Annotated in this window: 45 protein-coding genes and 1 pseudogene (2 of these 46 only partly in view); 22 read left to right on the top strand and 24 right to left on the bottom strand. The window is 67.3% G+C overall.

Translation table 11 applies throughout. From position 1 onward, the window contains the following. From dctP to dctM, 3 genes are all read left to right on the top strand, one after another. A protein-coding gene (gene dctP, locus D7325_RS16150) for a C4-dicarboxylate TRAP substrate-binding protein DctP (protein WP_120997445.1) crosses the window boundary here: on the top strand, positions 1–449 show its 3' end. The gene continues 544 nt to the left of window position 1, outside the view; 449 of the gene's 993 nt are visible here — the last part of the coding sequence; its start codon lies off the left edge, out of view; it ends in the stop codon at positions 447–449. A 196-nt stretch (positions 450–645) separates the two neighbouring features. Beyond that, complete coding sequence (locus D7325_RS16145) at positions 646–1,272, top strand: TRAP transporter small permease (protein WP_120997443.1); 627 nt, start codon at positions 646–648, stop codon at positions 1,270–1,272. Further along, positions 1,272–2,552 (top strand): C4-dicarboxylate TRAP transporter large permease protein DctM, encoded by a 1,281-nt coding sequence (gene dctM / locus D7325_RS16140; RefSeq protein WP_120997441.1) that lies wholly within the window; start codon positions 1,272–1,274, stop codon positions 2,550–2,552. Before D7325_RS16145 ends, dctM begins: the two co-directional genes overlap by 1 nt. Before the next feature lie 94 nt (positions 2,553–2,646). Here the strand turns inward: dctM and D7325_RS16135 are convergent, their stop codons facing one another. After that, a complete protein-coding gene (locus D7325_RS16135; RefSeq protein WP_120997439.1) occupies positions 2,647–3,249 on the bottom strand; it encodes a 2OG-Fe(II) oxygenase in 603 nt (200 codons plus the stop codon). 144 nt (positions 3,250–3,393) lie between these two features. Between D7325_RS16135 and D7325_RS16130 the strand changes: the two genes are divergently transcribed. After that, positions 3,394–4,128 carry a DUF2059 domain-containing protein gene (locus D7325_RS16130; RefSeq protein WP_120997437.1) on the top strand — a complete coding sequence of 245 codons (735 nt, stop codon included), beginning with the start codon at positions 3,394–3,396 and terminating at the stop codon, positions 4,126–4,128. On the opposite strand, the gene bipL is transcribed toward D7325_RS16130, so the two are convergent. Next, positions 4,129–5,067 carry a phospholipase BipL gene (bipL, locus tag D7325_RS16125; protein ID WP_120997435.1) on the bottom strand — a complete coding sequence of 313 codons (939 nt, stop codon included), beginning with the start codon at positions 5,065–5,067 and terminating at the stop codon, positions 4,129–4,131. A gap of 93 nt (positions 5,068–5,160) precedes the next feature. On the opposite strand from bipL, the gene D7325_RS16120 reads away from it, so the two are divergent. Continuing rightward, entirely contained in the window at positions 5,161–5,730 is a 570-nt protein-coding gene (locus D7325_RS16120) for a DUF6436 domain-containing protein (protein WP_120997433.1), read from the top strand. Between the two features lie 98 nt (positions 5,731–5,828). Then, complete coding sequence (locus tag D7325_RS16115; RefSeq protein ID WP_120997431.1) at positions 5,829–7,334, top strand: methyl-accepting chemotaxis protein; 1,506 nt, start codon at positions 5,829–5,831, stop codon at positions 7,332–7,334. A gap of 34 nt (positions 7,335–7,368) precedes the next feature. Here D7325_RS16115 and D7325_RS16110 read toward each other — a convergent pair whose 3' ends face one another. The 8 genes from D7325_RS16110 to D7325_RS16075 all read right to left on the bottom strand — a co-directional run bounded on the left by D7325_RS16110 (position 7,369) and on the right by D7325_RS16075 (position 16,763). Continuing rightward, positions 7,369–8,262, bottom strand: coding sequence for an ABC transporter permease subunit (locus D7325_RS16110; RefSeq protein ID WP_120997429.1), 894 nt, complete (start codon positions 8,260–8,262; stop codon positions 7,369–7,371). Positions 8,263–8,407: 145 nt separating this feature from the next. Then, positions 8,408–9,304, bottom strand: a complete 897-nt coding sequence (locus D7325_RS16105) for an ABC transporter permease subunit (protein WP_120997427.1) — start codon at positions 9,302–9,304, stop codon at positions 8,408–8,410. Next, the gene (locus tag D7325_RS16100) at positions 9,301–10,455 is read right to left on the bottom strand and encodes an ABC transporter ATP-binding protein (protein ID WP_120997425.1); all 1,155 of its coding nucleotides are present in this window, start codon (positions 10,453–10,455) and stop codon (positions 9,301–9,303) included. Before D7325_RS16100 ends, D7325_RS16105 begins: the two co-directional genes overlap by 4 nt. 99 nt (positions 10,456–10,554) lie before the next feature. Further along, positions 10,555–11,643 carry a polyamine ABC transporter substrate-binding protein gene (locus D7325_RS16095; protein WP_120997423.1) on the bottom strand — a complete coding sequence of 363 codons (1,089 nt, stop codon included), beginning with the start codon at positions 11,641–11,643 and terminating at the stop codon, positions 10,555–10,557. Positions 11,644–11,868: 225 nt separating this feature from the next. Continuing rightward, entirely contained in the window at positions 11,869–12,966 is a 1,098-nt protein-coding gene (locus D7325_RS16090) for a polyamine ABC transporter substrate-binding protein (protein ID WP_120997421.1), read from the bottom strand. Between the two features lie 223 nt (positions 12,967–13,189). Then, on the bottom strand, positions 13,190–14,545 hold the full coding sequence (locus D7325_RS16085) for an aspartate aminotransferase family protein (RefSeq protein ID WP_120997419.1): 1,356 nt from the start codon (positions 14,543–14,545) through the stop codon (positions 13,190–13,192). 69 nt (positions 14,546–14,614) lie between these two features. Then, entirely contained in the window at positions 14,615–15,973 is a 1,359-nt protein-coding gene (locus D7325_RS16080; RefSeq protein ID WP_120997417.1) for a glutamine synthetase family protein, read from the bottom strand. Positions 15,974–16,016: 43 nt separating this feature from the next. After that, positions 16,017–16,763: a gamma-glutamyl-gamma-aminobutyrate hydrolase family protein gene (locus D7325_RS16075; protein WP_120997415.1), complete on the bottom strand. Its 747-nt coding sequence runs from the start codon at positions 16,761–16,763 to the stop codon at positions 16,017–16,019. A gap of 252 nt (positions 16,764–17,015) precedes the next feature. On the opposite strand from D7325_RS16075, the gene D7325_RS16070 reads away from it, so the two are divergent. The 3 genes from D7325_RS16070 to D7325_RS16060 all read left to right on the top strand — a co-directional run bounded on the left by D7325_RS16070 (position 17,016) and on the right by D7325_RS16060 (position 20,284). Further along, on the top strand, positions 17,016–18,392 hold the full coding sequence (locus D7325_RS16070) for a glutamine synthetase family protein (protein ID WP_120997413.1): 1,377 nt from the start codon (positions 17,016–17,018) through the stop codon (positions 18,390–18,392). 349 nt (positions 18,393–18,741) lie between these two features. Continuing rightward, the gene (gene aguA / locus D7325_RS16065; protein WP_120997411.1) at positions 18,742–19,839 is read left to right on the top strand and encodes an agmatine deiminase; all 1,098 of its coding nucleotides are present in this window, start codon (positions 18,742–18,744) and stop codon (positions 19,837–19,839) included. Between the two features lie 82 nt (positions 19,840–19,921). Beyond that, positions 19,922–20,284: a hypothetical protein gene (locus D7325_RS16060; protein ID WP_120997409.1), complete on the top strand. Its 363-nt coding sequence runs from the start codon at positions 19,922–19,924 to the stop codon at positions 20,282–20,284. Between the two features lie 44 nt (positions 20,285–20,328). Here the strand turns inward: D7325_RS16060 and D7325_RS16055 are convergent, their stop codons facing one another. Then, the gene (locus tag D7325_RS16055) at positions 20,329–21,321 is read right to left on the bottom strand and encodes a GGDEF domain-containing protein (protein WP_120997406.1); all 993 of its coding nucleotides are present in this window, start codon (positions 21,319–21,321) and stop codon (positions 20,329–20,331) included. A 130-nt stretch (positions 21,322–21,451) separates the two neighbouring features. Further along, the gene (gene desA / locus D7325_RS16050; protein WP_120997404.1) at positions 21,452–22,642 is read right to left on the bottom strand and encodes a delta-9 fatty acid desaturase DesA; all 1,191 of its coding nucleotides are present in this window, start codon (positions 22,640–22,642) and stop codon (positions 21,452–21,454) included. Positions 22,643–22,795: 153 nt separating this feature from the next. Between desA and dibA the strand changes: the two genes are divergently transcribed. The 12 genes and pseudogenes from dibA to D7325_RS15995 all read left to right on the top strand — a co-directional run bounded on the left by dibA (position 22,796) and on the right by D7325_RS15995 (position 40,884). Beyond that, positions 22,796–24,688 carry a phosphodiesterase DibA gene (gene dibA / locus D7325_RS16045; protein ID WP_120997402.1) on the top strand — a complete coding sequence of 631 codons (1,893 nt, stop codon included), beginning with the start codon at positions 22,796–22,798 and terminating at the stop codon, positions 24,686–24,688. Between the two features lie 89 nt (positions 24,689–24,777). After that, a pseudogene (locus D7325_RS19405) lies at positions 24,778–27,048 on the top strand (PAS domain-containing protein); the annotation flags it as partial. Further along, positions 27,046–29,001, top strand: coding sequence for a PAS domain-containing sensor histidine kinase (locus D7325_RS19315; RefSeq protein WP_342769577.1), 1,956 nt, complete (start codon positions 27,046–27,048; stop codon positions 28,999–29,001). The pseudogene D7325_RS19405 and the gene D7325_RS19315, both read left to right, overlap by 3 nt. Before the next feature lie 67 nt (positions 29,002–29,068). Next, positions 29,069–29,455: a response regulator gene (locus D7325_RS16035; RefSeq protein WP_120997398.1), complete on the top strand. Its 387-nt coding sequence runs from the start codon at positions 29,069–29,071 to the stop codon at positions 29,453–29,455. 40 nt (positions 29,456–29,495) lie between these two features. Then, a complete protein-coding gene (locus tag D7325_RS16030; RefSeq protein ID WP_120997396.1) occupies positions 29,496–31,898 on the top strand; it encodes a PAS domain S-box protein in 2,403 nt (800 codons plus the stop codon). Then, complete coding sequence (locus D7325_RS16025) at positions 31,895–32,281, top strand: response regulator (protein WP_120997394.1); 387 nt, start codon at positions 31,895–31,897, stop codon at positions 32,279–32,281. The genes D7325_RS16030 and D7325_RS16025 overlap by 4 nt, the downstream gene beginning before the upstream one ends. Next, the gene (locus D7325_RS16020; protein ID WP_120997391.1) at positions 32,274–33,905 is read left to right on the top strand and encodes a diguanylate cyclase domain-containing protein; all 1,632 of its coding nucleotides are present in this window, start codon (positions 32,274–32,276) and stop codon (positions 33,903–33,905) included. The genes D7325_RS16025 and D7325_RS16020 overlap by 8 nt, the downstream gene beginning before the upstream one ends. Before the next feature lie 108 nt (positions 33,906–34,013). After that, entirely contained in the window at positions 34,014–36,860 is a 2,847-nt protein-coding gene (locus D7325_RS16015; RefSeq protein WP_120997390.1) for a CHASE3 domain-containing protein, read from the top strand. Next, on the top strand, positions 36,857–37,246 hold the full coding sequence (locus D7325_RS16010; protein WP_120997388.1) for a response regulator transcription factor: 390 nt from the start codon (positions 36,857–36,859) through the stop codon (positions 37,244–37,246). Before D7325_RS16015 ends, D7325_RS16010 begins: the two co-directional genes overlap by 4 nt. Beyond that, entirely contained in the window at positions 37,243–38,376 is a 1,134-nt protein-coding gene (locus D7325_RS16005) for a YaiO family outer membrane beta-barrel protein (RefSeq protein WP_245962099.1), read from the top strand. Before D7325_RS16010 ends, D7325_RS16005 begins: the two co-directional genes overlap by 4 nt. Continuing rightward, on the top strand, positions 38,366–39,487 hold the full coding sequence (locus tag D7325_RS16000) for a HEAT repeat domain-containing protein (RefSeq protein WP_120997386.1): 1,122 nt from the start codon (positions 38,366–38,368) through the stop codon (positions 39,485–39,487). The genes D7325_RS16005 and D7325_RS16000 overlap by 11 nt, the downstream gene beginning before the upstream one ends. Further along, positions 39,484–40,884, top strand: coding sequence for a glycosyltransferase family 2 protein (locus tag D7325_RS15995; protein WP_120997384.1), 1,401 nt, complete (start codon positions 39,484–39,486; stop codon positions 40,882–40,884). The genes D7325_RS16000 and D7325_RS15995 overlap by 4 nt, the downstream gene beginning before the upstream one ends. Positions 40,885–40,958: 74 nt before the next feature. Here D7325_RS15995 and D7325_RS15990 read toward each other — a convergent pair whose 3' ends face one another. The 5 genes from D7325_RS15990 to uvrD all read right to left on the bottom strand — a co-directional run bounded on the left by D7325_RS15990 (position 40,959) and on the right by uvrD (position 47,456). Continuing rightward, on the bottom strand, positions 40,959–41,954 hold the full coding sequence (locus tag D7325_RS15990; protein WP_120997382.1) for an LLM class flavin-dependent oxidoreductase: 996 nt from the start codon (positions 41,952–41,954) through the stop codon (positions 40,959–40,961). A 57-nt stretch (positions 41,955–42,011) separates the two neighbouring features. Continuing rightward, positions 42,012–42,419 carry a PA0061/PA0062 family lipoprotein gene (locus tag D7325_RS15985; protein WP_120997380.1) on the bottom strand — a complete coding sequence of 136 codons (408 nt, stop codon included), beginning with the start codon at positions 42,417–42,419 and terminating at the stop codon, positions 42,012–42,014. Positions 42,420–42,450: 31 nt separating this feature from the next. Next, positions 42,451–43,815 carry a cation:proton antiporter gene (locus D7325_RS15980; RefSeq protein ID WP_120997378.1) on the bottom strand — a complete coding sequence of 455 codons (1,365 nt, stop codon included), beginning with the start codon at positions 43,813–43,815 and terminating at the stop codon, positions 42,451–42,453. Between the two features lie 126 nt (positions 43,816–43,941). Then, complete coding sequence (locus D7325_RS15975) at positions 43,942–45,054, bottom strand: TRAP transporter substrate-binding protein (RefSeq protein ID WP_120997376.1); 1,113 nt, start codon at positions 45,052–45,054, stop codon at positions 43,942–43,944. 218 nt (positions 45,055–45,272) lie between these two features. Then, on the bottom strand, positions 45,273–47,456 hold the full coding sequence (uvrD, locus tag D7325_RS15970; RefSeq protein ID WP_120997374.1) for a DNA helicase II: 2,184 nt from the start codon (positions 47,454–47,456) through the stop codon (positions 45,273–45,275). A gap of 168 nt (positions 47,457–47,624) precedes the next feature. Here uvrD and D7325_RS15965 point away from each other — a divergent pair, with 168 nt between their 5' ends. After that, positions 47,625–50,468 carry an EAL domain-containing protein gene (locus D7325_RS15965; RefSeq protein ID WP_120997372.1) on the top strand — a complete coding sequence of 948 codons (2,844 nt, stop codon included), beginning with the start codon at positions 47,625–47,627 and terminating at the stop codon, positions 50,466–50,468. A 97-nt stretch (positions 50,469–50,565) separates the two neighbouring features. Here D7325_RS15965 and trhP read toward each other — a convergent pair whose 3' ends face one another. The 7 genes from trhP to zwf all read right to left on the bottom strand — a co-directional run. Continuing rightward, a complete protein-coding gene (trhP, locus tag D7325_RS15960; protein WP_120997371.1) occupies positions 50,566–51,924 on the bottom strand; it encodes a prephenate-dependent tRNA uridine(34) hydroxylase TrhP in 1,359 nt (452 codons plus the stop codon). Between the two features lie 113 nt (positions 51,925–52,037). After that, positions 52,038–53,468 (bottom strand): aspartate kinase, encoded by a 1,431-nt coding sequence (locus D7325_RS15955; protein ID WP_120997368.1) that lies wholly within the window; start codon positions 53,466–53,468, stop codon positions 52,038–52,040. 93 nt (positions 53,469–53,561) lie between these two features. Further along, a complete protein-coding gene (thpD, locus tag D7325_RS15950) occupies positions 53,562–54,479 on the bottom strand; it encodes an ectoine hydroxylase (protein ID WP_120997366.1) in 918 nt (305 codons plus the stop codon). A 157-nt stretch (positions 54,480–54,636) separates the two neighbouring features. Further along, complete coding sequence (locus D7325_RS15945) at positions 54,637–55,035, bottom strand: ectoine synthase (protein WP_120997364.1); 399 nt, start codon at positions 55,033–55,035, stop codon at positions 54,637–54,639. Between the two features lie 11 nt (positions 55,036–55,046). Further along, entirely contained in the window at positions 55,047–56,336 is a 1,290-nt protein-coding gene (gene ectB / locus D7325_RS15940) for a diaminobutyrate--2-oxoglutarate transaminase (RefSeq protein ID WP_120997362.1), read from the bottom strand. Next, the gene (gene ectA, locus D7325_RS15935) at positions 56,333–56,866 is read right to left on the bottom strand and encodes a diaminobutyrate acetyltransferase (protein WP_120997360.1); all 534 of its coding nucleotides are present in this window, start codon (positions 56,864–56,866) and stop codon (positions 56,333–56,335) included. The genes ectB and ectA overlap by 4 nt, the downstream gene beginning before the upstream one ends. A gap of 574 nt (positions 56,867–57,440) precedes the next feature. Then, positions 57,441–57,671, bottom strand: partial view of a glucose-6-phosphate dehydrogenase gene (zwf, locus tag D7325_RS15930; RefSeq protein WP_120997358.1) — the end only. It continues 1,212 nt past the right edge of the window; only the last 231 of its 1,443 coding nucleotides appear in the window; its start codon lies beyond the right edge, outside the window; the stop codon is at positions 57,441–57,443.

Below are 57,671 nucleotides of genomic sequence, written 5' to 3'. Positions count from 1 at the left end.
CCGTTCGCGCCAACCCGCGCAAGATGAGCTTCGCCGAGGTCTACCAGGGCCTGCAGACCGGTGTGGTCAACGGTGCCGAAAACCCCTACTCGAACATCTACTCGCAGAAGATGCACGAGGTTCAGGACTACATCACCGAGTCCAACCACGGCCTGCTCGACTACATGCTGATCACCAACACCCAGTTCTGGGATGGCCTGCCGGCTGACGTCCGCACCGAGCTGGAAAGCATCCTGCAGGAAGTGACCGTTGCCGTGAACCAGAAGGCCGACGAGCTGAACCAGGCCGACAAGCAGCGCATCCTCGATGCCGGCACCACCGAGATCCTCACCCTGACGCCGGAAGAGCGTGCCAAGTGGCGTGAAGCCATGAAGCCGGTCTGGAAGAAGTTCGAAGGCGAGATCGGTGCCGACCTGATCAAGGCCGCCCAGGCGTCCAACGCTCAGTAAGACAGTCGTTCCAAGGGGGCTGGTCTAGACTGGCCCCTGCTGTCCGCTCGACGGACAGGCCAGTGAAAACCGCAGCTGGCCGACGGCCTGCCAGAGGCCAGCGGCGGTTTCCATTGTCCTGTCGCGGCCAGAGGCCGACATCCCGGGCGCCCACCCAGCGCTCACAACAATTCCAGTTCTCCGGGAGATGACAACCATGAACGCCATTCGGCGCGTCTGGGACCATTTCGAGGAAATCGCCGTCGCGTTCCTGCTCGCGGCCATGACGCTAGTGACCTTCGTCTACGTCATCCTCAACAACCTCTACACCGTCTTCTATGACCTGGCTGACCGCTTCGAAGGGTCCAGCGAGCTCTTCTTCGCCATCGGTGATTTCATCATCGGACTGGCCCAGGCGATGACCTGGAGCAACGCGCTGACCAAGGCGCTGTTCGCCTGGCTGATCTTCCTCGGCATCGCCTACGGCGTGCGCACCGCTGGCCATATCGGCGTCGACGCGCTGGTCAAGCTGGCACCGCGCCCGATGCAGCGCGTGATCGGCATCGTCGCCTGCCTGGCCTGCCTCGGTTACGCCGGGCTGATGACCATCGCCAGCTACGACTGGGCGTACACCCTGCTGGAAGCCAACATCGGCGCCGAAGACCTCGGCCACATCGGCATCAAGCAATGGCACATCGCGATGGTGGTGCCGTTCGGCTTCGCCATGATGTTCATCCGATTCGCCGAAATCTTCGTACGCATCCTGCGTAACGAGCAGACCGGCCTGGGGCTGGCCGACGAAGCGGCCGATGCCGCCAAGCTGGGCATGGAGGAGCCGAAGTAATGACTATCCTGTTCCTGTTCGTCGCGCTGTTCATCCTGATGTTCCTCGGGGTGCCCATCGCTGTCTCGCTGGGCCTGGCGGGCTCGCTGACCATCATGCTGTTCAGCGAGGACTCGGTCCGCTCGCTGGCCATCAAGCTGTTCGAGACCTCTGAGCACTACACGCTGCTGGCGATTCCGTTCTTCCTGCTCGCCGGCGCCTTCATGACCACCGGCGGCGTGGCGCGTCGTCTGATCGACTTCGCCAACGCCTGCGTCGGCCACATTCGTGGCGGCCTGGCGATCGGCGCGGTCCTGGCGTGCATGCTGTTCGCCGCGCTGTCCGGCTCGTCGCCGGCGACGGTCGCTGCGGTCGGCTCCATCGCCATCGCCGGCATGGTCCGCTCGGGCTACCCGCAGGCATTCGGCGCGGGCATCGTCTGTAACGCCGGTACGCTGGGCATCCTCATCCCGCCGTCGGTGGTGATGGTGGTCTACGCCGCGGCGACCGAAACCTCGGTCGGCAAGCTGTTCATGGCCGGCGTGGTACCGGGCATCCTGCTCGGCGCCGTGCTGATGGCGGCGATCTACCTGATCGCGGTGAAGAAGAACCTGCCGGCACTGCCGCGCGCCTCCTTCCGCCAGTGGCTGTCGGCCGGTCGCAAGGCGCTCTGGGGCCTGCTGCTGATGGTGATCATCCTGGGCGGCATCTACTCGGGCATGTTCACGCCCACCGAGGCCGCCGCCGTCGCCGCCGTCTACTCCGCCTTCATCGCCATGTTCGTCTACAAGGACATGAAGATCAGCGAAGCGCCGAAGGTGCTGCTGGAGTCGGGCAAGCTGTCGATCATGCTGATGTTCATCATCGCCAACGCGATGCTGTTCGCCCACGTGCTGACCACCGAGCAGATCCCGCAGACCATCACCGCCTGGGTGCTGGAAGCGGGCCTGGAGCCCTGGATGTTCCTGCTGGTGGTGAACATCGTGCTGCTCGTGGCCGGTGCCTTCATGGAGCCGTCGGCGATCATCCTGATCCTGGCGCCGATCCTCTTCCCGATCGCCGTCGAGCTCGGCATCGACCCGATCCACCTCGGTGTGATCATGGTGGTGAACATGGAGATCGGCCTGATCACCCCGCCGGTCGGCCTGAACCTGTTCGTCACCTCGGCGGTGACCGGCATGACCGTTCCGCAGGTCATCCGCGCGGCGATGCCGTGGCTGATGATGCTGATCGGCTTCCTGATGGTCATCACTTACATTCCGGCCGTCTCGCTCGCACTGCCGAACTGGTTGGGCATGTAAGCCTCACCGATCCGGTCCATGACGACGCCCTGCGAGGCCAGCCCTCGCGGGGCGTCGTCGTTTCAGGGCCGCTGCACGGCCGTCGAAACAGAGGTCAGAGAACGCTCGTGGCGCGACGCTTGAACCAGCCGGTGAGCGACAACCGCTCGGTTGCGGTCGGCAGCACCTCGTGCGGCACCTCGCCCGACAGGAACACGGCGAGGGTTCCGGCAACGGGCGCCACGTCGACCGGCTCAAGGCCGGGCAGATGGAGCCTCAGCTCACCGCCGTCGCCCGGCTGCCAGTCGGGATTGAGGTACAGCACCACACTGACGGTGCGGCGGTCGTCGTCGCGGAAGCGATCCAAGTGGGTCTTGTAGAAGGCGCCCGGCGGGTAGGCGGCGAAATGGCACTCGAATTCGTCGAGCCCGAGGAAGAACGCCTGGTTCAACGCCTGGCGCAGCGACGCCATGAGCGTCAGATAGCGGTCGCAGACCGGACTGAACCCCTCATCCAGCCAGAGGATGTGGTCGCCACGAATGGCTTCATGCACGGCTTGCGCGTTGCCACGACCGACGCCGGCCGGCGACAAGGCATCCCCCGCGGCGAGTCTGCGGCACTCCGCGGCCAGCTCGGCGGTCAGATCATTCGCAAGGAAGCACGGCTGCACCGACCAGCCACGAGCGGCCAGCCCTTCGATCAAGGGGTCGAACTGCAAGATGAAACTCCACTGGAGAACCGGCCCGGGACAGGCGCAGAGGACGCCAACGGCCGTGCCGCAGAGTCTAGCAGCGCCCGGTCCCGGCGCCTCGACAGTTCCTGACGAGGCGCAGAAAATAGTCCGCCCCAACCAGGAGCTCCCATGCGCGCCTTCCTAGCCTTGATCCTGCTGACCCTCAGCCTCCCCGCCCTCGCCGATTCCTACGACGAGCTCTACCGCAGCGCCGGCTGGGCCGAGCAGCGCGCCCACTTCGGCGATGCGCTCGATGCCGCCCAGACCCGGTACCGCAACACGCTGCCGCCCGCGATCTACGAAGCCCTGGTGCGCAACAGCGACAGCCGTTTCGCGCCGGCCGCCATGGATCAACGGGCGATTTCGACGCTCCGCCAGGCCTTGGCCGACCCACAGCCGGCGCTCGCGTTCTACCAGTCGCCACTCGGCCGCAAGATCGTCGCCGCCGAAACCAAGGCAACCACCCAGGCCGAACTGCTCCGCCACGCCAATGGCTTGCCGACCATCCAGGCCGGTAGCAACCGTGAACTGCTGATTCGTCATCTGGCGCAGGCGCTGCCGATCACCGAGGCGGGCGCCGAGGTCAGCCTGGCGCTGGCCGGCATGGCTGCCGACAGCCTGAGCCAGATGCTTCCCGGCGTGCTTGGCGGCGCCCAGGCCGACGGGCTGCTGCAAGAGCAGCGTCAGCGGCTGATGCAGCAAATGGCCGGCGAGGTCGACAACACCCTGCTGTATGTCTATCGCGACCTCTCCGACCCGGAGCTCGAAGAGTACGTGCAGTTCGCCCAGTCCGAGGCCGGCCAGGCGTACTACCGTGCCGCCTTGGCGGCCCTGCGCGCGGCGCTCAACCCGCCGCAGGGCTGATCAGCCGAGGCGATCGTCGAGGTGGTCGAACAGGCGTCGCCGCAGGTCGGCGCGTTCGTTGACCAGGTGATGCCGGGCATCGCCCAGCCGCAGCACCTCGGGCCTGTCGAACTTTTCATCCAGCACCCTCAGGTTGTGCCGCCAGTCCACGGTCATGTCCGCCTCGCCCTGGATGATGACCGGGCGGACCGCCGAGCGCGGCGCGGCTTCGATGCGCGGAATCCATTGCGCCAGCGCCCCGACCCAGGCGGTCGGCAGGATGGTCGACTGGAGACGGTCCTGCGAACGCACGAAGGCCAGAAAGTCGGGGTCGCCAGAGTTGTCGCTGTAGCGCCGCGGAATCTGCCGGACGAACCGGCGCAACAGCGCGTAACTGACCCGCGACCAACCCCAGGCCCGCGGCCGGACCAGCGGCGCGAACAACAGCGTTTCGCCACAGCCCTCGATCGGCTCGCCCAGCAGCAGGCGATCGATGAGAATCGCCCCGCCGGTGCTTTGCCCGAGCAGGTGCCAGGGGCTCGGCAGATCGAGCGCCCTGGCCTCGGCCAACAAGGCGTCCAGCACCCGCTGGTACTCCTCGAAACTGTCGATGCTCGCCATCGCGCCGTCCGACAGGCCATGCCCCGGCAAATCGCAGCCGAGCACCGCGAAGCCACGAGCCAGCGCCCAGTCGATGGCATGGCGATACAGGCCCATGTGGTCGTAATAGCCATGCAGCACCAGCACCGTGGCCTTGGGCTCATCGGGTAGCCAGGCCTGCAGGACGACCTCGTAGCGGCCCGCTCGCACCTTGCCCAGGCGGCGTTGCACGCGTGCGCGATGGGGCAGGTCGAGCCCGTAGAAGCGCTGGTACGCCGCGACCGCTGCCGGCGCATCGCAGGCCACCGTGATCGGCCCGAACAAGGCGCGCAGCTCGGCCGCGTTCATGCCTTCGAACATAGAGGCTGTCTCTTCCATTGAACCGGGCCGCGATATTCAGCCGCGTCGCCGCGCGTGGCAAGCTAGCGGGCTTCGCCAACGCCCCGGATCGCCATGACCCCTCGCCGTAAATTCGTGCTCGCGCTGCTCGTGCTCGGCCTGTGGGCTGCCGGCTTCTGGCTTGCCCGCGGCTGGTACCAGGACAGCTACCTGCGCACCTTCGACACCCGGACCGTGCTGTTCAACGGCGACGGCCTGGCCCTGCCGCAGAAAATCGCCGGGGCGGGGCCAATCCGCCTCGTGCACTTCTGGGACCCGGCCTGCCCCTGCAACGTCGGCAACCAGCAGCACCTCGCCGAACTGATCGAGCGCTATGCCGGCCGGGGCGTGGCCTTCTATTCGCTGCGCAAGGCCGCCGAAGACGCACCGGACATCGCGCCCCTGCCGGGCTTGCAGCCGCTCGCCCGGCTCGAGGGCGCCGACGGCCTGCCGGCGAGCCCCGCGGTCGCCATCTGGGACACGACCGGTCGTCTGATTTACGTCGGTCCCTACAGCGAAGGCGCCGTCTGCACCTCAAGCAACAGCTTCATCGAGCCGATATTGGAGAGTCTGCTGCAAGGTCGGCCGGTGTCCGCCACCCATTCGCTGGCAAGCGGCTGCTTCTGCGACTGGACCGACCGATAACCGGTGCCATCCGCATCAGACCGACAAGAACGCGCGAAGGATGCCCGGCCACCCGGCCGTACCGTTCGGGACGAACGCCCACGCTTCGGTGACCGGCCATGCGCCATTCCCTCGATCGTCTTGACCTGCACTACCGCAAGGCCGACCGCATCATGCTGTCGGTGGTCTGGCTGATGGCAATCAGCTCGCTCGCGCTCGCCGCCTGGCACGACACCTGGGGACAGGCGCTGCTCGTCGGCGGCGGCACTGCGCTGATCCTCACCGTGCTCAACAGCCTACTGCCAGGCCAACGCAGCCTGCGCTGCGCGATGGCGGCCGGTTTCATGATTCTCTCGGCGCTGCACATCAACCAGACGCACGGCCTGATCGAAGCCCACTTCGGGATCTTCGCCCTGCTGGCGTTCCTGATGTTCTATCGCGACTGGCTGCCGATCGTCGTCGCCGCCGCGACCATCGCCGCCCATCACCTGCTGTTCTTCGCCCTGCAACAGGCCGGTGCCGGCGTGCACATGGTCGATCACGGCAGCTGGGGCGTGGTGACGATGCACGCGCTGTACGTGGTGCTCGAGTCGTCGATCCTGATCTACATGGCTCGCCAGGCCCGCAGCGAAGCCGAGGAAGGCGCCGCCCTGCTCGATATCGCCAAGCGGCTCGGCGACAGCGCCGGTCCGATCGACCTGGCCTACCGCAGCCCGGTGCAGGGCGCGCTGGTGCAGCACTTCAACCACTTCCTGGCCAAGCTCGAGCATCTCGTTCGCCAGGTGATCGAAGAGAGCGGCGCGCTGCGCCACATGGGCGACGGCCTTGGCGCGACCACCGGTCGGCTCGGCGAAGGCGCGCGCCAGCAACTCGACGAAGGCCTGTTCATGAGCAGCGCCATCGAACAGATGTCGCGTGCGATCGACGAGGTCGCCTCGCATGCCGATCAGGCCGCCCGCACCGCCCGTGAGGCCAACGTCAAATCGGCCGAAGGAAGCGCCGCCGTCGACCACGTGCGCAGCGAGATCCAGCGCCTGGCCGACAACATCGACGGCACCGACGCCGAGGTGCAGTCGCTTGCCGGCCAGTCCGAGGAGATCGGCAAGGTGCTGGAAGTGATCCGCGCCATCGCCGAGCAGACCAACCTGCTGGCCCTCAACGCGGCCATCGAAGCGGCGCGCGCCGGCGATCAGGGCCGGGGCTTCGCGGTCGTCGCCGACGAAGTGCGCAATCTCGCGCAGAAGACCGCCACCTCGACGACCGAGATCCAGGCGATCATCGGCCGGCTTCAGCAGAGCAGCCGCCAGGCCGCGCACGCCATGCGCGACAGCCGCAGCGGTGTCGCCCGTTGTGTCGAGGACAGCCAGCGTACGGCCGACCTGCTCGCCAGCGTCGCCCGCGAGATCGAAGCCATCAGCCAGATGAACGAACGCATCGCAGCGGCTACCCACCAGCAGGCCGCGGCCAGCGCCGAGGTCAACGGGCATCTTGCCGGGGTGCAACGCATCGCCGAGCAGAACGACGAGGAAGCCTCACGCCTGCGCCGCGATAGCCAGCACCTGGTCGAGCTCACCGAGCGCCTGGCCGGCCTGAGCACGCAGTTCCAGGTCAGCCGGGGTCGCTGAGTCGGCGCGGCCCGGCGCCTGCTGCCCGCCAGGATCAGCTATGGGCGGGCGGCGGCAGCATCGTCGGGCGGCCGGATGGGCCGGCGACGTCCAGCGTGGCGTCCTCCATCGCCTCCTGCATGGCCTTCTGCCGGCGCCGGTCGGCACGGCGGGTCATGTACCAGGCGATGAAGGTGGCGATCGACACGACCAGCAGGATCAGGCTGGCAACCGCGTTGATCTCGGGCTTCACGCCGAGGCGCACGGCCGAGAAGATTTCCATCGGCAGGGTCGTGGCGCCTGGTCCCGAGACGAAGCTGGCCAAGACCAGGTCATCCAGCGAGAGCGCGAACGACAGCATGCCGCCGGCCGCCAGCGACGGCGCGATCATCGGCACGGTGATCAGGAAGAATACCTTCCAGGGCCGCGCCCCGAGGTCCATCGCCGCCTCCTCGATCGACAGATCGAGCTCGCGCAGCCGCGCCATCACCACCACCGCCACGTACGCCGAGCAGAAGGTGGTGTGAGCGATCCAGATGGTCACCAGCCCCCGCTGCGCCGGCCAGCCGACCAGTTGCGCCATGGCCACGAAGAGCAACAGCAGCGACAGGCCGGTGATCACTTCGGGCATGACCAGCGGCGCTGTCACCAGGCCGCCGAACATCGTCCGACCGCGAAAGCGCGGGATGCGCGTCAGCACGAAGGCCGCCATCGTGCCCAGCGCGACCGCGGCGATCGCCGTGTAGAAGGCCACCTCCAGCGAGCGCATCACCGCGCCCATCAGCTGGGTGTTGTCGAGCAGGCCGACGTACCACTTCACCGACCAGCCGCCCCACACGGTCACCAGCCGCGATTCGTTGAACGAATAGATGACCAGGATGACCATCGGCAGGTAGATGAAGAACAGGCCCAGTACCAGGATCAGGTTGGACAGGCTGTAGCGCTTCATGGCCGGGCCTCCGGTTGCAGCGTTCCCGCAGTGCTCGTGCCGGCGCGGGCATGCTCGCGATCGTTCGTGCCGGCCGGAATCGCCAGCAAGCCGGCTCCTACAGGAGCAAGGCGCCCGCACGCCGCTTGGCGCTTCACGGTGCCGGTCATAGCTTGCCCTCCAGCTCTTTCGCCTGGTTGCGGTTGAACAGGATGATCGGCACCAGCAGGATCGCCAGCATCAGCACCGCCAGCGACGCGGCGACCGGCCAGTCGCGGTTGTTGAAGAATTCCTGCCACAGCACCTTGCCGATCATCAGCGTCTCGGGGCCACCGAGCAGCTCGGGGATGACGAACTCGCCCACCACGGGGATGAACACCAGCATGCAGCCGGCGATGATGCCGTTCTTCGACAGCGGCACGGTGATCTTCCAGAAGCTGGTCAGATCCCGCGCGCCGAGGTCGGAGGCCGCCTCGAGCAGGCTCGCGTCGTGCTTGACCAGGTTGGCGTACAGCGGCAGCACCATGAACGGCAGGTACGAGTACACCACGCCGATGTAGACGGCGAGCTCGGTATTGAGGATGCGCAGCGGCTCGTCGATCAGGCCCAGGCCGAGCAGCAGCTCGTTGAGAATGCCGTTGCTGCTGAGGATGCCCATCCAGGCGTAGACGCGGATCAGGATCGCCGTCCAGGTCGGCATCATGATCAGCAGCAGCAGGACCGTCTGCAGGTCCTTGCGCGCGCGGGCGATGGCGTAGGCCATCGGGTAGCCGATCAGCAGGCACGCCAGCGTGCTGACGAAGGCCACCTTGAGCGAGCCCAGGTAGGCGGCCAGATACAGCTCGTCTTCGGAGAGAAAAATGTAGTTGCCGAGGTTGATGACGATCTGCAGCTTCTGCTCGACGTAGCCGAAAACCTCGGTATACGGCGGGATCGCCACGGCCGCCTCGGAAAAGCTGATCTTCAGCACGATGATGAACGGCAGCAGGAAGAACAGCACCAGCCAGACGAAGGGCACGCCGATGACCAGGCGGCGGCCGAAGTTCAGCGTCGGGCGGCTCATGCCTGCAGCACCACGCCGCTGTCGTTCAGCCAGTGCAGGTAGACCTTCTCGTCCCAGGTCGGGCGCCACTTCATGTGCCGCTCGGAGTTGGCGGCGAAGGCCTGCACCAGCATTCCGGATTCGAGCTGTACGTAGTACACCGAATGCCCGCCGAGGTAGGCGATGTCATGGACGATGCCGGTGGTCCAGTTGTAGTCGGCCATTTCCACGTTCGGCGCGGTGGTGCTCATGAGCAGCTTTTCCGGGCGCAAGGCGAAGGTGACGCGCTTGTCTTCGGCACGGCTGCTGATGCCGTGGCCGATGTAGATCGGCCGCTCGAGCTGCGGACAGTCGATCACTGCGTGGTCTTCCACGTCCTCGACCAGCTCGCCGTCGAACAGGTTGACGTTGCCGATGAACTCGCAGACCAGCCGGCTCGCCGGGGTTTCGTAGATGTCCATCGGGCTGCCGACCTGGGCGATCCAGCCCTGGTGCATGATCGCCAGGCGCTCGGACATGGTCATGGCCTCTTCCTGGTCATGGGTCACCATCACGCAGGTCACCCCGACGCGTTCGATGATCTGCACCAGTTCGAGCTGCATCTGCGAGCGCAGCTTCTTGTCCAGCGCGCCCATCGGCTCGTCGAGCAGCAGGAGCTTGGGCCGCTTGGCCAGCGAGCGGGCCAGTGCGACACGCTGGCGCTGGCCGCCGGAAAGCTGATGCGGCTTGCGCTTGGCGTACTGCGCCATCTGCACCAGCTTGAGCATCTCGTCGACACGCGCCTTCACTTCGTCCTTGGGCAGGCCGTCCTGCTTGAGACCGAAGGCGATGTTCTGCTCGACCGTCATATGCGGGAACAGCGCATAGGACTGGAACATCATGTTGATCGGCCGCTCGTAGGGCGGCAGATCGGTGATGTCCTGGCCGTCGAGGTAGATGCGGCCGTCGGTGGGCCGTTCGAAGCCGGCCAGCATCCGCAGCAGTGTGGACTTGCCCGAACCCGAACCACCGAGCAGCGCGAAGATTTCGCCCTGGTGAATGCTCAGCGAGACGTCATCGACCGCCACCGTCTCGTCGAACTTCTTGGTGATGCGGTCGATCTTGAGCAGGACCTGCTTGGTTTGACTCTCGCCGGTCAGGGCCTTCTTGAAGGCGCTGGAGGCAACGGCCATGCGCGAACTCCCGAATGTAGAAACGTTGGACCCGGCCGCGGCAGGGTGTGGGTCGGGTCCACCCGGCCGGACGCACGCGCCGGCCGGGAGGAGCCGTGTTCAGGTACCGGACTTGACCTTGGTCCAGGTCCGAGTCATCAACCGTTGCAGATCCGGCGGCAGCTCCTCGGACACGTACAGGCGGTCGATCACATCATCCGGCGGATAGATGGCCGGATCGTTGCGGACCGCCGGATCCATCAGCTCGCCGGCATGCAGATTGGGGTTGGCGTAGCCGACGTAGTCGCTGACCTTCGCGATGACGGCCGGCTCCAGCAGGAAATCGATGAAGGCATGCGCTTGCTCGACGTTGGCGGCGTCCTTGGGGATCGCCAGCATGTCGAACCAGAGGTTGGCGCCTTCCTTGGGAATGGCATAGGCGATCTCGACGCCGTTACCCGCCTCTTCGGCGCGTGCGGCCGCCTGGAACACGTCGCCCGAATAGCCGACGGCCACGCAGATGTTGCCGTTGGCGAGGTCGGAAATGTATTTGGAAGAGTGGAAGTAGCGCACGTAGGGCCGGACTTCCAGCAGCTTGGCCTCGGCCTTCTCGTAGTCCGCCTTGTTGGTGCTGTAGGCCGGTAGCCCCATGTAGTTCATCACCGCCGGGATCATCTCGTCGCCCGAGTCGAGGAACGCCACGCCGCATTCGGCGAGCTTCTTCATGTTCTCCGGCTCGAACACCACGGCCCAGGAGTCGATGGTGTCGACGCCGAGCGCCTGCTTCACCTTCTCGACGTTGTAGCCGATGCCGTTGGTGCCCCAGAGGTAAGGCACGGCGTACTGGTTGCCCGGGTCGTTCTTGTCGAGCTGCTTGAGCAGCTTGGGATCGATGTTGTTCCAGTTGTCGAGCTGGTCGCGGTCGAGCTTCTGGAAGGCGCCGGCCTTGATCTGCTTGGCGAGGAAGTGGTTGGACGGCACCACCACGTCGTAGCCGCTGCGGCCGGCGAGCAGTTTGCCTTCGAGCGTTTCGTTGGAATCGAAGACGTCGTAGACGGGCTTGATGCCGGTCTTTTTCTCGAAGTCCTCGAGCGTCGTCTCGCCGATGTAATCGGACCAGTTGTAGATGTGCACGGTCGGAGCGGCCTGGGCCGAGACGGCGGCACCGAAGCCGGCGGCGACGGCCAGCAACCTGAAAGTCGAGCGCATGGGTAGTCCTCTGTTCCGGGCCGCAACTGGCCCCGCCGGGCGGAGGCGGCTATTTAGTGGAAAATCCTCGAAAGATCAACGCTGGAGTGGGGTTTGTCGCGATCGGCCGGAACCTGCCGACCGATCGCCAGGGGCAACGGGGCGCCAGGCGCCGTTCGAGCCCGTTGCGCAGCAGGGTCGGGACCCTCGCCTGCCGGCGCTCGAACGCGCTGTGCGCCACGTCGATCAACGCCCGGACTTGATCCGCGTCCAGCTGCGGGTCATCGCGCGCTGGGTCTTCGCATCGAGGTCAGGGAAGGTGTAGAGCTTCTGCAGCACTTCCTTGGTCGGGTAGACGCCCGGGTCGAGACGGATCGAGTCGTCGACCAGCGGTGTCGCCGCGGCGTTGCCGTTGGGGAACTGCACGTAGTTGGTGATCGAAGCGATCACCTCCGGCTTGAGCAGGTAGTTGATGAAGGCGTGCGCCTCGTCGACGTTCTTCGCGTCAGCCGGGATGGCCAGCATGTCGAAGAAGGTACCGGCGCCTTCCTTCGGAATCTGGTACTTGATGGTCACGCCGTTGGCCGCTTCCTCGGCGCGGGACTTGGCCTGATAGATGTCACCCGAGTAGCCGATGGCGACGCAGATGTTGCCGTTGGCCAGGTCCGAGATGTACTTCGAGGAATGGAAGTAGGCGACGTTCGGGCGGATCTGCATGAACAGCTCCTCGGCCTTCTTCAGCTCGTCGGTCTTGGTGCTGTCCGGCGCGTAGCCCAGGTAATTCATGGCCGCCGGCAGGATTTCGGTCGGCGAGTCGAGGAAGGACACGCCGCACTCCTTCAGCTTCTCGATGTTCTCCGGCTTGAACACCAGGTCCCAGGAATCGACCGGCGCGTTTTCGCCGAGGACCGCCTTGACCTTGTCGACGTTGTAGCCAATGCCAATGGTGCCCCACATGTAGGGGACGCCGTACAGGTTGCCCGGATCGCTCGGCTGCAGGGCCTTGAGCAGGTCGGGATCGAGGTTGTCCCAGTTGGTCAGTTTGGACTTGTCCAGCTTCTGGAACACGCCAGCCTTGATCTGCTTGGCGAGGAAGGGGTTGGACGGCACCACCACGTCATAGCCCGAGCTGCCGGCCAGCAGTTTGGCTTCCAGCACTTCGTTGCTGTCGAAGACGTCGTAGACGACCTTGATGCCGGTTTCCTTGGTGAAGTTCTCCAAGGTGTCTTCAGCGATGTAATCCGACCAGTTGTAGACGTGCAGCACCTTGTCTTCGGCCTGCGCGGCCCCGGCGACTGCGCCGCCGAGCGCCAGGGCGATGAGGGTCTTGGCAAAGGGTTTCATCCGTGCAGCTCCTGTTGTCGTAGTTCGTTGAGAGGCGGTGAACAGGCCGGGATCGCCTTGACAGCGCGGATGTCCGGGCCCCGCCCGGCATGTGCCGGAACGGCTGGACGGCTGGTGGGTGCGTCAGGCCGGCGCACGCGCGCAGTCTGGCAATTTCGCACGCGTTTTAACAGCCTTCGGCGCGGACAGAACTGGCGGTTGGCCAGTGCCGCGCCGAGGCGAATCACTTCACGTCCCTCGCCGTGGCATCCAGGCAACGGGTCACCTTGTCGATCAACTCGTCGATCTCCGCCTCGCTGATCACCAGCGGCGGCGAAACGATCATGCTCTCGCCCACGGCCCGCATGACCAGCCCGTTGCGGAAGCAATGCTCGCGGCAGGTCATCGCCGCGCCCGGATCGGCGAACCGCTCGCGGGTCTTCTTGTTCTTCACCAGTTCCAGCGCGCCGAGCATGCCGACGCCGCGCGCCTCGCCCACCAGCGGGTGATCGGCCAGTTCACGCCAACGCGCTTGCAAATAAGGCGCCGTCTTGTCGCGCACCCGCTCGATGATGCGTTCCTCCTTGAGGATGCGCAGGTTCTCGAGCGCCACCGCCGCGGCCACCGGGTGCCCCGAGTAGGTGAAGCCGTGGTAGAACTCGCCGCCCTCGTTGAGCGTCGCGACCACCTCGTCGCGGACGATCACCCCACCCATCGGCAGGTAGCCGGAGGTCAGGCCCTTGGCGATCGGCATCAGGTCCGGCGCGTTGCCGTAATAATCGCTGCCGAACCAGTGGCCGGTACGGCCGAATCCGCAGATCACCTCGTCGGCGATCAGCAGGATGCCGTAGCGGTCGATGATCTGGCGGATGCGCGGCCAGTAGCTGTCCGGCGGGATGATCACGCCACCGGCGCCCTGGATGGGCTCGGCAATGAAGGCCGCGACCTTGTCGGCGCCCACTTCCAGAATCTTGCGCTCGAGCTGGTCGGCGACCTTGACGCCGAATTCGTCCGGATCGAGCTCGCCACCTTCGCCGTACCAGTACGGCTGGTCGATGTGCTCGATGCCCGGAATCGGGCAATCGCCCTGCCCGTGCATGGCCTTCATGCCGCCGAGGCTGGCGCCGGCGACCGTCGAGCCGTGGTAGCCGTTCCAGCGCCCGATGATCACTTTTCGCTCAGGCTGGCCCTTGATCGCCCAGTAATGGCGCACCATGCGCAGCACGGTGTCGTTGGCCTCGGAGCCGGAGCCGGTGAAGAAGACATGGTTCATTCCTTCCGGCGCGATCTCGGCGATCGCCTGCGCGAGTGCCAGCGCCGGCGGGTGGGCGGTCTGGAAGAAGAGGTTGTAGTACGGCAGCTCGCGCATCTGCCTGGCGGCGGCCTCGACCAGCTCCTCGCGGCCATAGCCGACGTTGACGCACCACAGGCCGGCCATCGCATCGAGGATCTGGTTGCCGTCGCTGTCCCACAGGTACACACCCGAGGCACGCTCGATGATCCGCGTGCCCTTGGCGTTCAGCGCCTTGTAGTCGGTGAACGGGGGCAGCAGGTGGTCGCGGCCCAGGGCCTGCCAGTGCTGGGTTTGCGAATCGCTCATCAGTCACCTCTATTGCCTGTATGTGAGTGATCGGTGGATGAGCGGCGCGTCATCCACCCTACGACTGCGTTACACCGACAGCATCAGGAACTCACGCTCCCACGAGCTGATCACTCGCTTGAAGTTCTCGTGCTCGGCGCGCTTGACCGCCACGTAGCCGCGGATGAATTTCGGGCTCAGGTAGCGCTCCAGCGCCGTACAGCTTTCCATGCGTTCCAGCGCCGCCTCGAGGTTCAACGGCAGGCGCAGGTTGCGGCGTTCATAGCCGCGCCCCTTGACCGGCTGGCTCGGCGGAATCTGCTCGACCATGCCGATGTAGCCGCACAGCAGGCTCGCGGCGATGGCGAGATAGGGATTGGCGTCGGCGCCGGCCAGGCGGTTCTCGACGCGGCGGTTGTGCGGATCGGAATCCGGCACGCGCAGCCCGACGGTGCGGTTCTCCTCGCCCCACTCGACGTTCACCGGCGCCGAGGTATCGGGCAGGAAGCGGCGGAACGAATTCACGTTGGGCGCGAACATCGGCAGCAGCTCGGGGATGAACTTCTGCAGGCCGCCGACGTGGTGCAGGAACAGCTCGCTCATCGAACCTTCGGCGTTGGAGAACACGTTGCGGCCGGTCTCCAGGTCCACCACGCTCTGGTGCAGGTGCATCGCGCTGCCCGGCTCGCCGGTCATCGGCTTGGCCATGAAGGTGGCCGCCACGTTGTGCTTGAGCGCGGCCTCGCGCATGGTCCGCTTGAACACCAGGATCTGGTCGGCCAGGTGCAGCGCCTCGCCGTGACGGAAGTTGATTTCCATCTGCGCGGTGCCTTCCTCGTGGATCAGGGTATCCAGATCCAGCCCCTGCGCCTCGCACCAGTCGTACATGTCCTCGAACAGCGGGTCGAACTCGTTGGCCGCGTCGATCGAGAAGGATTGCCGGCCCGTTTCCTGGCGGCCCGAGCGACCCACCGGCGGCTGGAACGGCAGGTCCGGGTCCTCGCAGCGCTTGGTGAGGTAGAACTCCATCTCCGGCGCGACGATCGGCTGCCAGCCCCGGTCGGCGTAGAGCTTCAGGACGGTCTTGAGGATGTTGCGCGGCGACAGCGCGATGGGAATGCCCATCTTGTCGTAAGTGTCGTGGATGACCAGCGCGGTCGGCTCGATGGCCCAGGGCACCAGGAACACCGCCGCCGGATCGGGCCGGCAGAACATGTCGATGTCCGCCGGATCGAGCAGTTCGTAATAGATGTCGTCCTCGACGTAGTCGCCGGTGACGGTCTGCAACAGCACGCTTTCGGGCAGGCGCATGCCCTTTTCGTCGAGGAACTTGTTGGTCGGGGAAATCTTGCCCCGCGCGATGCCGGTCAGGTCGCTGATCAGGCATTCGACTTCGGTGATCTTGCGTTCTTTCAGCCAGCCGGTGAGCTGGTCGAGCTTGCTAGTCATGGAGACCTCGGGTTGCTGGAACGACCGCCGATCCCTCGCACGGTCAACGTTGCCCGGCCCGCTCCCGGCAGGCCTGGGCGAAAGCTTCGAACAGCGCCAGATAATGCGGATGGCGATGAACCTGCCATTCCGGATGCCATTGCACGCCAAGGGCGAAGGTGCGGGCGTCCTCGACGGAGAACGCCTCGATCAGGCCATCCGGCGCCAGCGCCTCGATGCGCAGCCCGGCGCCCAGACGCTCGACACCCTGACCGTGCACGGAGTTCACCTCGATCCGCGCGGGCAGGCCGCAGCGCTCGAGCAATCCGCCAGGCTGCACGTGCAGCGGATGGCGTACGCCGTACTGCACCTCGACCGGATCCTCAGGCGATTCGCGGTGATCCTCGTAGCGGCCGACCTCATGCACCTTCTGGTACAGGCTGCCGCCGTAGGCGACGTTCATTTCCTGGTAGCCGCGGCAGATGCCGAACAGCGGCACGCCCGCCGCGACGGCCGCGCGAATCAGCGGCAGCGTGGTGCGATCGCGCATCGGATCGTGCGGCGTACCCGCTTCGCTGGCCGGCCCCTGGTAGTGGTGCGGCTCGACGTTCGAGGGCGAGCCGGTCAGCAGCAGACCATCTAGACTGTCGAGCAGCGTGGTCTGGTCGAACAGCTCGCCGAGCGCGGGAATGATCAGAGGGGTGCCGGCGATGGCCGCGGCGCGCAGGTACTTGTCGCCTGCGATGTGGAAGGCGTGATGGCCGATCTGCTTGGTACAGGCGGTGACGCCTATGAGCGGCAAGCGAGGCATTTGGAGCACCATCTTTCTGTCGAGAGGGTTGGCTGGAGAGTAGCCTTGTTCATTTTTTTACACAATAGCTGCCCCTTTTGTTGAACGCCGGCCCCGTCAGGCTCGCCCGAAACGCACCCGCCACGCCCCGAAAAAGGCCTTGCCGCGCCACAATTGGGCGCTCCCGAGGCCTATTGACAGGCTCCTGGCTTTTCGCTTGACTCCGGGAGGCCTACCCGACTGATTGAAATTTTTAACAATTAAGGTGTCACCATGTCGTCCCCGCCGCGTGCCGTTCAGCTCAACGAAGCGAACGCGTTTCTCAAGGAACACCCGGAGGTCCTCTACGTCGACCTGCTGATCGCCGACATGAACGGCGTGGTGCGCGGCAAGCGCATCGAGCGTGCCAGCCTGCACCGCGTCTACGAAAAGGGCATCAACCTGCCCGCCTCGCTGTTCGCCCTGGACATCAAGGGCATCACCGTCGAAAGCACCGGCCTGGGCATGGACATCGGCGACTCCGACCGCACCTGCTTCCCGATCCCCAACACGCTGTCGAAGGAACCCTGGCAGAAGCGCCCGACCGCGCAGCTGCTGATGACCATGCACGAGCGCGATGGCTCGCCGTTCTTCGCCGACCCGCGCGAAGTGCTGCGCCGCGTGGTGGCCAAGTTCGACGAGCTGGAGCTGACCGTGTGCGCGGCCTTCGAACTGGAGTTTTACCTGATCGACCAGGAGAACGTGAACGGCCGCCCGCAGCCGCCGCGCTCGCCGATCTCCGGCAAGCGGCCGCAGTCGACCCAGGTCTACCTGATCGACGACCTCGACGAGTACGTCGACTGCCTGCAGGACATCCTCGAAGGCGCCAAGGAGCAGGGCATTCCGGCCGACGCCATCGTCAAGGAAAGCGCGCCGGCGCAGTTCGAGGTCAACCTCCACCACGTCGCCGACCCGATCAAGGCGTGCGACTACGCCGTGCTGCTCAAGCGCCTGATCAAGAACATCGCCTACGACCACGAGATGGACACCACCTTCATGGCCAAGCCCTATCCGGGCCAGGCCGGCAACGGGCTGCACGTGCACATCTCCATTCTCGACAAGAACGGCAACAACATCTTCGCCACGGACAACCCCGTCGAGCACCCGCCGCTGCGCCATGCCATCGGTGGCATCCAGGAGACGATGGCCGCCTCGATGGCCTTCCTCTGCCCGAACGTGAATTCCTATCGCCGCTTCGGCGCGCAGTTCTACGTGCCGAACGCGCCGTGCTGGGGCCTGGACAACCGCACCGTAGCGCTGCGCGTGCCGACCGAAAGCCCCGATGCGGTGCGCATCGAGCACCGCGTCGCCGGCGCCGACGCCAATCCCTACCTGCTGCTCGCCGCGGTGCTGTCCGGTGTCCATCACGGCCTGACCAATGCCATCGAGCCGGACGACCCGGTCGAGGGCAACTCCTACGAGAAGGTCGAACCGAGCCTGCCCACCAACCTGCGCGACGCGCTGCGCCTGCTCGACGACAGCGAAGTCATGGCCCGCTACATCGACGCCACCTACACCGACATCTTCGTCGCCTGCAAGGAGAGCGAACTGGAGGAATTCGAGCACTCGATCTCGGACCTCGAATACAACTGGTACCTGCATACGGTCTGACGGCAGCGGATGTGCGGACCGCTGTGTTTTCAGATGGTTGGCGCGTGCCGGACGCGCCAGGCTCGGCGTGTTCGAGGGCTGCTCGTGTAGGAGCCAGCTTGCTGGCGATCAGGCCATGCCGATGGCTCGGGTGCGCAGCCAACGCCATGCGCAACCACACCCGCTACAGCCGTCGCACCCCTTCCGCACCGGTAGCCGCGGCCCTACCATTTCGGCCTACGTCCTGTGCGCCGGCTACGCTCACACCGCCGCGCCACGCCCTGCGGCCAACGATCCGTTTCGGTAGCCGCGGCCACGATCCTCAAGCCCCAGCGATGGGCACGCTCATCGCCAGACCCGGAAATCGACCATGACCACGCTCACTTCCACTCCACGCGCCGACGGTTTCTTCATGCCCGCCGAATGGGCGCCGCACAGCCAGACCTGGATGGTCTGGCCGCAACGCCCGGACAACTGGCGCGGCAACGGCGCCCCGGCGCAAGCGGCGTTCGCGGCCGTGGCCAAGGCGATCGCGCGCTTCGAGCCGGTCACCGTCTGCGCGACGGCCGACCAGTTCCACGCGGCCCGCGCCGCGCTCGACGATCCGCGCATCCGCGTGGTCGAGATGAGCACCGACGACGCCTGGGTGCGCGACACCGGCCCGACCTTCGTCATCGACGGCCAGGGCGGCCTGCGAGGCGTGGACTGGACGTTCAATGCCTGGGGCGGCCTGGAAGGCGGGCTCTATGCCGACTGGCGCCGCGACGACGAGGTCGCCCAGAAGATCCTCGAAATCGAACGCTGCGAGCGCTACCGCACCGATGGCTTCGTACTCGAAGGCGGCTCGATCCATGTCGATGGCGAAGGCACGCTGATCACCACCGAGGAATGCCTGCTCAACCGCAACCGCAACCCGCACCTGTCGCGCGAGGCGATCGAAGACAGGCTGCGCGAGCATTTGGCGATCGATACCGTCATCTGGCTGCCACAGGGGCTGTTCAACGACGAAACCGATGGCCACGTCGACAACTTCTGCTGCTACGTGCGCCCCGGCGAGGTGCTGCTGGCCTGGACGGACGACCCGGCCGATCCCAACCACGCACGCTGCCAGGCGGCGATGGCGGTGCTGGAGCAGGCGCGCGACGCGCGGGGCCGCGCGCTCAAGGTGCACAAGATGCCGATTCCCGGTCCGCTGCACGCGACGGCCGAAGAGTGCGCCGGCGTGGCGCCGCTGGTCGGCAGCCAGCCTCGCGATCCCTCGATCCGCCTGGCCGGCAGCTACGTCAACTTCCTGATCGTCAATGGCGGCATCATCGCCCCCTCGTTCGGCGACCCGCTGGACGCCGAGGCCGAGCGCATCCTCGGCGAGGTGTTCCCGGATCACCAGGTGGTGATGGTGCCCGGACGGGAAATCCTGCTGGGCGGCGGCAACATCCATTGCATCACCCAGCAACAGCCGGCGGCCTGAACCGTCCGTCCCGGTCGCTTGCCGCACGGGGGTACGCGGCTACAGTGAGCGGGACGCCCTCGACACCGCCGGAGACCCATCGATGCGCCCGATCCTCGCCCCGTCCCTTGCCCTCGCGCTCGCCGCGCTGACCAGCCTGCCGGGCTTCGCCCAGAGCAGCGACACACCGCCGAACGTTCGCGACATGGTTGCCGGGTTCGCCAGGCTGGGCGGTTCGATGGAAGCGGCGGCCAAGGTCTGCGGCGGCTATTCGCTCGAGCAACTGGCCCAGAGCCGGCAGCAGCAAAAGGCCCAGTTGATGAAGAACGGCATGTCCGAGGCGGCGTTCGAACAGGGCTTCGCCGCCGGGCTGGAGGAAGGCCAGGCGCACTGGGACGCCATGTCGGCCAGCGAGCGGGAAGCGGCCTGCGACGAACTCCGGCAGGCCGCCGCGTCGGTCAAATGATCGCGCGGTGAACGCGCTTTCGCAGGCGTGGTGACCGGCCTGCGCTAGCCCACCACCACCTGGTTCTTGCCCAGCCGCTTGGCCCGGTACATCGCCGCATCGGCGCGGGCGAACATCTCGTGCAAGGTCGCATCGCTGGCGCGCAGCGAGGTCAGGCCGAAACTCGCGGTCACGCCGAAATGGCTGACGGCGGTCTGGAACGAGAGCCGCTGGATTTCCCGTTGCAGGCGCTTGGCGATCTGGTCCGCCAGCTCCGGCACGCAGCCGGGCAGCAGCACGGCGAACTCCTCGCCGCCGATCCGCCCGAACAGGTCGCCCCGGCGCAGCACCGACGCCCCGCAACGGGCGATCTGTTGCAGCACCAGGTCGCCGACATGGTGGCCGTGCGTGTCGTTGATGCGCTTGAAGTCATCGATGTCCAGCAGCAGGAAGGCCATCGGCGCGGCATACAGCTTCGCGCGGTCGAACTCGCGCTGCGCGCATTCGAAGAAGTGCCGGCGGTTGCTGCTCTCGGTGAGCACGTCGGTGGTGGCCAGGCGGTGCAGCTCGCCTTCCATGCGCTTCTTGTCGGTGATGTCCTCGGCGATGCCGACCAGCAACGGCCCCTGCCCGTTCTCCGGCTGGCGACCGACGAAGCACTTGTCGCTCAGCCAGCGCAGCTGGCCGTCGCCGCGGATGATGCGGTACTCGCGCGTCTCGACTGCGCCCTGGTCGAGCGCATCGAGCATCGTCTGCTGAGCGTACTCGAGGTCGTCGGGGTAGATCGCGTTGCGCCATTCGGCGAAGTCGGCCAGCAGCAGCGCCGCCGAACGGCCGAAGATGCGCTCGTACGCGGGGCTCACGTAAATCACCCGCTGGGCACGCCAATCGAAGGCCCAGAGCACCGCGTTGACGCCGCCAAGCAGGAGGTTGAACAGCTCTTCCCGCTCGCGCAGGCGGGCGACTTCGGCCTGCGCGTGAATCAGTGCCAGCCGCGCCTGCGCCTCGGCGGCGGCCGGTATTTCAGCCCGGTGATCTTTACCTTTTGCCCAGCCCATCCTCGTCCCCTTGCCGGCGCCATCGCCCGGTCTAGAGCCGGGTGCAGGCTGCGAATCGCTGCAAAGAGAACAGGCGCAAGGGGCAAAGTTCCGAGCGGCAGGCCGCCATGGCGAGCCTGCCGATCAGCGGTCAGGCAAGCGCTGGCGCCGGGCGCAGCGAATAGGTCTTGAGCTGCTCGGCGAAGTCGCGCAGCGACTGGATGCCGCTGGCTTCGGCCTCGTGCACCCACTGCCGGATCGCGCCGAGCATGTCGTGCCCGTTGGCGCTGGTCCTGGCCCAGATCTGCTGCAAGGCCAGCCGCTTCTCGTAGATCACCCGCAGCGCCTGGCTCTGCTCGAGCATCGCCTCGATATGCGCCTGCTGCGAGGCCTCCAGCAGGCTCGGCTCGCGCGACAGCAGCCGCTTGGCGCGGCGGAACTGATGGCGCACCGAGGCATCGGCGCGCGACAGCTCCAGTCGCACCAGCGGGCCGATCACCTGCTTGCGGTATTGCGCCATGATCTGGAAGCGGTTGTTGAGGATCGCCATCGCCGTGTCCATGTCGAGCTGGGCCTTGCCCTCGATGCGATGGGCGATCGGCGCGACGCGGTTCACTTTCGCCAGCCCGAGCAGGCTGAACAGCTTGATCCAGGCCCAGCCCATGTCGAATTCCCAGGCCTTGACCGACAGCTTGGCCGAGTTGGGGTAGGTGTGATGGTTGTTGTGCAGCTCTTCGCCGCCGACGAGGATGCCCCAGGGCACCAGGTTGGTCGCCGCGTCCTTGCACTCGAAGTTGCGATAGCCGATGGCATGGCCCAGCCCGTTGATCACGCCGGCCGCCCAGAAGGGAATCCAGATCATCTGGATCGCCCAGACGGTCAGGCCCAGCACGCCGAACAAGGCCAGATCGATCAGCGCCATCAGCGTCACGCCGGCATTGGGGTAGCGGCTGTAGAGGTTGCGCTCGAGCCAGTCGTCGGGGCAGTTCTTGCCGTATATCCGCAAGGTCTCCTCGTTCTTCGCTTCCGCCATGTATAGTTCGGCGCCCTTGCGCAGGACCGTTCCCAAGCCTTTGTGGACCGGGCTGTGCGGGTCGTCCGGGGTTTCGCACTTGGCGTGGTGCTTGCGGTGGATCGCCGTCCACTCGCGGGTATTCATGGCGGTGGTCAGCCACAGCCAGAAGCGGAAAAAGTGCTTGAGTGCCGGATGCAGCTCCAGCGAGCGGTGGGCCGAATACCGATGCAGGTAGACCGTGACGCTGACGATCGTGACATGCGTCAGCGCGAGCGTGACCGCGACGAGCTGCCAGATCGAGAGGTCGAGAAAGCCGTAGTACCACATAAGCGCCTGAAGCCTCGATTGAATGAATGCGCAGACCCTTGAGAGGTCTGACGGCATTATGTCCCCCAACCTGGATAAAACCGCCTACCTTTCGGCTGGGAATAGGCCCGCTGGGTGCCTTTGGTTTTCCGCATGTTTCAGGGGTGAGAGCGCATGACCGATTATCGCCAGGCCCTCCGGGTCGCGGTGCCGTACGGCCTGTTCGCCAGCGCGTGGATCCTGCTCAGCGACGGCTGGCTGCAGATGCTCGCCGACCGGGTCGATACCGCCACCTGGCAATCCTACAAGGGCCTGATCTTCGTGCTGGTCACCACCGCGCTACTGTTCGTGCTGTCGTGCCTGCACCTGAACCGCATCAACCAGCAGCTCAGGAGCCAGCGCCAGAAGGATTCGAGCCTGCGGCAGGCCTCGGCGGTGTTCGAGGCGAGCCTGGAAGGCGTACTGGTGACCGATGCCCGCGAGCGCATCGTGCACGTCAATCCGGCGTTCACCCGGATCACCGGCTACACGGCCGACGAGGTGATCGGCCGCTCGCCGGACCTGCTCAAGTCCGGCCGTCATGACGATCGCTTCTACCAGCAGATGTGGGACTGCCTGAATCGCCACGGCGAATGGCGCGGCGAAATCTGGAACCGTCACCGCAACGAATCGGTGTTCCCGGCGTGGCAATGCATCCGCGCCATCCACGACGAACAGGGCACCCTCAGCCACTACGTCGCGGTGTTCTCCGACATCAGCGCGATCAAGCGCTCCCAGCGCGAGCTGGACTTCCTCGCCCATTACGATCCGCTGACGGCCCTGCCCAACCGCCGGCTGTTCAGCCAGCGCGTCGAGCATGCGCTCGAGCACGCCCGCCAGGAACGCGGCGGCGGCGCGGTGTTGCAGATCGATATCGCGCAGTTCAAGCGCATCAATGAAAGCCTCGGTCACAAGCGCGGCGACGAGCTGTTGCAGGCGGTCGGCGAGCGTCTGCGCGGCCCGACCGAAGGCATGACATTGGCCCGCCTGGGCGGCGACGAATTCGGCCTGCTGTGCGAACAATGCCACTCGATCGAGCATGCCGCCGCCCTCGCGCAGTCGGTCCTGCAAGCCTTCGTCCAGCCTTTCTCGCTCGACGGCCGCGAACTGTTCATCGCCGCCAGCGTCGGCATCAGCCTCTACCCCGCCGATGCACAGAGCGCCGAGCAGGCCATGCGCAACGCCGACTCGGCCCTTTCACGCGCCAAGGCGCGGGCGCGCGGCACCTACGCCTTCTACAGCCAGGAGCTGACCGCCCTGGCACGCCAGCGGATCGAACTGGTGTCGGCGCTGCGCCGTGCGCTGGAGCGCGACGAGCTGCGGGTGCACTTCCAGCCCATACACGACCTGGCCAGCCAGCGGATCGTCGGCGTCGAATCGCTGGTGCGCTGGGAGCGTCCCGGCGTCGGCCTGGTGCCGCCGGGCGACTTCATTCCGGTCGCCGAGGAGGCCGGCCTGATCGCGTCGCTCGACGCCTGGGTGCTGGCGCAAGCCTGCCGGCAGATGCGCCAGTGGCTGGATGCCGGCATCGCGCTGGATTTCGTCGCAGTGAACCTGTCCAGCCGCTCGTTCGGCGCCGACCTGGACCGCCGCGTGGCCGAGGCCCTGCGCACCAGCCGGCTGGACCCGAGCCATCTGGAGCTGGAGATCACCGAAAGCACGATCATGGACGACCCCGATGCCGCCCAGGCGCTGCTCGAACGCCTCAGCGCGCTCGGCGTGCAGCTCTCGATCGACGACTTCGGCACCGGCTATTCCTCGCTGCTGCGCCTCAAGCGGCTGCCCGTGCACAAGCTGAAGATCGACCGCGGCTTCATCGCCGGCATACCTGCCAACGCCGAAGACGTCGCCCTCACCGAGACCATCATCAACCTGGCCCACAGCCTCGGCTTGCAAATCGTCGCCGAGGGCATTGAACAGGCGGCACAGGCCGGGTTCCTAAGTGAATACGAGGGCCTGCTCGGCCAGGGCTACTGGTTCGGCCGACCGCAACCGGCCGCCGCGCTCGACCTGCCGACGCGACGCTGAACCCTCATCGGTCACCACGCGGAGGGCGACGGCGTGCCAGCGATACGGCCATGTCCCGCGATACTGCGGCGTAGAGAGGCTTGGTTTCGATGCCATTAAAACGTTCGAAAGGACGTGTTCTCTGGCTGCTCGCGCTCGGCAGTCTCCTGCTGGCCACGCTGTTCGGCGCGCTGGCCTACAACGACACCCGCAACCATGACGCGCTGTGGCGGCTGCAACTGGACCAGCAGAGCGAGGTGCAGGCCCGCGCCGTGCTGGCCGCCCAGCGCCACCTGCAAGGGCAGGCCGAACTGATCGCCGGGACGCTCGCTGCCGACGTCGGCGTGCAGACGCTGATGCGCCAGAGCGCCGCCCTGCTGGAAGCGGGCACGCCCTGGAACGATGCCGGCGTCTATCGGCTGCGTAACTGGCTGATCAGCGAGTTGCAGCCCTTCTGGCAAGGCATGCAAGCCCATGAGGCACGCCAGCTGGCACTCTACGTCGGGCCGCGCGGCACCACGCTGCTGCGCATGCACGCGCGGCAGGCGCATGGCGATGACGAAGCCGATCGACGACCGTTGCTCGCGCGCGCCCTGGACAGCGCCAGCGTGGTGTCGGGCATCGATATCGGGCCATTCGGCGCCGGCAACCGGGCGATAGCGCCGATCCACGCGACCCAGGACCCGGCCAGCCCGGTGATCGGCGCGCTGGAGGTCGGCTTCGGCCTGCTGCCGCCGCTGCCCAGGCTCTCGGCGCAACTGGATGCCGGCGTCGCGCTGCTGCTCAACCAGCAGCGGATGGCGCCGGTGATGCGCGTGCCGCTGGAGGGCATTGCCGTCGCCGGCCAGCCGGGCTGGCTGCTCGATGCCCGCTCGCCGGAGCAGGCCGTGGCCTGGGCCGAGGCCGGCTTGCTGGCCGATCCCGATGACGTCCGAACGACTCGCCTGCTGCGGGTGAACGACCGCGCCTACCTGCTGCGGCAGGTCCCGCTGGACGGCTCGCGACAGGCCCACAGCGAAGCGCCGCCGCTGGCTGTCGCGCTGGTCTGGCGCGACGTCACCGAGCAGCTCGCCGATCAACAGGCTGCCCTGACCGCCCTCCAGGCCAAGTGGACCTTCGCCTGGCTGATCGCCGAGGGCCTGCTACTGGTCGTGTTGCTGCTCTACCATCGGCGCACGCGCGTCCAGCAGCGCCATCGCGACGCGCTGCGTACGCTCAACGAGATCGCCTCGCTGCCGCCAACCGAGCGAGGCGGCCCGCCGCTCGGCGAGGCGCTCGCGCGGGCCGCGGCCTACCTGCGAATGGCGCAGGCCCAGCTGATCCGCTACGACGCCGGTGAGCCGCAGGTCGTGCAGGCCCTGGGCGGGCTGGATGGCGCGCCCTCCGATGCCCTGCTGCGACGCATCGAGGACTGCGCCGGGCAGGGCCGACCGCTGACCATCGAAGACGCGACCGGCCATGCGCTCGAGCCGGGCAGCAGCCTGATCGCCACGGCGCTGCCCGGCGAAGCGGGTTCGGGGGCCGTGCTGTTCGCCTCGGCCGGCCCGCGGCGCTGGCGCTTCGATGACGCGGACATGGAGTTCATGCGCCTGTTCGCCGGCTGGCTGGCCGCCACCCTCGAGCGCGAGCGGCAGGAGCACGATCGTCTCAACGTCCTCGGTCGCGCGCAGAAGATCGCCAGCCACCTGCCCGGCGCGATGTACCAGCTCGAGCGCTCGCCCGACGGCCGCTACCGCTTCCTCTACGCCAGCGAAGGGACCGAAGCCATCTTCGGTTTCACGCCCGAGGCCCTGATGGCCGACGCCTCGCTGGCCTTCGCCTGCGTACACCCCGATGACCTGCCGCAGGTCGAGGCGGGGCTCGTCAGCTCGGCGCAGAGCCTGCTGTTCCGCTCTCCCGAGTACCGCCTGATCCACCCGACCAAGGGCGTGATCTGGGTAGAGGTGCGCGCCACGCCCGAGCCGCACCCCGACGGCAGCGTGCACTGGCATGGCTTCATCGCCGACATCAGCGAGCGCAAGGCCATCGAGCAGCGGCTGGTCGAGGAGCACCAGCGCGGCGATGCCACGCGCGAAGCCACCCGCGCCGGCACCTGGGAATGGAACGTGCCGGAGGGCCGCATGATCGTCGACGCGGGCTGGGGCAGGATCTTCGGTGAAGACATCGCCGAGCCCACCGATACGGCCTTCGAGACCTGGCGAGCACGGGTGCACCCCGAAGACGGCCCGGAGTTCGGCCGGCGCCTGCGCGAGAATCTCGAGACGCCCGGCAGCCTGTTCGAGCATGACTTTCGCGCCCGTCACCGCGACGGCCGCTGGATCTGGATCCGCGTGCGCGGACGGGTGCTGGAACGCACCGTCGACAGCGCGCCGCTGCGCATGTATGGCGTGATAACCGACATCACCGAAGCCCGGATGCAGCAGCAGCTGATGCGCGAGACCCGCGCCTACCTCGAGGCGGTGGTGCAGGCCTCGACCGAGGTGGCGATCGTCGCCACCGATGCGTTCGGCCGGATCACCCTGTTCAATGCCGGCGCCGAACGCCTGCTGGCGCTGTCAGCCGAGCATGTGGTCGGCCAGGTCAACGCCGCCGACCTGTTGCCGGCCGAAGAACTGGAAGAACGCGCCCGCGCACTGAGCGCCGCGCTTCAGCGTCCGATCACCGGCTTCGACGCGCTGGTGGAAATCCCGCGCTCCGGCACGCCGGAGACCCGCCACTGGACCTACCGCCGCCCCGATGGCAACCAGCGGCTGATCAACCTCACGGTCACCGCCATCCGTGACAACCAGGGCGTGCTCAGCGGCTACCTCGGCATCGCCAACGACATCACCGAACTGCTGGAAACCACCCGCGCCCTGCAAAAGAGCGAAAGCCGCTTCCGCGCGATGGTCAGCAACCTTCCGGGCGTGCTCTACCGCTGCGCCAACGACAGCCAGCGCACGCTGAACTACCTCAGCGAAGGCATGGAGCGACTGAGCGGCTATCCGGCCGCGGATTTCATCCGCCATCGCGTGCGCCACTACCTCGACATCATTCACCCCGAGGACCGCCGCGAGGCGCTGGAGGCCTTCAACAACCAGCAGGCCCGCCAGCAAGGCTGGGAGCACAGCTACCGGCTGGTGCGCGCCGACGGCGAGGTGGTCTGGGTACGCGAGAAGAGCCGGCCGCAGCACGATCGCAACGGCAACGTACTGGGCTACGACGGCTTCATCTGGGACGTCACCGAGCGCGTGCAGGCCGAGCTGAATACGCTCGAGCGCGAGGACTACCTGCGCAAGCTGATCGCCAACGTGATCGACGGGATCATCATCATCGACCAGCGCGGCCAGATCGAAACCTTCAACCACGCCGCCGAACGCATCTTCGGCTACCGCAGCGAGGAGCTGCTGGGCCGCAACCTCAACGTCCTCATGCCGCAGCCGACCCGCGACGCCCACGACGGCTACCTGCGCGCCTACCATGAGCGCGGCGAGTCGCAGGCGCTGGAGATGAACCGCGAGATGGTCGCCCAGCGGCGCAACGGCGAGACCTTCCCGATCGAGCTGCGCGTCTCGCAGATCAGCCACCGCGGCGAGCGCAAGTTCATCGGCCTGGTGCGCGACATCACCGAACGCAAGCGCATCGAGCAGATGAAGAACGAGTTCGTCTCGATCGTCAGCCACGAGCTGCGCACCCCGCTGACCTCCATCACCGGCGCGCTGGGGCTGGCGACCGGCGGCGCGCTGGGCGAACTGAGCGCGACCCAGCAGCAGATGCTCGGCATCGCCTACCAGAACAGCCAGCGCCTGGCGCGGCTGATCGACGATTTGCTGGACATGGACAAGCTGGTCGCCGGCAAGATGACCTTCCAGCTCGAACGCCAGCCGCTGGCGCCAATCCTCCAGGAAGCGGTGCGCATGAGCGACGACTATGCCCGCCAGCACCAGGTCGGCTTCGTCCTCCATCCGGTCGATCCGGCGTGGCAAGTGCGGGTCGACGAGGTGCGGCTGCACCAGGTGATGGCCAACTTCCTGTCCAATGCCGCCAAGTTCTCGCCGGCCGGCGACCAGGTCGAGATACTGGCCGAGCCGCGCGACGGCTGGGTGCGCGTCACCGTGGCCGATCGCGGACCGGGGATTCCGCCGGCGTTCCACGCGCGTATATTCCAGAAATTCTCCCAGGCCGATTCGTCCGACACGCGACAGAAGGGCGGCACCGGCCTGGGGCTCGCCATCAGCAAGGAGCTGGTCGAGCGCATGCAGGGCCGTATCGGCTTCGATTCGGAGCCGGGCCAGGGCGCGCGCTTCTGGTTCGAGCTGCCGCTGGTCGAGGCAACGGACGAACGACACCCATGACACCCACCGGCCAGCCCATGCCGCGGCAGCGGCCCGTCCCGGCGGACTACACTCCAAGGAGCGCTCGATGGCCGAGCTGAAACGGATCCTGCATGTCGAGGACGACCCGTCGATCCAGGCGGTGACCAAGCTGGCGCTCGAGGCGGTGGGCGGCTACCAGGTGCTGAGCTGCGACTCCGGCCCGCAGGCGCTCGAGCAGGTCGAGGCGTTCGCGCCGGACTTCATCCTGCTGGACGTGATGATGCCCGGCATGGACGGCCCCGAGACGCTGGCCAGGCTGCGCGAGCGCCCGGCGCTGGCCGACACTCCGGTGGCCTTCATGACGGCCAAGGTGCAATCGGGCGAGATCGAGCACCTGCGCGGCCTCGGTGCGCTCGAGGTGATCATCAAGCCCTTCGATCCCATGCGCCTGGCGCACCAGATCCAGACGATCTGGGACCGCCACCCGCGGTGACTTACAACGCAGGGATGCCCTGCGTAAGGTGCAGGTGCCAATGGACGCAAGAGACGCCGACGCGCAGGACATGAACCCTCACGACAACGAGCCCTCGCGCCTCGCCGCGCTGCTGCGCTATGAAATCCTCGACACGCCCGACGAGCACGACTTCGACGATTTCACCCAGCTCGCCGCCTACATCTGCGAGACCCCGATCGCGCTGATCTCGCTGGTCGACGACCGCCGCCAGTGGTTCAAGAGCCGGGTGGGGCTGGACGTCAGCGAGACCCCGCGGGAGATCGCCTTCTGCGCCCACACCATCCAGGGCGACGGCATCTTCGAGGTCGACGACGCCAGGCAGGATGCGCGCTTCGCCGACAACCCGCTGGTCACCGCCGGCCCGGCGATTCGCTTCTATGCCGGTGCACCGTTGACCTCGCCCGACGGCCATAACCTCGGCACCCTGTGCGTCATCGACCGGGTGCCGCGCACGCTGCGCCCCGAACAGCGCGAGGCGTTGTCGCGGCTGGCGCGGCAGGTCATCCGCCTGTTCGAGGAGCGCCTGCTGACCAAGCGCTTCGCCGAGCAGGCCGCCTTGCAGCACGCCATTCTCGACAGCGCCACCAGCGCCGTGCTGGTGACCCAGACCGACGGCACCGTGGCGCGCCTGAATCCGGCCGCCGAGCGCCTGCTCGGCTATCCCGCCGAGACGCTGCGGGGCAGGCCGTTCACCACGCTGTTCGCCGCGGCCGATCTTCAGCGTCGCGCCGGGGCGCTGACGCGCGAATCGCAGCGACCGATCGCGGCGGACTTCAGCGCGCTGACCGCCCCGCTCGCCCGCAACGGCTCCGATGTGCGCGAGTGGCAGCTGCGCCACCGCGACGGCCACCTGGTCCCGGTGCTGCTCACGCTGTCGCCCATCCTCGACGGCGAGCAGCGGCTGCGCGGCTACCTGGCGATCGCCTACGACCTGACCCTGCAGGCGCAACTGCAACTGCGCCTGCAGCAGATCGCCGCCCAGGTGCCGGGCATGCTGTTCCAGTTCCACTGGCGCAAGGGAACGGCCGGCGCCTTCCCCTATGCCAGCGAAGGCATCGAGCAGATCTTCGGCCTGCGACCGGAGCAGATCGCCGACGACTTGCGGCCGATCTTCGCCGTCGTCCACCCCGACGACCGTCAGCGCGTGCTGGCGACCATTCGCGAGGCGGCCGGCTCGGTCACGCCCTGGCATTTCGAGCACCGCGTGCTGCACCCGACGCGCGGCCAGCGCTGGATCGAGGCCCGCGCCACGCCCTTGCCGCAAAGCGACGGCTCGGTGCTCTGGCATGGCCTGGTCACCGACATCACCGAGCGCAAGGCGCAGCAGGCCGAGCTGGACAAGCAGCAGGAGATGAACCGCCGCCTGCTCGAGGCGCTGTCCGAGGGCGTCATCGCCTGCGACGCGCAGGGCAACCTGACGCTGTTCAACGACCTGGCGCGCCAGTGGCACGGCCGGGATGCCGCGCCCGTGCCGCCCGAGCAGTGGGCCAGCGTCTACCGCCTCTACCAGCCGGACGAGCAGACACCGCTGGCCCCCGACCAGGTGCCGCTGTTCCGGGCGCTCCACGGCGAGCGGGTGCGCAACATGGAGCTGGCCGTGCTGGCCGATAGCACGCCCCGGCACGTGCTGGTCAGCGCCGACCCGCTGTTCGCGCCCGACGGCAGTCAGATCGGCGCGGTGGCGGTGCTGCACGACATCACCGAGCGCAAGCGCATCGAGCGCATGCGGCGCGAATTCGTCGCCACCGTCAGCCACGAGCTGCGCACGCCGGTGACCTCGATCGCAGGTTCCCTGGGGCTGATCAGCAGCGGCGTGATGGGCGAGATTCCCGCGCACCTCCAGGAGCTGCTCGACATCGCCTACCAGAACAGCCAGCGCCTGAGCGAGCTGGTCAACGACCTGCTCGACATGGACAAGCTCAACGCCGGGCAGATGCGCTTCGAGTTCCGCGTGCAGGCCTTGCAGCCGCTGCTCGAACAGGCGCTGCGCAGCAACGCCGGCTACGCCCAGCGCTACAAGGTCAGCTATCGCCTGAGCAACCCCGCCGACGCGCTGGTGCGGGTCGATGCGCTGCGCCTGCAACAGGTGCTGAGCAACCTGCTGTCCAACGCGGCCAAGTATTCGCCGCCGGGGCAGGAGGTCGAACTGTCCAGCGTTCGCAGTGACGAAACCGTACGGGTCAGCGTCCGAGACCGCGGACCGGGGGTGGCCGAGGCCTTTCGCGACCGGATCTTCCAGAAGTTCGCCCAGGCCGACTCGTCCGATAGTCGGCAGCGCGGCGGCACGGGGCTGGGGCTGGCGATCAGCAAGGAGCTGGTCGAGCGCATGGGCGGCCGCATCGGCTTCGATTCGACGCCCGGCCAGGGCGCCTGCTTCTGGTTCGAACTGCCGCTGGCCGACCGCGTCAAGGAGATCACATGAAACCGCTCGAACGCATCCTGCACGTGGAAGACGTGCCGTCGATCCAGGTCGTGACCCGCATCGCCCTGGAACGGATCGGCGGCTTCCAGGTGCTCAGCTGCGCCTCGGGCGAAGACGCGCTGGCGCGTGGCCCGGCGTTCGCCCCGGACCTCATCCTGCTCGATGTGATGCTGCCGGACATGGACGGCCCCGAGACCATGCACCGGCTGCGCGAACTGCCGGCGCTGGCCGCGGTGCCGGTGGTCTTCCTGACCGGCAACATCGACGACCAGCGGCTCGCCACCCTGCTGAACCTGGGCGCCTGCGACGTGCTCAGCAAACCCTTCGACCCGCTTCAGCTCTCCGAGCGTTTGCGCACCATCTGGACCCGCGTGCATGAGTGATTCCCCGACCGACGCGCTGCAACGTCAGCTTCAGGCCCTGACCGACCAGTTCGCCGAGCGCCTGCGCAACGAACTCCCCTCGCTGGCCCGCCACGCCGACGAGCTCGCCGAGGCGCGCGACATGACGCGCCTGACGCCGCTGATGCAGGCCCTGCGCGAGCAATTGCACAAGCTCGCCGGTTCCGCCGGCACCTTCGGTTTCCCGCAGCTCGGCGAGCAGGCCCGCCAGCTCGAACGACAGGCCGACCTCTGGCTGGAGGCGCTGGAGCCGGGCCAGCACAGCCTCTCCAGCTTCATCGGCGCGGTGCACCGCTTCGCCCGCGAGGGGCTGGTGCATACCGGCGACGACCAGCCGCTCGCCCCGTTCAATGCCCAGACGGCCGGGCGGCGGGTGCTGCTGCTCGACCCCGACGCCGACGCCGCCGCGCGAACCCGCCAGACACTGGAGAATTTCGGTTATCAGGTTTCGCTCTGCGAGGCCATCGACCAACTGCCGACCTGCGTCGAGCGAAACCGCCCGGACGCGCTGATCGCCAGCCTGCTCGATGGCGTCGACGAACTGGCCCGCATCGCCCGGCTGCAGGACGCGCGACCCGAGCCGCTGCCGCTGATGGTCGTCGCCGCGGACGCGGACTTCGCCACCCAGCTCGCCGCGGTGCGTGCCGGCGCCCAGGGTTTCTTCACCCGTCCGCTGGACATTACCCAGCTGGAAAGCCGCCTGGAACGCTCGCTCAACCGCCAGCAGGGCGAGCAATATCGGGTGATGATCATCGACGACGACACCGATCTGGTTGCGCGTTACAGCCTGGTGTTGCGCAGCGCGCAAATGCAGGTCGAGCAGCTCGACGACGTGACGCGCCTGTTCGAGACGATGCAGGCGTTCAACCCGGAAGTGGTGCTGCTGGACATCAACATGCCCGGCTGCTCCGGCCCCGAGCTGGCGCAGATGATCCGCCTGCATGACGACTGGCTGCGCGTGCCGATCATCTACCTCTCCGCCGAGACCGACGTCGGCCGGCAGATGGACGCGCTGCTCAAGGCCGGCGACGACTTCATCACCAAGCCGATCAGCGACCGCGCGCTGGTGTCGGCCGTCTATTCCCACGCGCAACGGGCGCGCACCCTGAGCCTGGCGCTGGCGCGCGACAGCCTGACCGGGCTGCTCAAGCACGCCGGCATCAAGGAGCAGCTGGCTCTGGAGGTGCAGCGCGCCCATCGCAGCGGGCGGCCGGCCAGCGTGGTGATGCTCGACATCGACCACTTCAAGAAGGTCAACGACAGCCACGGCCACGCCGCCGGCGACAACGTGATCCGCTCGCTCGCCAACCTGCTGCGCCAGCGCCTGCGCCGGATCGACAGCCTGGGTCGCTACGGTGGCGAGGAATTCATGGCGGTGCTGCCGGATTGCCCGGCCAGCGAGGCGAAGAAGGTGTTCGACCAGATCCGCCGGCATTTCGCCGACCTGGTGTTCAGCGCCGGCGAGCAGTCGTTCCATGTCACGCTCAGCGCCGGCATCTGCGAAACCGACGGCACGCGGCCGGCCGGCGAGCTTCTTGAGCGGGCCGACAAGGCTCTCTATGCTGCCAAGCACGGCGGCCGCGACCAGGTGCGCGTCGCCTCTTGAGCAGGGAACACCGACGACAGCGGTCGGTCGCTTTATGAAAGCCCACTCGCCGGCGCCCGACCGCGAGCGGTTCCGGCGTTTCGCGCGCCCCACCCAGGAGTTCCGGTTTTGCAGGCAAGCCCCCGACTCAGCTGGCACTCGCTCGCCTTCGCCATCGCCTGCGTCCTGCTGGTCGCCCTGGCCTGGCACGGCGCGCGGACCCAGCGCTCGCTGCTCGAAGCCAACCAATCGGTGCGGGGCAGCCTGGAGCTGATCACCTCGATCCAGGCGATCCTCTCGTCATTGCAGGATATCGAGACCGGCCAGCGCGGCTTCATCCTCACCGGCGAGCCCAGCTACCTGGAGCCCTATACCAAGGGCCGGCTGCGCCTGGCACGCGAGCGCCAGGCGCTCGAACAGCGGCTCGGCGGCAACGGCGACAGCGCGGCCTGGCTGGCCGAACTGGACCAGGCCATCGCCGATCGGCTCGAAACCGCCGCGAGCAACATCGCCATCCGGCGCGAGGTGGGCCTGGAAGCCGCCGCCGAGCGGGCGCGCAACGCGGGCGGCAAGGCGGCGATGGACCGCATACGGCGCCTGCTCGGTGCCGCCGAAGCGCATGAGCGAGGCCATCTCGAGCAGGACCGCCAGGCGCTGGCCGAACGGGTCGCCTATGCCCAGCGGGTCGCCGTGCTCGGCGGGCTGGTGGTGGCCCTGCTGATGATCGGCGCGTTCTGGGCGATCCGCCGCAACCTGATCGCCCGCCATCGCCTGGCTCTCGTCGCCCAGGCCGGGCAGGCCCGCGTCGATGCGCTGTTGCAGGCCGTGCCGGACAGCCTGTACGAGATCGATCGCAACGGGACAATACGACCCCTGTCGCCGGCCAGCGGCGAGCGCACGGCCGCTCCGCTGGCGATCGAGCCGGTCCTGCGGGACATGCTGAGCCGCGACGGCTCGCCCCGCACGCTGACACGCGATTGGTGCGACGAGGCCGGCAACACCTTCGAGATCCGCCTGGTGCCGACCGGCCTGGGCGATCACCTGGCCATCGCCCGCGACGTTACCGAGCAACAGCGCAACCGCCAGCGCCTGCAGGACCACCGCGCATTCCTGCGCAGCGTGGTCGACGCCGATGAAAATCTCATCTACGTGCGCGACGCGCTCGGTCGCTTCCAGCTCTGCAACCTGGCCCTGGCCCAGGTGCTGGACCTGTCGCCGGAAGCCGTCGAAGGCCGGCAGCCGCGCGACCTGGCGGCCGGGCACCTGCTGATGCCGCTGCTCGACGGCGATCAGGACCTGCTGGAGCACGGCGGCGCGCAACGTCACGCGGAGATTCCGGTCACCGATTCGGCCGGGCAGGAGCGCTGGTTCCAGCTGACCAAGCGCCCGCTGCGCCTGTCCGACGGCAGCGTGCAGGTGGTCGCCGTGGCGATCGACATCACCGACTGGCGGCAGATCCAGCGCCTGAAATCCGAGTTCGTCTCGACCGTCAGCCATGAGCTGCGCACCCCGCTGACCGCCATCCGCGGCGGGCTCGGCATGCTCATCGGCGGCATCGCCGGCGAGGTACCGCCGACGATGCGGCCGCTGCTGGACATCGCCCACAAGAATAGCGAACGGCTGGTGCGGCTGATCAACGACATCCTCGACATCGAAAAGCTCGAAGCCGGACGCCTGGTGCTGGAGATGGCACCGGTCGAGGTGCTGCCGCTGGTCGAGCAGGCGCTGACCAACAACGAGCCCTACGCGCGCGAATTCCAGGTCAGCCTGGCGTTGCAGCAGCCGGCCGAGGGCGGCGTGCTGGTGCTGGATGCCGACCGCTTCGCCCAGGTCATGGCCAACCTGCTGTCCAACGCGATCAAGCACTCGCCCGCCGGCGGAGTGGTTACGGTGAGCTGCGAGCGGCATGGCGATCACCTGGAGATCGCCGTCACCGATCGCGGGCAGGGCATCCCGGAGGCCTTTCGCGGACGCATCTTCGAGCGCTTCGCCCAGGCCGACGCCTCCGACGTGCGCAGCCGCGGCGGTACCGGGCTGGGGCTGGCCATCACCCGTTCGCTGGTGGAGCAGATGCACGGCACCATCGGCTTCGATACCGAGACCGGCCGGGGCACGCGCTTTCACCTGCGCTTTCCGCTCAACCAGCCAGCGGCCGTCCCGGCCGTGTCGCCGAACACGATCGCGCGACCGGCCGCCATCGAAGGCCAGCGCATCCTGATCGTCGAGCCCGACGTCCGCGCCGCCGAGCAACTGGCGGTCATCCTGCGCCAGCACGGCTACGCCACCCGCTCGTGCCGCACCCCGCAGGAGGCGCGCGAGTGGCTCCTGGGCGCGACCTTCCAGGCGCTGACGCTGAGCCCCAACCTGAGCGACGAGCAGGGCGTGGCCTTCCTGCGCGACCTGCGCGAGGAGCCGGGCCTGCGCCAGCTCCCGGTGCTGGTGGTCAGCCTGCAACAGGACGGCGAAGCGGACAGCGACACCACGGCGGTGCGCGGCGGCGCGGTCGGCGTGATGGACTGGCTGCGCGAACCGGTCGACGCCGCGCGGGTGGTGGCGGTCATGCGGGCCTGCCTGGTGCCGGGCCAGCGGCCGAACATCCTGCACGTCGAGGACGACCCCGACCTGCGCACGCTGGTCGCCAGTCAGCTCGCCGGGCTGGATGCCGACCTGTGGAGCGCCGGCAGCGTGGCCGAAGCGCGTGAGCAGCTGGCGCAGCGGCCACACGAGCTGGTGCTGCTGGACCTGATGCTGCCGGACGGCGACGGCTCCGAGCTGCTCGACGACCTGTCACGAAACGATCCGCCGATCCCGGTCATCATCTTCTCCGCGCTCGACGAACCGGCCGCGGAAAATCACCTGGTGCTGCGCCGCCTGGTCAAGTCGCGCCACGACGGCAGCGAGCTGGCCGCACTGATCCAGCACTACCTGTCTCACTGGCCGGGACCGCCGGCCACGTCGCAAGGGGAATCGCCGTGAGCGATGCAAACGATCTGCGCATCCTGATGGTGGAAGACGAAGAGGACATCGCCTTCCTGATCCGCTTCATGCTCGAACGCCAGGGCTTCGGTGTCGAACATGCCGCCGACGGCCGCCAGGCGCTGGACTACATCACCACCGGCGCGGTGCCGAACCTGGTGCTGATGGACATCATGCTGCCCTACCACGACGGCCTCGAACTGGTCGAACGGCTGCGCGCGCAGCCCGGCTGGGATTCGGTGCCGGTGCTGATGCTGACCGCCAAGGCGCGCGAAGTGGACATCGTCCGCGCGCTGGAGCTGGGCGCGGACGATTACGTCACCAAGCCCTTCCAGCCCGAGGAGCTGCTGGCCCGCATCCGCCGCCTGATCCGGAGGCCGCGTTGACGCTCGCTCGCCCGTTCGCCCTCCTCCTCGCGCTGCTCCCGGCGCTTGCCTTCGCCAACCTCGAGACCGCTCGCCAGCAGGTCGAGAACCAGCAGCTCGATGCCGCGCGCGCCACGCTGGAACGGCACCTCGCCGAGCGACCGGAGGATGCCGAAGCGCGCTTCCTGCTGGCCCGCGTGCTCGCCTGGCAGGGCCGGCCGCTGGACGCCCTGCCGCTCTACGAGCGGTTGCTGGCCGGCGACCCTGACAATGCCGACTACCTGCTTGGCAAAGGCCAGGCATTGCTCTGGGCCGACCGCCCGCAGGCGGCGATGGTGCCGCTGGAGCGCGCCGCGACGCTGGCGCCGGAGTACGCCCTGGTCCAGCAAGTCATGCAGCAGGCGCGCGCCGCGCTCAGCACGCCGGTGACCATCGCCGGGCAGCCCGTCCAGCCGCAGGCCGAGCGACGCCATGAGCTGGAGCTGTCGTACCGCACCGACGATCTGGACAGCGGCTTCGACGACTGGCAGACCCAGCGGCTCGACTACGTCTCGACCCGTGCCGAAGGGCTTGGCTGGTACGGCGCGCTGCTGCGCGAACAGCGCTTCGGTGACTGGGACCCGGGCCTCGAGCTCGGCGCGGTGATCGCGTTGGACGAGAACTGGACGCTGCAACCGGAAGTCGGCTACCAGCACGACCCCTTCTTCCTGCCGAAATGGCATGCCGACCTGCGCCTGCAACGGCGTCTGCCGGCCGGCTTCCTCGGCGCCGCCAGCGTGCGGCGTACCGAATACGCGACCAGCCGCGTCGACCGCCTGGCGCTGTCGGTCGAGCGCTACTGGAACGACTGGCGCGCCGGCTACACCCTCAACATCACCGATGTCTCCAACGCCGGCACGCCGATCGGCCACGACCTGTCGCTCGACTATTACTACGACGGCCTGAGCTACCTCGGCCTGCGCGGAACCTTCGGCGAGGAAGAAGCGGTGGAGGGGCAGCGGCTGCTGACCAGCGACGTGCGCGCCGTCAGCCTGCAAGGGCGCCACTGGTTCGACACGCGCTGGGCGCTGACCTGGGAATTCGGCCGCCACGAGCAGGGCGACCTCTACACGCGCGACTGGGTGCAGCTGGGGCTGCGCCATGCCTTTTGACGCGCTCGCCTGTCCCGATTGGCTGTGCCGCAGCCCGTTGCCGTCGCTGTGGCAGGCCTGGCTGCCGGACGACTTCATCCTGCGCGCGGCCGTCTACACCGCGCTCGCGCTGGCACTGATCACGCTGCTGGTGATGGTCCACGTGCTGCTGCTGGCGGAAGTCTCCGCCCGTCGGCAGCGCCGCCGCCAACGCTTCAACGAGGCCTGGCGCCCGTACTTCGCGCTGTGCAGCCTGAGCGACGACGCCCCCGAGCACCCGCCGCTCGCGCGCGGGCAGCGCTTCTGGTTCGTCATGCAGTGGAACCGCACGCAGCTGCAACTGCGCGGCGCCGCGCGTGAGCGCATGAATCGCGCGTTGCAGGCGCTGGGGCTGGAGGCCTATGTGCTGGGCCTGTTGCAGGGCCGGGTGCGCAGCCGTCTGGTCGGCCTGACCTGCCTGCGCTACCTGGCCGAGCCGCGCCACTGGGACGCCGTGCAGCCGCTGGTGACCAACCGCAGCGCCATCGTCTCGCTGGCGGCGGCGCAAACCCTGGTCGCGATGGATGCCTCGCGCGCCATGCAACTGCTGCTGCCCCTGGCGACGACCCGCCGCGACTGGGCCATGCCGCGACTGTCCAGCCTGTGCCAGCAGGCCGGCACCCAGGCGGTGACGGCGCCGATCCTCACCGTGCTGGTCGGCGCCGAGCCCTCGGTACGCCAGCGCCTGGTGGGCTTGCTGAGCTGGGCCGAGCCGCGCCATGCCGCGCCCTGGTCACGCGCCCGGCTGGACGACGGCGGCACGGGCGAGGAATTGCAGGCCGCCCTCGAATGCCTGTGCGAACTGGGCGACCCGCGCGACCGCGAGCGAATCGTCCGCGCGCTGCGCCACGAGGACCCGGGCGTGCGCCTCAAGGCCATCGGCGCCTTCCGCCAGCAGGCGCGCGCCACCGACGCGGAGGTGCTGCTGCCCTTGCTGGCCGACCGCAGCTGGTGGGTCCGGCAGGCCACCGCCGATGCCCTGGCCGCCCTACCCGGCGCGACGCCCGAGCGGTTGGAAAGGTTGCTCGACCAGGTCACCGATCGCTACGGGCAGGACGCCCTGCGCCGCGCCATCGCGGAGATGCCGGCATGACCGTCGACTGGACCTGGTGGGCGCAACTGGGCTTCATCCTCTACTTCCTGCTGCTCAACGGCATGTACCTGCTGCTCAACGCGCTGTCGATGATCAGCCTGACGAGCTACCTGCGCGAGCGTGCCGAGACCGGCGAGGTCGCGCCGTACCTGGGCGTGGAGCCGCCGGTTTCGATCCTGATGCCGGCCTACAACGAGGAGGCGACCATCCGCACCTCGGTGCGCTCGATGCTCCAACTGCAATACCCGGACTTCGAGGTCGTGGTGATCAATGACGGCTCGAAGGACCAGACGCTGGCCGTCCTGATGGCCGAGTTCGAGCTCGAGCCGCACCCCGAGCCGCTGCGCCAGGCGGTCGAGCACAAGCCGGTGCTGGGCATCTACCGCTCGCGGCGCTATGCCAACCTGCGGGTCATCGACAAGGCGAACGGCGGCAAGGCCGACGCGCTCAATGCCGGCATCAATGCCGCGCGGCACGGGCTGTTCTGCGGCGTCGACGCCGACTCCATCCTCCAGCGCGACAGCCTGCTGCGGGTGGTGCAGCCCTTTCTCGAGGACGAGCGCACCGTCGCCGCCGGCGGCACCGTGCGCATCGCCAACGGCTCGCAGGTGCGCGGCGGCTTTCTCATCAAGGCCGGCCTGCCGGGCAACTGGCTGGCGCGCTTCCAGATCGTCGAATACCTGCGCGCCTTCCTGTTCGGGCGGCTGGGCTGGTCGCCGATGAACGCGGTGCTGATCATCTCCGGCGCCTTCGGGCTGTTCGACCGCGAGCGGGTGATGGCGGTCGGCGGCTACCGCACCGATACGGTCGGCGAGGACATGGAGCTGGTGGTGCGCCTGCACCGCTATCACCGCGCGGCGAAGATTCCCTACCGCATCCGCTACCTGCCCGACCCGATCTGCTGGACCGAATGCCCCGAAGACCTCGGCACCCTTGGCCGCCAGCGCAGCCGCTGGCAGCGCGGGCTGGCCGAGAGCCTGGTGCGTCACGTGCGGCTGCCGCTGTCCCGGCGCGGCGGCGCGGCCGGCTGGCTGGCCTGGCCGTTCATGGCCCTGTTCGAGTGGCTGGGGCCGCTGATCGAACTCGTCGGCTACGTGTTCATGATCGCCGGCTTCGCGCTGGGCGCGGTGTCCTACACGGCGCTGGCGGCCTTCCTGCTGGTGGCGATCGGCATGGGCATCCTGCTGTCGGTCAACGGCCTGCTGCTGGAGACGCTGTCGTTCCGGGTCTACAGCCGACGGCGCGACATGCTCCAGCTGTTCCTGATGGCGATCCTGGAAAACTTCGGCTACCGCCAGCTCAACACCCTCTGGCGGGTGCGCGGGCTGTGGCAGTGGTTTTCGCGCAGCAAGCACAACTGGGGCGTGATGAAGCGCAGCGGCAAGTGGGGGCAGTAGCGGACCGGTGGCGCGGTGGCCCGGTGGCCGGCACTCCGGCGATCACGCTTTCACGGACCCCGGAGCGCCTGTGGCTAGCGCAGGCCGGCGGCGATTTCGAACGAGCGGTGGCGGTCTTCGGGATCGTAGAAGTCGCAGGTGAAGATCAGCTCGTCGGCGCCGGTCTGCTCCAGCAGCACCTCGAGCCGCGCGCGGACCTTCTCCGGGCTGCCGATCACCGCCATGCCGAGGAAGCTGCCGACCGCCTCCTGCTCGTGCGGCAGCCATAGCGCCTTCATGCTCTCGACTGGCGGGCGCATCACCAGGCTCTGGCCGCGGATCAGCGCGAGGATGCGCTGGTAGACGCTGGTGGCCAGGTATTCGGCGCGTTCGTCGGTGTCGGCCGCCAGCAGCGGCACGCCGAGCATCACGTAGGGCTTGTCGAGCACGGCCGAGGGTTTGAAATTCTCACGGTAGAGGCGAATGGCCTCGTGCACGTAACGCGGCGCGAAATGCGAGGCGAAGGCATACGGCAGGCCCTTGGCCGCCGCCAGCTGCGCGCTGAACAGGCTGGAGCCGAGCAGCCAGATCGGCACCTGGCTGCCGACGCCCGGCATGGCGATCACGCGTTGGCCGTCCTGGCGCGGGCCGAGCAGGAATTCCAGCTCTTCCACGTCTTGTGGAAAGTCGTCGGCGCTGCCCAGCCGGTCGCGCCGCAATGCGCGCGCGGTGAACTGGTCGGCACCCGGCGCGCGACCCAGCCCCAGGTCGATCCGGCCCGGATAGAGCGCCGCGAGCGTGCCGAACTGCTCGGCGATGACCAGCGGTGCGTGGTTGGGCAGCATCACGCCGCCTGAACCGACGCGGATGCGCGAGGTGCCGCCGGCCAGGTAGCCGATCAGCACGGCGGTGGCGGAACTGGCGATGCCATCCATGTTGTGGTGCTCGGCCACCCAGAAGCGCTCGAAGCCCAGGCGCTCGACGTGCTGCGCCAGCGCCAGCGAGTTGCGCAGGGCCTGGGCGGCGTCGCCGTCATCGCGGATCGGCGCGAGGTCCAGCGTGGAGAAGCGGGTGTCGGAAAGTCGGGTCATGTCGTTACCTCCGTAGGACCCTTGGATATGCGGGCGCCGCGCGCTAACGCAACCCCGTCACAGGCACAGCGACCGTTCGGCCTCGGCGATCACCTCGCCGTCCGGCCCTCGCAGCCGCACCACCGGGGTGAATCCCATCGCATGGGCTTCGAACAGGTAGCGCTCGCCGGCCCGGAAGTCGTCGTAGGTGACGTCCATCCGGCAGCGGATGAACTGCGGCTCGTTGTGGATCGAGCCGCCGCCGCTGACCTCGTATTCGTAGCTGGCTTCGAGCCGGTGCTTGCCGGGCGGCACCTGGAAGTAACGGCCATCGTCGAGCCGCCTGCCGTCCAGGCGCTGCGCCATGAAGGAGTCGCGTCCCGGCGCGCGCAGCTCGACCCAGGCCATGTCCGGGTCGGGCTTGGGCAGCGGGCCGGCGCAACCGGCCAGGAGCGTCAGCATCAGGAGCGGCAACGGCAAGCGCATGGCGGAATCCTCGAGGGCAAAGGGGCAACGGTCAGTTCGGCTCGTCGCGAGTCGAGCCGCGACGGCGTTCGTACAGCGATAGCAGCGGCTGGGTGCTCAAGCCGTGCACCAGAATGCTCAGCGCCACGACGGACAGCACCAGCGGCACGATTTGCTCCGATTCCTCCGGCAGCAGCCCATGCGTGATGGCATAGGCCAGGTAATAAAGGCTGCCGATGCCGCGGATGCCGAACCAGCCGGCGAGCAGCCGCTGGGGCCGATCGAGCATACTCCCCGGCACCAGCAGGAACACGCACAGCGGCCGGATCACGACGAACAGCGCCAGCGCCAGCGGAATCGCGCGCCAGTCCCAATGCGCCGAAATGACCACGCCCAGCAAGGTCACCAGTACCACTTCCAGGCTGCGCTCGAGTTGTCCGCCGAAGGTCAGCATGTCGCCCACCAACACGCCGGCGGCGATGCTCGGCTCGTCCGGCCGATGGCCCTGAAGCGGCAGCTCACGCGGCGCGGAGCCGGCCTCGGCGAGGTGCGGCACGGCCTTGCGGACCAGCTCCTCGGACGGCAGCGTCGAGGCATTGGCGGCGGCGAATTCGGCATGGCGCAGGCCGAGCCCGGCGGCGAAGACGGCGAGAAACCCCCAGCCCTCGATCAGCTCCGCACCGACATAGGCCAGCGCGATCAGCGCAAGCGCCAGCGAATCGTTGGGCGACATCGAGGTGTCCGCATGCCGCGCCCGCAGGTAGATCGCCAGGTGGCCGATCAGGCGTCCGAGCAGGTAGCCGACCAGCAGGCCCGCCGGGATCGCCCAGAGCAGCCGTGACAAGGCCCACTCGCCGAGCCAGCCGCCGCCCAGGCTTTCGTGCTCGAGCAGCAGCAGGCCGAAGATGACGAACGGAAAGGCAGTGCCGTCGTTGAAGCCCGCCTCGCCGGACAGCCCGTAGCGCAGCCGGTCGCTGTCGCGCGCATCGTTGACCTGCACCAGGCTGGCGAGCACCGGGTCGGTCGGTGCCAGGATGGCGCCGATCAGCACCGCGACGCCCCAGCCGAGGCCGAACAGGTAATGGCACAGCGCCGCGACGCCGGCGATGCAGGCCACCATCACCGGCCCCGCCAGCATGAAGGCGCTGCGCCAGGCCGGGTCGCCGAGCGGCAGGCGCAGTTTCAGCCCGCTGATGAACAGCGACACCAGCACGGCGACCTCCGCCAGGTGCACCAGCCAGTCGGCGATGTGGATGAAGTCGATCTGCCAGAAGCCTATCCCCAGCCCGCCGATCAGCGCCCCGAAGCCCAGGTAGATCACCGAGGTGGTGACCGGCAGCCAGCGCAGGTAGGCCGATGCCAGCGCGAGAATCAGCAACAGGAGGCCAAGAACGGCCATCCACTGGAGAAAGGTCATGACGAAATCCGGTGGCGAAACGAAAAAACGGCTGTTGCAGCCTTGAGGTTTCGAACCGGGTACGGGAGGGAGGTTCAAGCCGGCCGGCGCATCATCCGCGCCGGCCGGTCGAGCGGTAACCGGCGATCAGCGCCAGTTGTACAGCTGCTGCTCGGTGATCGCCTGCATCGGCTCGGCCTGCGCCTGGAAGGCCTTGAGCGAGGCCCAGATGCGGCCGTTCAGCTCGCTCTGCGCGGCCAACTCGCCCAGCACCGACTCGGACTCGGTCTTCATCGCCGCCAGCACTTCGTCGGGGAAGCGCTTGAGCTGCACGCCCTGCTTCTTCAGCTCTTCGAGCGCCAGCGCGTTGTTGTAGACGTAGTCGTTGAGCATCGCCTGGTTGGCTGCCAGGGCGGCCTCGGTGACGATCGCCTGGAGGTCGGCCGGCAGGCTGTCGAAGGCCTGCTTGTTGACCAGCATCTCGATGATCGCCTGCGGTTCCTGCCAGGACGGGTAGTAGTAGTACTTCGCGGCCTTGTGCAGACCGAAGGCCAGGTCGTTGTACGGACTCACCCAGTCGGTCGCGTCGATCGCGCCGGTCTGCATGGCGGTGAACACCTCGCCACCGGGCAGGTTGACGACGGTCGCGCCGAGGCGCGACATCACCTCGCCGCCGAGGCCCGGCATGCGCAGTTTCAGGCCCTGGAGGTCTTCGAGCGAGTTGATTTCCTTGTTGAACCAGCCGCCCATCTGCATGCCGGAGTTGCCGGCCGCCATCGGCTTCACGCCGTAGGGCGCGTAGGCCTCTTCCCACAGCGCCTGACCGCCGCCGTGGGTGAGCCAGGCGTTCATTTCCATCGTCGACAGGCCGAACGGAATCGAGGTGAAGTACTGGGCCGTCGGCACCTTGCCGCGCCAGTAGTAGGCCGCGCCGTGGCCCATCTCGGCGGTGCCGCGCGAAACCGAATCGAAGACTTCGAGCGCCGGAACCAGCTCGCCGGCGGCATAGACCTTGACGGTCAGCCGGCCGCCGCTCATGGCGGTGATGCGCTCGGCGATGCGCTCGGCACCGGTGCCCAGGCCCGGGTAGTTCTTCGGCCAGGCGGTGACCATCTTCCAGTGGTAGGTCTTCTGCTCCGCAGGCGCTTCGGCCTGGGCGGCGGCCTGTGTTTCAGGAGCGGGGGTGTCGTCTTTGCAACCGGCGAGCCCAAGGGTGGCGAGCAACGCAGCGGCAGCGCCGAACAGGTGGCGGCGATTCATGATGTCTCCGAATGTGGTCGTTTTTTTGTCATGCACGGGCGGCGCGAACCGCCTTCCGAGACGGGCGAAGGTCTGGCCCGTCCTGAACGTGCTTCTTGTGAAAGCGACGTATCGCCGGTCGGATCCGGCTCTCCCTGGCGAAGGTCGTTCGCCATAGATGCCACGTCAGAGGCGACGGGGCAATCCCGTCGGCCGCAGCCGACGGGAGGATCTGCGCGCTAGAGCGCTTCGAGCTTGGCGTAGCTGAGCATCAGCCACTTGCTGCCTTCGTTTTCGAAGTTCACCTGCACGCGCGCCTGCGCGCCAGCGCCTTCGAAATTCAGGATGGTGCCTTCGCCGAACAGCGAATGCCGCACGCGCTGCCCGAGGTTGAAGGGTGTTTCCGGCACGCCGGCGCCGTCGAACAGCGAGCCGACGCTGACCCGGCTGCCGAAGCTGCGGCTGACCGTGTTGTTCAGCCGCACTTCCTGGATCAGCGACGGCGGCAATTCCCGGACGAAGCGCGAGACCTTGTTGTACGTCTCGCTGCCGTACAGGCGGCGGGTCTCGGCGTAGGTCAGTACCAGCTGCTGCATGGCGCGGGTGATGCCGACGTAGGCCAGGCGGCGTTCCTCTTCCAGCCGGCCGGGCTCTTCCAGGCTCATCTTGTGCGGGAACAGGCCCTCTTCCATGCCGACCAGGAACACCAGCGGGAACTCCAGACCCTTAGCGCTGTGCAGCGTCATCAGCTGGATGCTGTCCTCGAAATCGCCGGCCTGCTGCTCGCCGGCCTCCAGCGAGGCATGGTCGAGGAAGGCCGCCAGCGGCGAGGCGTATTCGTCCTCGTCGTAGACCTCGAAGGCCCGTGCGGCGGAAACCAGTTCTTCCAGGTTCTCGACCCGCGCCTGGCCCTTGTCGCCCTTTTCGTCGCGGTGGAAGGCCAGCAGGCCGGACTGCTCGACGACCAGCTGGGTCATGCTGTGCAGCGCCATGCCCTCGGTCTTCAGCGCCAGGGTGTCGACCAGCTCGACGAAGCCGTTCAGCGCACTGGCGGCGCGACCGGACACCGTCTTGGTGCCGACCGCCTGGTGCAGCGCGGCCCACATCGACAGATTCTGGCTACGGGCGAATTCGCGCAGCGTCTCGACGGTCTTCTCGCCGATGCCGCGCGCCGGCACGTTGATCACCCGCTCCAGCGCCGCGTCGTTGTCGCGCGTCTGGATCAGCCGCAGGTAGGCCATCGCATTCTTGATCTCGGCGCGCTCGAAGAAGCGCTGGCCGCCATAGATGCGGTACGGGATCTTCTCGCGCAGCAGCGCCTCTTCCAGCACCCGCGACTGGGCATTGGAGCGGTAGAGGATGGCGATCTCGCTGCGCGCGAGGCCGTCCTTCTTGATCGCGCTCTCGATGCTTTCGACGACGTAGCGCGCCTCGTCGTGTTCGTTGAAGGCGGCATACAGGCTGATCGGCTCGCCTTCGCAGCCCTCGGTCCACAGCTCCTTGCCGAGCCGTCCCTGGTTGTTGGCGATCAGCGTATTGGCGGCCTTGAGGATGCAGGCGGTGGAGCGGTAGTTCTGCTCCAGGCGGATCAGCTCGGCGTCGGCGAAATCCTGGCTGAACTGCTGCAGGTTCTCGATGCGGGCGCCGCGCCAGCCGTAGATCGACTGGTCGTCGTCGCCGACCACCATTAGGCTCTCGCCGCCCTTGGCCAGCAGGCGCAGCCAGGCGTACTGGACGGCGTTGGTGTCCTGGAATTCGTCAACCAGCACGTGGCGGAAGCGCCGCTGGTAGTGGTCGAGCAGGCCCGGATGGTCGCGCCAGAGGTCCAGCGCGCGCAGCAGCAGTTCGGAGAAGTCGATCACCCCGGCACGGGCGCAGGCCGCTTCGTAGGCCTCGTAGATCTTCACCTGGGTGGCGAGGAACAGGTCGCCGGCGGCCTGGATGTGCTGCGGGCGCAGGCCTTCGTCCTTCTGCCCGTTGATCCACCACTGGGCCTGGCGCGCCGGCCAGCGCTGTTCATCCAGCCCCAGTTCGCGTATCACGCGCTTGACCAGCCGCTGCTGGTCGTCGGAATCGAGGATCTGGAAGTTCTCGGCCAGCTTCGCCTCGCGCCAGTGCGCGCGCAGCAGCCGGTGGGCGAGGCCGTGGAAGGTGCCGACCCACATCCCCTGCGGGTTGACGCCGAGCAGCTGCTCGATGCGCTGGCGCATCTCGGCGGCGGCCTTGTTGGTGAAAGTGACCGCCAGGATCGAGTGCAGCGAGGCGCGCTCGACCTGGTGCAGCCAGGCGATGCGATGAACCAGCACGCGGGTCTTGCCGGAACCTGCGCCGGCCAGCACCAGTTGCCGGCCCAGCGACGCGGCCACGGCCTGGCGCTGGGCATCGTTCAGGGAATTCAGGAGGAGGGAAAGGTCGTCGTGCATCGCGGCATTCTAGCCGCAACGGATGCGAATGGCTCGCGGCGCTGTCCAACGGCTGTCGCCCCGGTCTTGCCCTCGCCGTGGCTATGGGCTTTTATTCGCGGGACGAGAAGCGCTGTCATCGTGCCATGATGCTGCACTCTTCCACCGCATCTGGAGAGACGTGCTCCCTTGACCAGCCGATCCCCTTCCATCGCCGCCGCGCAAGCGTCTTCCCTGGCGGACGTCGACACCGGCTTCGACCTGCGCGCCGAATGCACCCGCCTGCTGTTTCAGGGCGCGCAGGTGCCGGCTTGCCTGATGCTGGTGATCGGCGTGCTCTGCGTGTTGCTGCTTCGTCATCATGCGTCGCCGCTGGAGCTGGGTGTCTGGTGGCTGTCGGTGACCGCGCTGGCGCTGATGCGGCTGCACCAGGCGCGGGTGGTGCGTCGCACGCCCGACGCCGAACTGGCCGCGCCTCGCTGGAAGACCTTCTTCACCTTCGGCAGCATCGCCGCGGCGCTCTCCCTGGCCTACGCGATCCTGCGCCTGGTCCCGCCCGATGACTTCTCGGTGCAGGTCATGAGCTACGGGCTGATCGGCTCGGTGGTGCTGATCGCCAGCATCGCCTACGCCGTCAACCTGCGGGCGTTCTTCTTCTTTGCCGTCCCCTGCCTGCTGCCGGCGGGCCTCGGGCTGGTGACCAGCCCCTACCCGCTGCAACACGGCTGGGGCGAGCTGACGCTGGTGCTGCTCGGCACCCTGAGCATCGTCGCCTGGCAGATCAACCGGCTGATCGGCAGCAACCTCGTCCAGCGCCAGCAGAACGCCGGCCTGATCCAGGTGTTGCAGCGCGCCCGGGCGGACGCCGAAGGCCTCAACACCGAGCTGGCCCATGAAGTGCAGCAACGGCGGCGGGCCGAGCAGGAGCTGCGCGATGCCTACGAAGGGCTCGAACAGCGGGTGGTCGAACGCACCGCCGAGCTGGCGCGTGCCGCCTGCGACCTGAGCCAGAGCGAGACCCGCCTGAACCTGGCGCTCGAAGCCAGCGGCCTGGGCCTGTGGGACTGGAACCTCGCCGAAGGCAGCGTCCACCACTCGCGGATGGCGATCCGCTTCGGCGTCGGCGAGCCGGAAAACAGCCATCCACTGCGACCCGAAGTCCACCCGGACGATCTCCTGCCCGTGCGCCAGGCGCTGATCGATCACCTCAAGGGCCGCACCGACGTCTATGTCGCCGAGTACCGCGCGCGCACGCCGGACGGTCCCTGGCTGTGGATCGAAGACCGCGGCCGGGCCATCGAGCGTGACGAGCAGGGCCGGGTCAGGCGCATGATCGGCACCCGCCGCGACATCACCGCCACCCGTCAGCAGATCGAGCAGCAGCGCCTGGCCGCGACCGTGTTCGAAGCGGCCAGCGAGGGCATCGTGATCCTCGACGATCAGTACCGCGTGCTGGCGATCAACGAGGCCTGCTGCACGCTGTCGGGCTTCACCCGAGACGAGCTGCTGGGGCGCCGCGTGACCCGCCTGTTCGCCTCCGAAGCGACCCGCGCGCGCTACGGCGAGATGCGCGAGATGCTCGAGCGCGACGGCAGCTGGCAAGGCGAGCAGCTGGAGCTGCGCAAGAACGGCGAAACCTACCCGCAATGGCTGCAAATGCGCGTCGTGCATGACGAGGCCGGGCGTATCGCCAACATCGTCGGCTTCCTGACCGACCTGACCATCCGCCGCCAGGTCGAGGAGCGGCTGCGCTACCTGACCCACTACGACGAGCTGACCGGGCTGGCCAACCGCAGCCTGCTCAAGGAACGGCTCGATGAAGCCTGCCAGCGCGTGCGCCGCAGCGGCCGCAACCTGGCGGTGCTGCACCTGGACCTGGACCGCTTCAAGACGCTCAACGAAAGCCTCGGCCATGAAATCGCCGACGAGCTGCTCAAGGAGATCGCGCGGCGCATCAGCCAGGTGCTGCCGGACGCCGACACCCTGGCGCGCCTGTCCGGCGACGAGTTCGTCGTCCTGCTCGAAGCCTATGGCAGCCTTTCGGGCCTGGTGCACCTGGGCACGCGCCTGCTCAAGCGCATTCGCCAGCCGGTGATCATCGACGGGCACGAACTGGTGGTCAGCGCCTCGATCGGCGCCACGCTGATGCCGGACAACGCCCGCGAGGCGATCGTCCTGCTGCGTCAGGCGGACACCGCCATGCAGCACGCCAAACACCTGGGAGGCAACACGCTGCAGTTCTTCACCGACCGCCTGCAATTGGCGAGCATCGAGACGCTGCAACTGGAGAATCAGCTGCGCAAGGCGCTCGACGAGGATCAGCTCGAAGTCTTCTACCAACCACGCATGCGCCTGGCGGACGACTACATCGACGCCGCCGAGGCGCTGGTGCGCTGGCGCCATCCGCACCAGGGCCTGATCGCGCCGGGGCACTTCATTCCGCTGGCCGAAGAAACCGGCCTGATCATTCCGCTCGGCGAAACCGTGCTGCGCAAGGCCTGCGCCCAGGCGCGTCGCTGGCAGCAGGACGGCACTGGCGAGATCCGTGTTTCGGTCAATCTGTCGGCCAAGCAGCTGCGCCAGGGCAACCTCGTCACCCTGGTACGCCAGGTCCTGGACGACACCGGCCTGCCGGCGCGACTGCTGGAACTGGAGCTGACCGAGAGCCAGCTGCTCGACGACGTCGAGAACGCCATCACCACCTGCCGCCAGCTGCGCGAGCTGGGCGTGAGCCTGGCCATCGACGACTTCGGCACCGGCTATTCATCGCTCAGCTACCTCAAGCGCTTCCCGGTGGACTACGTGAAGATCGACCGGGCGTTCGTGGCCGAGCTCGACCAGTGCGGCGAGGACGCGGCGATCGTTCGCGCCATCATCGCCATGGCCCACAGCCTGGAGCTGAAGGTGGTCGCCGAGGGCGTGGAGACCGAACCGCAACGCGACTTCCTGCGCGCGCAGGGCTGCGACGAGATCCAGGGTTACCTGCTCAGCCCGCCGGTCGAGGCCGTGCGCTTCGTGCAGTTGCTTCGCTAGCGCCGAAGCATTGCCGCCGGCCGCTCAGCCGCGAGGCCGTCGGGTGGTAACCGCAGCGGATTTCGACGCATGGCTGCATCGCACCGCATGGATGGCATCAGCCGCGGGTGGTTCCGCCGTCCAGCTCGCGCATCAGCAGGGCGTGGTCCAGCGAGACGGGCTCGGGCACCGGCAGCCAGAGGACATGGCCATCGCCCGGCGCGCACGCGGTGGCTTCGCCATTGCCCTTCTCCAGATGCTCAAGTCGGAAGTTGAGGTTGCCGTGCGGCGTCATCAGCTCCAGCCTGTCGCCGACGGCGAAGCGGTTCTTCACCTTCACTTCGGCCAGTGCGCCCCGCCGCGCGCCGGTCAGCTCGCCGACGAACTGCTGGCGCTCGGAGAGCGAGAAGCCGCGCTCGTAGTTCTGATACTCGTCATGCACGTGCCGGCGCAGGAAGCCCTCGGTGTAGCCGCGGTGGGCGAGCGATTCGAGGGTGTCCATCAGCGACCGGTCGAACGGGCGCCCCGCGACCGCATCGTCGATGGCCTTGCGGTAGACCTGGGCGGTGCGCGCCACGTAGTAGTGGCTCTTGGTCCGCCCCTCGATCTTCAGCGAATGCACGCCCATCGCGGCCAGCCGCTCGACGTGCTGCACCGCGCGCAGGTCCTTGGAATTCATGATGTAGGTGCCGTGCTCGTCCTCGGTCGCCTCCATGAATTCGCCGGGGCGGCTGACGTCTTCGAGCAGAAAGACCTGATCGGTCGGTGCGCCGGCGCCGAGGGTCGGCTCGGCCGGCTGCACGGCGATGGGCTGGTAGCGCTGCACCGCGTTGCCGAGTTCGTCTTCCCTGGCCTCGTGCGTCTTGTATTCCCAGCGGCAGGCGTTGGTGCAGGTGCCCTGGTTCGGGTCGCGGCGGTTGATGTAGCCCGACAGCAGGCAGCGGCCGGAGTAGGCCATGCACAGCGCGCCGTGGACGAACACTTCCAGCTCCATCTCCGGCACGCGCTGGCGGATCTCGGCGATCTCCTCGAGCGACAGTTCGCGCGACAGGATCACGCGGCTGATGCCCTGCGTCTGCCAGAACCTGACCGTCGCCCAGTTCACCGCGTTGGCCTGCACCGAGAGGTGGATGGCCTGCTCCGGGAAATGCTCGCGAACCAGCATGATCAGCCCCGGATCGGACATGATCAGCGCATCCGGCCCCATCGCCACCACCGGCTCGAGATCCTGGAGGAAGGTCCTCAGCTTGGCGTTGTGCGGGGCGATGTTGACCACCACGTAGAAGCGCTTGCCCTGCGCGTGGGCCTCGCCGATACCCAGGGCCAGGTTGGCGTGGTCGAACTCGTTGTTGCGCACCCGCAGGCTGTAGCGCGGCTGCCCGGCGTAGACGGCATCGGCGCCGTAGGCGAAGGCGTAGCGCATGGCTTTCAGCGTGCCGGCCGGGCACAGCAGTTCGGGTGGGGCGAGTCGGGTCATGGCGTCGGCACCGGCAAAAGCCGGCGAGGCTACGGCAGTCCGGGCGCAGCGCCGTTGATTTGAATCAAGCACGCCGCCCGCCCGGCGCATGGGGCGGGCGACGAGGCGATGGCTCAGGCCGCGGCGATCACGTCGCCGTGGTTCTCCGGCTCGATCAGCCCGCGGTGCAGCGCCGCGACGGCGGCGGCGTAGTCTTCCTCGTTGACCACGCACTGCATCTCGACCTGGCGGATCGACTGATGAATCGCCTGGATGCTGATGCCGGCGCTCGCCAGCGCGGCGACCGTCTTGTGCAGGATGCCCTTGACCTTCAGGTCCGAGCCGATGGCCGAGACGATGGCGACGTTGTGCACCGTGACCTCGGCCGCCGGGTAGCGCTCCTCGATCAGCTTGGCCGCGCGGTTGATCAGCTTGCGCGAGCCGGAGGCGTAGTAGGTGATGCTGTTGGCGTCCGAATCCTTGTTCACCACGTACAGCTTGAGCTGCTTGAGCAGCTTGGTGATCTCGATGTCGTAGCCGACGTCGCCGAGCATTTCCTGGTCGAACACCTCGATGCCGAAGACGTCCTTGCGCCCGGCGATGATCTCCACGCAGGGCTTCTCGCTCTTGTAGTCCTGGCTGATGAGCGTGCCGGCGTGGTCCGGCTCGAAGGCATTTTTGATGCGCAGCTCGATGCCGGCGCGGCGCAGGTTCTTGGCCGCCTTCGGGTGGATGGCCTCCATGCCGAGGTTCGACAGCTGGTCGGCGACGTCGTAGTTGGTGCGGCCGATGGTGACCACCTTGTCGGCGCCGACCAGGTTCGGGTCGGCCGAGGACAGGTGGAATTCCTTGTGGATGATCGCCTCGCGCGCGCCGGTGGCCGCGGCGATCTGGGCGAAGGTGATCTCGCTGTAGCCGCGGTCGAAGGTGTTCATCAGCCCTTCGGTGCAGTGCGTGTAGCCGGTGGCGACGGCCAGCTCGCGGGACAGGTCCACGTCTTCGAAGCTGTGGCTGATCATCTGCTCGAACGGCAGCGGTGCGTCCATGTGCCAGCCGGTGAGGTCGACCAGGCGGGCGTTGACGCCGCGGTGCTTGAGCGCCAGCACGGTGTTGAAGGCGCTGTGCGCTTCGCCGAGCGAGGCCAGCATCTCGCGCACCTTCATCAGGTGCTCGCCGAGCTGGAAATGCCCGTATGCGCAGACCCGTTGCAGGCTGCGCATGCAGTCGCTGGCATCGTCGAGCCGCTGGTTGACGAAGTGGTTGGCCTGCTGGCGCTCGAAGGCGCTGTCGAACAGCTCGGTGTTCTTGGCCAGCATCTGCGCGCGGACCTGCTCGAGCGCATCGAGCCAGGCCTCTTCGTTGCTGGCGTCGGCGAAGCGCTGGTAGACGCCGGGCTCGCCGGTCTTCTTGTGCTCCAGCAGCAGGTTGGTCATGCCGCTGTAGGCGGAGACGACGAACACGCGCTGATAGAGCTCAGGCCCCTGGCGTTCGCCGATGAGAAGGTTGTCCAGAACTTCCTGGAAGCGGCTCATGGACGTGCCGCCGATCTTTTCTACGGTATGCATGGTTCGCAGCGTTCCGTCTTGGTGAATTGAGTCGTCCGTGCTCGGGCGTGGCCCGGTTGACGGCAGGCCCGGTCCGCCGGGCCTGCGTGCGCATCAGCGGTACTGTTCCGGCTGGATGGCGAGCGGGCTGAAGTCCTTGCGCTCGGCCACGAAGGCCGGCCGTGGCGGCCGGTCGCAGAAAGGCGCCTGCAGGGCGTTGTCCACGTGGTTGTAGACGTAGAACAGGTTGCTGCGGGCGCTGGGCGTGATGTTGCCGTTGGAGCCATGCATGGTGTTGCAGTCGAAGAACACCACGCTGCCGGCCGGCGCGATGGCCGTGTCGATGCCGAAGCGCTCGGCCAGCTCGGTGAGGCTGTTATCGTCCGGCACGCCGTATTCCTGCTTGCGCAGCGACTGCTGGTAGTGGTTCTCGGGCGTCTCGCCGACGCAGCGCACATAGTGGCGGTGCGAGCCGGGCATCAGCATCAGCGGGCCGTTATGGGCGAAGTTGTCGGTCAGCAGGATCGAGGCGCTCAGCGCACGCATGCGCGGCATGCCGTCCTCGATGTGCCAGGTCTCGAAATCCGAGTGCCAGTAGAACTCCTTGCCGGTGAAGCCGGGTTTGAAGTTCATCCGCGACTGGTGGATGTAGACATCGCCACCGAGGATGAATCGGGCGATGCCGGCGACCCGCTCATCACGCGCGACGCGGGCGAACAGCGGGTTGTCGTGATGGATCTCGAAGACCGAGCGCACCGCGTTGCTTTGCGGCTCGCGGATGGTCTTCTCGGAATGGATGACCGCCTCGTCCTGGCGCATGCGGTCGAGTTCGGCGCGAAACACCGCGACGTCCTCGGCGCTGAACAGGTTCTCGACGATCATGTAGCCATTCTGCTCGAAGTGCCGGATCTGCTCGGCCGGCACCGGAGCCTGGTCGAGGTCGCTGCGGTAGACGACCGGGTCGAGGCGTTCCTGCCAGGCCGGCTGCGGCTCATGGCGCGACGGGTAAAGGTCGATGTGTTGCGTACTCACTCCTGTGTCCTCCAGAGGCCCGGTCGTCTGGCGCCGGGCTTCGATTCATGGCACCCGACAGCGGGTGCGGAACGAGCGAGCGGCGATCGGGTGGGGCTGGGGGGATCGCCAGCACGCTGGCTCCTGCGGGCGGCCCGGAGGCCGCCGGGGTCGCGGCTCAGGCGACGGTTTCGGCTTCGAGCGGGTAGACGCCGCTTTCGTCGTGCACTTCCTTGCCATTGAGCGGCGGGTTGAAGACGCAGGCCATCTTCATGTCCTCGCTGCCGCCGCGCAGCAGGTGCTCGTCGTGCTTGTCGAGGATGTACAGGGTGCCGGGCTCGATCTTATAGATCTTGCCGTCGGCCACGGTCTCGACTTCGCCATTGCCGCTGATGCAGTACACCGACTCCAGGTGGTTCTGGTAGTGGATGTGCGTCTCGGTGCCGGCGTAGATGGTGGTGATGTGGAAGGAGAAGCCCATCTTGTCGTCCTTGAGCAGCATTCGGGTGCTGTCCCAGGTTTCGGTGACGATCTTGCGGTCGGACTGCTCACAGTCGGCGAGGGTACGTACGATCATGATCTCTCTCCTTAGGAAGCCTGGTTGGCGGCCTGGTCTTCACCCATCACGGCGGCAAAGGCGCCGTCGAGGATGTCCATGGCCCTGGCGATCTGCTCTTCGCTGATGATCAGCGGGCACAGGCACTTGACCACTTCGCTGTGCGGGCCGCTGGTCTCGATGACCAGTCCCTTCTCGAAGGCATGGCGGCACACGGCTTCGGCAACCTCGCCGTTCGGGCAGCCGATGCCGAGCATCATTCCGCGACCCTTGAGGTGCAGCGAATCGGGGCCGTGGCGGCGGACGATCTTCTGCATGCGGTAGGCGATTAGCTTGCCCTTGGCGCGCACGCTGGCAGCGAATTCGTCGTCCTGCCAGAAGTGCTCGAGCGCGGCGGCGGCGGTGACGAACGCGTGGTTGTTGCCGCGGAAGGTGCCGTTGTGCTCGCCCGGCTTCCACTGGTCCAGCTCGCTGCGCAGCAGCACCATGGCGAACGGCAGGCCGAAGCCCGACAGTGACTTGGACAGGGTGACGATGTCCGGCTTGATGCCCATTTCCTCGAAGCTGAAGAAGGTGCCGGTGCGGCCGCAACCGGCCTGGATGTCGTCGATGATCAGCAGCATGTCGTGCTTGCGGCAGAGCTTCTCGAGCTTCTTCACCCACTCGGCCGAGGCGACGTTCAGGCCGCCCTCGCCCTGCACGGTCTCGACGATCACGGCGGCGGGCTTGTCGATGCCGCTGGAGGGGTCCGTCAGCAGCTTGTCCATCATCGCGATGGTGTTGGCCTTGTCGCCGAAGTAGTTGGCGTAGGGCATGCGGCTGACATCGGACAGGCCGATGCCCGCGCCACCGCGGTGATGGCCGTTGCCGGTCGCGGCCAGCGCACCGATGCTGCAACCGTGGAAGCCGTTGGTGAAGCTGATGATGTTGTTGCGCCCGGTGACCTTGCGCGCCAGCTTCATCGCCGCCTCGACCGCGTTGGTGCCGGTCGGCCCGGTGAACTGCATCCGGTAGTCGCCCATGCCGCGCGGCGCGAGGATCACCCGATTGAAGGTCTCGAGGAAGCGCTCCTTGGCCTCGGTGTACATGTCCAGGCCGTGGGTAATGCCGTCGGCGGTGATGTAGTCGATCAGCGCCTGCTTCAGTACCGGGTGGTTATGGCCGTAGTTCAGCGTGCCGGCGCCAGCGAGGAAATCGATGTAGTGCTTGCCCTCGCGGGTGATCAGCTCGGCGCCGCGCGCCTGCTGGAACACCACGGGAAATGAACGGCAGTAGCTGCGCACGGCGGATTCGTTCTGTTCGAACTGTTCAAAGACGGTCATGCGGACTCCTGGAGTTTTTCTTCTCGGGGAAAGGTGGAAGCGAACGGACCGGCGCGGTAGAGCACCTCGTCCTCGTGCCGGCCGTTGAAATGCACGGCGCGCGAGAACAGCACGCGGGTCTCGTGATCGATGCCGAGCCGGGCGAAAGCCTTCTTGAACAGCGCCTGTGAGGCGGCGTTGTCCGGCGAGATGGTGGTTTCGAGATAGCGCACGCCGTGGGTGGCGGCACGCTCGGCCAGCTCGAGCAGCATGCGCAGGCCAAGGCCCTGGCCGCGCATCGAGGCATCGACCGCGACCTGCCAGACGAACAGCGTGTCCGGGCGGGCGGGCGGGCAGTAGCCGGAGATGAAACCAACCAGTTCGCCCTGTGCGTTTTCCGCGGCGATCGCGGTATCGGCGAAGTCGGAACACTGCAGCAGGTTGCAGTAGACCGAGTTGGTGTCGAGGGGCTGGCAGCGGGCTACCAGCTGGTGGAGGTTGTAGCCGTCGCCGTCGTTCGGGCGACGGAGTCTGACGGTTTCAGAACTCAAAACAAGTACCTGTGGGTGACGGGTCCTTTTTCAGGGTAAACACATCGAGAACATTTGCACAACCCGCCAGAAGTTACCGTTGCTAATTACGCGATGCTTATATGCAAGTTATCCGCAAGTTACAGTCGCGTTAAATAGTCGAGAATATTTACCGCACCGACAAGTTGTTACCGACGTGTTCATCCCCACGTGTGACGAACAGCAGATTGGGGCCAGGCGCGGCGCGAGAAGTTCCGAAGGAATGCGCTTTCCAGACCGTTCTCACGGTAGACGATCGGCGTGTATCGCCTCTACCAAGGGGGCTACCGAGGAATCGAACAGAATGTTTCGGTGATGAAATCCTGGCCCGGGAAAAGGCCTTCGCCCCGAACCGCAATGGGTGTTTACCGATAAATCCCAGAGCGAAAACCATCCAGGAAAGTTAGCTGGACCCGCTCCCCGTAAAAAGCTGCTTAGTTGCAATCAAGTTACGCGGTTTGTTGTTTCGCAAAATTAACCGAAGATTCCCGCAAGGCGACCCCGGAAGGGCCGCCAACCGACGCGACAGCGGACAATGGCGACCAGTGCGCGCCCGTCACTCGCGCCAGCGGTGACCGTCGCGCTCCATCAATCGATGCGCCTGCTCGGGGCCGTCCGTTCCCGCCGCGTAGGGGCGTGGCTTGCGGTAGAACTCCTGCCAGCCCTTGAGGATCGGATCGACCCAGCGCCAGGCCGCCTCGACTTCGTCGCGGCGCATGAACAGCGTCGAATCGCCTTCGATCACGTCCAGCAGCAGGCGCTCGTACGCATCCCAGCGACGGCTGTG

The sequence above is a fragment of the Stutzerimonas urumqiensis genome (assembly GCF_003640395.1).
Lineage (GTDB): Bacteria > Pseudomonadota > Gammaproteobacteria > Pseudomonadales > Pseudomonadaceae > Stutzerimonas > Stutzerimonas urumqiensis.
This window is presented reverse-complemented; position numbering and strand designations above follow the sequence as displayed.

Excerpts from the sequence above, each read along its gene's own strand:
- D7325_RS16070 (WP_120997413.1), top strand. The coding sequence starts at position 17,016 with ATGTCGTCCCCGCCGCGTGCCGTTCAGCTCAACGAAGCGAACGCGTTT.
- D7325_RS16060 (WP_120997409.1), top strand. The coding sequence starts at position 19,922 with ATGCGCCCGATCCTCGCCCCGTCCCTTGCCCTCGCGCTCGCCGCGCTG.
- D7325_RS15990 (WP_120997382.1), bottom strand. The coding sequence starts at position 41,954 with ATGACCCGACTTTCCGACACCCGCTTCTCCACGCTGGACCTCGCGCCG.
- dctM (WP_120997441.1), top strand. The coding sequence starts at position 1,272 with ATGACTATCCTGTTCCTGTTCGTCGCGCTGTTCATCCTGATGTTCCTC.
- D7325_RS16115 (WP_120997431.1), top strand. The coding sequence starts at position 5,829 with ATGCGCCATTCCCTCGATCGTCTTGACCTGCACTACCGCAAGGCCGAC.
- D7325_RS16055 (WP_120997406.1), bottom strand. The coding sequence starts at position 21,321 with ATGGGCTGGGCAAAAGGTAAAGATCACCGGGCTGAAATACCGGCCGCC.
- D7325_RS16095 (WP_120997423.1), bottom strand. The coding sequence starts at position 11,643 with ATGCGCTCGACTTTCAGGTTGCTGGCCGTCGCCGCCGGCTTCGGTGCC.
- D7325_RS16110 (WP_120997429.1), bottom strand. The coding sequence starts at position 8,262 with ATGAAGCGCTACAGCCTGTCCAACCTGATCCTGGTACTGGGCCTGTTC.
- D7325_RS16085 (WP_120997419.1), bottom strand. The coding sequence starts at position 14,545 with ATGAGCGATTCGCAAACCCAGCACTGGCAGGCCCTGGGCCGCGACCAC.
- D7325_RS16120 (WP_120997433.1), top strand. The coding sequence starts at position 5,161 with ATGACCCCTCGCCGTAAATTCGTGCTCGCGCTGCTCGTGCTCGGCCTG.
- D7325_RS16030 (WP_120997396.1), top strand. The coding sequence starts at position 29,496 with ATGGACGCAAGAGACGCCGACGCGCAGGACATGAACCCTCACGACAAC.
- D7325_RS15955 (WP_120997368.1), bottom strand. The coding sequence starts at position 53,468 with ATGCATACCGTAGAAAAGATCGGCGGCACGTCCATGAGCCGCTTCCAG.
- D7325_RS15945 (WP_120997364.1), bottom strand. The coding sequence starts at position 55,035 with ATGATCGTACGTACCCTCGCCGACTGTGAGCAGTCCGACCGCAAGATC.
- trhP (WP_120997371.1), bottom strand. The coding sequence starts at position 51,924 with ATGACCCGACTCGCCCCACCCGAACTGCTGTGCCCGGCCGGCACGCTG.
- D7325_RS19315 (WP_342769577.1), top strand. The coding sequence starts at position 27,046 with ATGTATGGCGTGATAACCGACATCACCGAAGCCCGGATGCAGCAGCAG.
- D7325_RS16130 (WP_120997437.1), top strand. The coding sequence starts at position 3,394 with ATGCGCGCCTTCCTAGCCTTGATCCTGCTGACCCTCAGCCTCCCCGCC.
- D7325_RS16090 (WP_120997421.1), bottom strand. The coding sequence starts at position 12,966 with ATGAAACCCTTTGCCAAGACCCTCATCGCCCTGGCGCTCGGCGGCGCA.
- desA (WP_120997404.1), bottom strand. The coding sequence starts at position 22,642 with ATGTGGTACTACGGCTTTCTCGACCTCTCGATCTGGCAGCTCGTCGCG.
- D7325_RS16020 (WP_120997391.1), top strand. The coding sequence starts at position 32,274 with ATGAGTGATTCCCCGACCGACGCGCTGCAACGTCAGCTTCAGGCCCTG.
- D7325_RS16145 (WP_120997443.1), top strand. The coding sequence starts at position 646 with ATGAACGCCATTCGGCGCGTCTGGGACCATTTCGAGGAAATCGCCGTC.
- D7325_RS15975 (WP_120997376.1), bottom strand. The coding sequence starts at position 45,054 with ATGAATCGCCGCCACCTGTTCGGCGCTGCCGCTGCGTTGCTCGCCACC.
- dibA (WP_120997402.1), top strand. The coding sequence starts at position 22,796 with ATGACCGATTATCGCCAGGCCCTCCGGGTCGCGGTGCCGTACGGCCTG.
- D7325_RS16100 (WP_120997425.1), bottom strand. The coding sequence starts at position 10,455 with ATGGCCGTTGCCTCCAGCGCCTTCAAGAAGGCCCTGACCGGCGAGAGT.
- D7325_RS16000 (WP_120997386.1), top strand. The coding sequence starts at position 38,366 with ATGCCTTTTGACGCGCTCGCCTGTCCCGATTGGCTGTGCCGCAGCCCG.
- D7325_RS15980 (WP_120997378.1), bottom strand. The coding sequence starts at position 43,815 with ATGACCTTTCTCCAGTGGATGGCCGTTCTTGGCCTCCTGTTGCTGATT.
- D7325_RS16075 (WP_120997415.1), bottom strand. The coding sequence starts at position 16,763 with ATGCCTCGCTTGCCGCTCATAGGCGTCACCGCCTGTACCAAGCAGATC.
- D7325_RS16080 (WP_120997417.1), bottom strand. The coding sequence starts at position 15,973 with ATGACTAGCAAGCTCGACCAGCTCACCGGCTGGCTGAAAGAACGCAAG.
- bipL (WP_120997435.1), bottom strand. The coding sequence starts at position 5,067 with ATGTTCGAAGGCATGAACGCGGCCGAGCTGCGCGCCTTGTTCGGGCCG.
- D7325_RS16035 (WP_120997398.1), top strand. The coding sequence starts at position 29,069 with ATGGCCGAGCTGAAACGGATCCTGCATGTCGAGGACGACCCGTCGATC.
- aguA (WP_120997411.1), top strand. The coding sequence starts at position 18,742 with ATGACCACGCTCACTTCCACTCCACGCGCCGACGGTTTCTTCATGCCC.
- D7325_RS15995 (WP_120997384.1), top strand. The coding sequence starts at position 39,484 with ATGACCGTCGACTGGACCTGGTGGGCGCAACTGGGCTTCATCCTCTAC.
- D7325_RS16105 (WP_120997427.1), bottom strand. The coding sequence starts at position 9,304 with ATGAGCCGCCCGACGCTGAACTTCGGCCGCCGCCTGGTCATCGGCGTG.
- uvrD (WP_120997374.1), bottom strand. The coding sequence starts at position 47,456 with ATGCACGACGACCTTTCCCTCCTCCTGAATTCCCTGAACGATGCCCAG.
- ectB (WP_120997362.1), bottom strand. The coding sequence starts at position 56,336 with ATGACCGTCTTTGAACAGTTCGAACAGAACGAATCCGCCGTGCGCAGC.
- D7325_RS16025 (WP_120997394.1), top strand. The coding sequence starts at position 31,895 with ATGAAACCGCTCGAACGCATCCTGCACGTGGAAGACGTGCCGTCGATC.
- D7325_RS15985 (WP_120997380.1), bottom strand. The coding sequence starts at position 42,419 with ATGCGCTTGCCGTTGCCGCTCCTGATGCTGACGCTCCTGGCCGGTTGC.